The 57,671-nt window shown below is 31.7% G+C and carries 43 protein-coding genes (2 of these 43 cut by a window edge); 2 read left to right on the top strand and 41 right to left on the bottom strand.

Translation table 11 applies throughout. The annotated features are described in order from the left end of the window. From BN2409_RS00695 to BN2409_RS00800, 22 genes are all read right to left on the bottom strand, one after another. A protein-coding gene (locus BN2409_RS00695) for a deoxycytidylate deaminase (protein ID WP_053954743.1) crosses the window boundary here: on the bottom strand, positions 1–54 show its beginning. Its footprint begins 393 nt before the window's first position; only the first 54 of its 447 coding nucleotides appear in the window; it begins with the start codon at positions 52–54; the stop codon falls past the left edge of the window. A gap of 372 nt (positions 55–426) precedes the next feature. Beyond that, a complete protein-coding gene (upp, locus tag BN2409_RS00700) occupies positions 427–1,056 on the bottom strand; it encodes a uracil phosphoribosyltransferase (RefSeq protein WP_053954744.1) in 630 nt (209 codons plus the stop codon). Positions 1,057–1,076: 20 nt separating this feature from the next. After that, complete coding sequence (rpiB, locus tag BN2409_RS00705) at positions 1,077–1,523, bottom strand: ribose 5-phosphate isomerase B (RefSeq protein ID WP_053954745.1); 447 nt, start codon at positions 1,521–1,523, stop codon at positions 1,077–1,079. Between the two features lie 85 nt (positions 1,524–1,608). Beyond that, the gene (locus tag BN2409_RS00710; RefSeq protein WP_053954746.1) at positions 1,609–2,064 is read right to left on the bottom strand and encodes a low molecular weight protein arginine phosphatase; all 456 of its coding nucleotides are present in this window, start codon (positions 2,062–2,064) and stop codon (positions 1,609–1,611) included. 4 nt (positions 2,065–2,068) lie between these two features. Continuing rightward, complete coding sequence (locus BN2409_RS00715; RefSeq protein WP_330375347.1) at positions 2,069–3,154, bottom strand: L-threonylcarbamoyladenylate synthase; 1,086 nt, start codon at positions 3,152–3,154, stop codon at positions 2,069–2,071. A gap of 30 nt (positions 3,155–3,184) precedes the next feature. Continuing rightward, positions 3,185–3,901, bottom strand: coding sequence for a ZIP family metal transporter (locus tag BN2409_RS00720; RefSeq protein WP_053954747.1), 717 nt, complete (start codon positions 3,899–3,901; stop codon positions 3,185–3,187). 238 nt (positions 3,902–4,139) lie between these two features. Further along, positions 4,140–5,306 (bottom strand): cation:proton antiporter, encoded by a 1,167-nt coding sequence (locus BN2409_RS00725; RefSeq protein WP_242847888.1) that lies wholly within the window; start codon positions 5,304–5,306, stop codon positions 4,140–4,142. A 262-nt stretch (positions 5,307–5,568) separates the two neighbouring features. After that, complete coding sequence (gene prfA / locus BN2409_RS00730; protein WP_053954748.1) at positions 5,569–6,636, bottom strand: peptide chain release factor 1; 1,068 nt, start codon at positions 6,634–6,636, stop codon at positions 5,569–5,571. Positions 6,637–6,659: 23 nt separating this feature from the next. After that, a complete protein-coding gene (gene prmC, locus BN2409_RS00735) occupies positions 6,660–7,550 on the bottom strand; it encodes a peptide chain release factor N(5)-glutamine methyltransferase (protein WP_242847889.1) in 891 nt (296 codons plus the stop codon). Next, positions 7,541–8,497, bottom strand: coding sequence for a DUF1385 domain-containing protein (locus BN2409_RS00740; RefSeq protein ID WP_330375348.1), 957 nt, complete (start codon positions 8,495–8,497; stop codon positions 7,541–7,543). Before BN2409_RS00740 ends, prmC begins: the two co-directional genes overlap by 10 nt. Positions 8,498–8,584: 87 nt before the next feature. Beyond that, positions 8,585–8,785: a 50S ribosomal protein L31 gene (gene rpmE, locus BN2409_RS00745; protein WP_053954749.1), complete on the bottom strand. Its 201-nt coding sequence runs from the start codon at positions 8,783–8,785 to the stop codon at positions 8,585–8,587. 107 nt (positions 8,786–8,892) lie between these two features. Beyond that, positions 8,893–10,230: a transcription termination factor Rho gene (gene rho, locus BN2409_RS00750; protein WP_053954750.1), complete on the bottom strand. Its 1,338-nt coding sequence runs from the start codon at positions 10,228–10,230 to the stop codon at positions 8,893–8,895. Between the two features lie 150 nt (positions 10,231–10,380). After that, positions 10,381–11,349, bottom strand: a complete 969-nt coding sequence (gene glpX, locus BN2409_RS00755; protein WP_053954751.1) for a class II fructose-bisphosphatase — start codon at positions 11,347–11,349, stop codon at positions 10,381–10,383. Next, positions 11,342–12,358 (bottom strand): class II fructose-bisphosphatase, encoded by a 1,017-nt coding sequence (gene glpX, locus BN2409_RS00760; protein ID WP_053954752.1) that lies wholly within the window; start codon positions 12,356–12,358, stop codon positions 11,342–11,344. Before glpX (BN2409_RS00760) ends, glpX (BN2409_RS00755) begins: the two co-directional genes overlap by 8 nt. Before the next feature lie 10 nt (positions 12,359–12,368). Then, complete coding sequence (gene fsa / locus BN2409_RS00765) at positions 12,369–13,007, bottom strand: fructose-6-phosphate aldolase (RefSeq protein WP_053954753.1); 639 nt, start codon at positions 13,005–13,007, stop codon at positions 12,369–12,371. Between the two features lie 566 nt (positions 13,008–13,573). Further along, positions 13,574–14,422: a 3-keto-5-aminohexanoate cleavage enzyme gene (gene kce, locus BN2409_RS00770; RefSeq protein ID WP_053954754.1), complete on the bottom strand. Its 849-nt coding sequence runs from the start codon at positions 14,420–14,422 to the stop codon at positions 13,574–13,576. A gap of 24 nt (positions 14,423–14,446) precedes the next feature. Continuing rightward, positions 14,447–14,836 (bottom strand): 3-aminobutyryl-CoA ammonia lyase, encoded by a 390-nt coding sequence (gene kal / locus BN2409_RS00775; RefSeq protein ID WP_053954755.1) that lies wholly within the window; start codon positions 14,834–14,836, stop codon positions 14,447–14,449. A 124-nt stretch (positions 14,837–14,960) separates the two neighbouring features. Further along, positions 14,961–16,865: an S-layer homology domain-containing protein gene (locus BN2409_RS00780; RefSeq protein ID WP_053954756.1), complete on the bottom strand. Its 1,905-nt coding sequence runs from the start codon at positions 16,863–16,865 to the stop codon at positions 14,961–14,963. 156 nt (positions 16,866–17,021) lie between these two features. Then, a complete protein-coding gene (locus BN2409_RS00785; protein WP_053954757.1) occupies positions 17,022–17,801 on the bottom strand; it encodes a copper amine oxidase N-terminal domain-containing protein in 780 nt (259 codons plus the stop codon). A gap of 16 nt (positions 17,802–17,817) precedes the next feature. Further along, positions 17,818–19,389, bottom strand: a complete 1,572-nt coding sequence (locus BN2409_RS00790) for a stalk domain-containing protein (protein WP_053954758.1) — start codon at positions 19,387–19,389, stop codon at positions 17,818–17,820. Between the two features lie 153 nt (positions 19,390–19,542). Beyond that, the gene (locus BN2409_RS00795) at positions 19,543–22,014 is read right to left on the bottom strand and encodes a copper amine oxidase N-terminal domain-containing protein (RefSeq protein ID WP_053954759.1); all 2,472 of its coding nucleotides are present in this window, start codon (positions 22,012–22,014) and stop codon (positions 19,543–19,545) included. A gap of 382 nt (positions 22,015–22,396) precedes the next feature. After that, complete coding sequence (locus BN2409_RS00800) at positions 22,397–24,568, bottom strand: copper amine oxidase N-terminal domain-containing protein (RefSeq protein ID WP_053954760.1); 2,172 nt, start codon at positions 24,566–24,568, stop codon at positions 22,397–22,399. 248 nt (positions 24,569–24,816) lie between these two features. On the opposite strand from BN2409_RS00800, the gene BN2409_RS00805 reads away from it, so the two are divergent. Further along, on the top strand, positions 24,817–25,677 hold the full coding sequence (locus BN2409_RS00805; protein WP_053954761.1) for a decaprenyl-phosphate phosphoribosyltransferase: 861 nt from the start codon (positions 24,817–24,819) through the stop codon (positions 25,675–25,677). A gap of 35 nt (positions 25,678–25,712) precedes the next feature. Here BN2409_RS00805 and BN2409_RS00810 read toward each other — a convergent pair whose 3' ends face one another. The 7 genes from BN2409_RS00810 to BN2409_RS00840 all read right to left on the bottom strand — a co-directional run bounded on the left by BN2409_RS00810 (position 25,713) and on the right by BN2409_RS00840 (position 42,610). Beyond that, positions 25,713–27,059: a glycosyltransferase family 39 protein gene (locus BN2409_RS00810; RefSeq protein ID WP_053954762.1), complete on the bottom strand. Its 1,347-nt coding sequence runs from the start codon at positions 27,057–27,059 to the stop codon at positions 25,713–25,715. Positions 27,060–27,475: 416 nt separating this feature from the next. Beyond that, positions 27,476–29,080, bottom strand: a complete 1,605-nt coding sequence (locus BN2409_RS00815) for a CTP synthase (RefSeq protein ID WP_053954763.1) — start codon at positions 29,078–29,080, stop codon at positions 27,476–27,478. A 244-nt stretch (positions 29,081–29,324) separates the two neighbouring features. Further along, the gene (locus BN2409_RS00820) at positions 29,325–30,707 is read right to left on the bottom strand and encodes a S41 family peptidase (RefSeq protein WP_053954764.1); all 1,383 of its coding nucleotides are present in this window, start codon (positions 30,705–30,707) and stop codon (positions 29,325–29,327) included. A gap of 171 nt (positions 30,708–30,878) precedes the next feature. Continuing rightward, positions 30,879–32,372, bottom strand: coding sequence for an S-layer homology domain-containing protein (locus tag BN2409_RS00825; RefSeq protein WP_053954765.1), 1,494 nt, complete (start codon positions 32,370–32,372; stop codon positions 30,879–30,881). A gap of 12 nt (positions 32,373–32,384) precedes the next feature. Beyond that, on the bottom strand, positions 32,385–34,046 hold the full coding sequence (locus BN2409_RS00830; protein ID WP_053954766.1) for a hypothetical protein: 1,662 nt from the start codon (positions 34,044–34,046) through the stop codon (positions 32,385–32,387). A 2-nt stretch (positions 34,047–34,048) separates the two neighbouring features. Then, positions 34,049–40,333, bottom strand: coding sequence for an IPT/TIG domain-containing protein (locus tag BN2409_RS00835; RefSeq protein WP_053954767.1), 6,285 nt, complete (start codon positions 40,331–40,333; stop codon positions 34,049–34,051). A gap of 15 nt (positions 40,334–40,348) precedes the next feature. Continuing rightward, positions 40,349–42,610, bottom strand: a complete 2,262-nt coding sequence (locus BN2409_RS00840; RefSeq protein WP_207642551.1) for an IPT/TIG domain-containing protein — start codon at positions 42,608–42,610, stop codon at positions 40,349–40,351. Positions 42,611–42,902: 292 nt separating this feature from the next. Here BN2409_RS00840 and BN2409_RS00845 point away from each other — a divergent pair, with 292 nt between their 5' ends. Continuing rightward, a complete protein-coding gene (locus BN2409_RS00845) occupies positions 42,903–43,820 on the top strand; it encodes a hypothetical protein (protein ID WP_053954769.1) in 918 nt (305 codons plus the stop codon). 174 nt (positions 43,821–43,994) lie between these two features. Here BN2409_RS00845 and BN2409_RS00850 read toward each other — a convergent pair whose 3' ends face one another. From BN2409_RS00850 to ypeB, 12 genes are all read right to left on the bottom strand, one after another. Next, positions 43,995–45,125: an S-layer homology domain-containing protein gene (locus BN2409_RS00850; RefSeq protein WP_053954770.1), complete on the bottom strand. Its 1,131-nt coding sequence runs from the start codon at positions 45,123–45,125 to the stop codon at positions 43,995–43,997. Positions 45,126–45,650: 525 nt separating this feature from the next. Beyond that, entirely contained in the window at positions 45,651–46,421 is a 771-nt protein-coding gene (gene kamE / locus BN2409_RS00855) for a lysine 5,6-aminomutase subunit beta (protein ID WP_053954771.1), read from the bottom strand. Then, on the bottom strand, positions 46,421–47,977 hold the full coding sequence (gene kamD / locus BN2409_RS00860; RefSeq protein ID WP_053954772.1) for a lysine 5,6-aminomutase subunit alpha: 1,557 nt from the start codon (positions 47,975–47,977) through the stop codon (positions 46,421–46,423). The genes kamE and kamD overlap by 1 nt, the downstream gene beginning before the upstream one ends. 73 nt (positions 47,978–48,050) lie before the next feature. Continuing rightward, positions 48,051–49,682: a lysine 5,6-aminomutase reactivase ATPase KamC gene (gene kamC / locus BN2409_RS00865; protein WP_053954773.1), complete on the bottom strand. Its 1,632-nt coding sequence runs from the start codon at positions 49,680–49,682 to the stop codon at positions 48,051–48,053. A gap of 2 nt (positions 49,683–49,684) precedes the next feature. Beyond that, entirely contained in the window at positions 49,685–50,719 is a 1,035-nt protein-coding gene (gene kamB / locus BN2409_RS00870; RefSeq protein ID WP_053954774.1) for a lysine 5,6-aminomutase reactivase subunit KamB, read from the bottom strand. 75 nt (positions 50,720–50,794) lie between these two features. Continuing rightward, positions 50,795–52,048 carry a lysine 2,3-aminomutase gene (gene kamA / locus BN2409_RS00875; RefSeq protein WP_053954775.1) on the bottom strand — a complete coding sequence of 418 codons (1,254 nt, stop codon included), beginning with the start codon at positions 52,046–52,048 and terminating at the stop codon, positions 50,795–50,797. Positions 52,049–52,165: 117 nt separating this feature from the next. Beyond that, the gene (kdd, locus tag BN2409_RS00880) at positions 52,166–53,203 is read right to left on the bottom strand and encodes an L-erythro-3,5-diaminohexanoate dehydrogenase (RefSeq protein ID WP_053954776.1); all 1,038 of its coding nucleotides are present in this window, start codon (positions 53,201–53,203) and stop codon (positions 52,166–52,168) included. Between the two features lie 295 nt (positions 53,204–53,498). Next, positions 53,499–54,890, bottom strand: coding sequence for a sigma-54 interaction domain-containing protein (locus BN2409_RS00885; RefSeq protein ID WP_053954777.1), 1,392 nt, complete (start codon positions 54,888–54,890; stop codon positions 53,499–53,501). A 90-nt stretch (positions 54,891–54,980) separates the two neighbouring features. Then, positions 54,981–55,715 carry a DALR anticodon-binding domain-containing protein gene (locus BN2409_RS00890; protein ID WP_110942863.1) on the bottom strand — a complete coding sequence of 245 codons (735 nt, stop codon included), beginning with the start codon at positions 55,713–55,715 and terminating at the stop codon, positions 54,981–54,983. Between the two features lie 22 nt (positions 55,716–55,737). Further along, on the bottom strand, positions 55,738–56,154 hold the full coding sequence (locus tag BN2409_RS00895; RefSeq protein WP_053954779.1) for a YwiB family protein: 417 nt from the start codon (positions 56,152–56,154) through the stop codon (positions 55,738–55,740). A 13-nt stretch (positions 56,155–56,167) separates the two neighbouring features. Beyond that, the gene (locus BN2409_RS00900) at positions 56,168–57,232 is read right to left on the bottom strand and encodes a D-alanine--D-alanine ligase (RefSeq protein WP_053954780.1); all 1,065 of its coding nucleotides are present in this window, start codon (positions 57,230–57,232) and stop codon (positions 56,168–56,170) included. 392 nt (positions 57,233–57,624) lie between these two features. Beyond that, positions 57,625–57,671 carry the end of a germination protein YpeB gene (gene ypeB / locus BN2409_RS00905; RefSeq protein ID WP_053954781.1) on the bottom strand. The gene runs 1,318 nt beyond the window's last position, so the window shows 47 of its 1,365 coding nt (coding positions 1,319–1,365); the start codon falls outside the window, past its right edge; it ends in the stop codon at positions 57,625–57,627.

Below are 57,671 nucleotides of genomic sequence, written 5' to 3' on the forward strand. Positions count from 1 at the left end.
CGTTTTTGCAATTTCTGCTATATTCATAAAATATTCATCCCAGCTTGGACGCATTCTTTTCTCCTCCTCTTTAGTATGATAAGAGTTTCATTTATATATTCTTCATATACATTATTTTTCCTTTTATTTTGTCATAAAAAAGCTCATCACATTATTATATGCTCTTTTTTATTTTTTGTGAATCCCCCAAAAAAAAACTAAGCCTATAAATAGGCTTAGTCAGACTGTTGACAAACTATATTTAACAAAGTCATAAAAATAAGGAACAATTATTAAGAATTTGTGAAAATATAGAATAAGTGAGAAAATCATTAGCATTACACTGTTTGAGCACAGCGAGTTTGTAATGCTATTTTCGACCGTTTCTATATATTTTCCAAATTTGAAAATTTAGTGACGTTTTTTATGGCTTTGTCTATAAAAAAACTACTTTGTTCCAAATAAACGATCTCCTGCATCTCCAAGTCCTGGAATAATATATGCATGCTCATTTAATTTTTCATCTATAGATGCTACATAAATATCTACATCAGGATGAGCCTCACAAACAGCTTTTATTCCTTCTGGTGCTGCAATTAGACATACAAATTTTATATTTGTAGCACCTTTATCTTTAATAAATTGAATCGCCGCATTAGCAGATCCTCCAGTAGCAAGCATAGGATCTACTACAATTAGTTCCCTTTCATGAACGTCTGCTGGAAGTTTACAATAATATTCTACAGGCTCTAAAGTTTCTGGATCTCTATAAAGTCCAACATGTCCTACCTTTGCTGCTGGAATTAAACTTAACATTCCATCTACCATTCCAAGTCCTGCTCTTAAAATAGGAACAACTCCTAATTTTCTCCCAGCTAGCACCTTTGCTTTTGTTTTGCATACAGGAGTTTCTATTTCTACCTCTTCTAAAGGAAGAGATCTTGTCACTTCATATGCCATCAATATAGAGATTTCCTTTACTACTTCTCTAAATTCTTTTGATCCTGTATTTTTATCTCTTAATAAAGTTAGTTTGTGTTGAATCAAAGGATGATCCATTACAAAAACATTACTCATCCTATGCAGCTCCTCTCTTATTATCTATTATATTTTTTCTCAATATCAGTAATTTTGTCTATTCTTCTTTGATGTCTGTCACCTGCAAACTCTGTACTTAACCATACTTTTACAATTTCCAATGCCAATCCTTTTCCTATTACCCGTTCTCCCAATGCAAGGATATTTGCATTATTATGTTCTCTCGACATTTGTGCTGAAAAAGTATCAGATACTACTGCACATCTAATCCCTGGTACTTTGTTTGCAGATATAGAAATTCCTATTCCTGTTCCACAACATATAATACCTTTCTCACATTCTTTAGATACTACAGCTTCTGCTACCTTTGCACCAAACTCTGGATAATCTACAGATTCTGTAGAGTTTGTTCCAAAATCTTTGCAAGGAATATTGTTTTCCTCTAAGTATGCTTTAATGGTTTCTTTTAGATTGTATCCTCCATGGTCACTTCCTAAAGCAATCATAAACGCCCTCCATTCCTTATTAGCCGTTTTGATTTTATGCTACAATTTCTAGATTGTCAAGTCTTTTACTTGTTTAATTTCTTCCTTATTTTATTTTTTTTGCTAGCATTCTTAATGATTTTTCTATTTCCCTAGCACATGCTTTGTATACATCTATACTTTGTCCAAAAGGGTCAGATATATCTATTCTTTCCTTCCTATCTTCTGCATATTCTTTTAAGGTATATGTTTTATCAGAAGCTTTCGGCATCATATAAAGCACCTGCATCTTATGATTTTGTGTCATAGTAAGGATCAAATCTGAATCTTCTATAAGTTCTTTTGTCAGAAGCGTTGCTTGATGATTTTGTAGACAGATCCCTTTTTCCTTCATAGCCTCTATTGCCCCAAAAGATGCCCCTTGTCCACTAAAAGCTGATGTTCCAGCAGATATAACCTCTACATCCTTGACATTCTCTTCCTCTAATATTTTTGTAAATAAAGCTTGTGCCATACTACTTCTGCAAGTATTTCCTGTGCATACAAATAGGATTTTTCTCATTTTCTCACTCTCCAATCTGAATCACATGATATCCTGCAGCTTTGATCATTCTATTCATCACTGCATGTCCTAAAAATTTCTTTTCTACGCTTTCTGCAAATATAATATCTATATTTTCTTCATCAAATTTACGTAAAATATCAAATAAATGATTGGCAATGGTAGATAAATCTTTTCTACTTCCCATAGATAAGACTACACCTTCATAAAAATCTTTTGTTTCATCCGTACACATAATCCCCACAGAAAGACCTTCTTTTTCTTTTTCTAGCTTTATTTTTTTTATATAATCTACCATTTCATCTAAAGAACCTTCTATAATAATCACATCAGCTTTTGGCGAATAATGAGTATATTTCATTCCAGGAGCCTTAGGAACCATAGTTGTATCTCCTGTTTCAATAGCTTTATCTACTTTTATAAATCCTAGAACCTTTTCTAATTGTTCCTTTGTAATGCCACCAGGTCTTAGGATCATAGGTTCTTCTGTAACATCTACCACAGTAGATTCAAGTCCTACATCACAGCTTCCTCCACTAATGATCACATCTACTTTTCCATTTAAATCATGAATCACATGCTCTCCCTTTGTAGGACTAGGTTTGCCAGAAATATTTGCACTAGGAGCTGCCACTGGAACCTGAGCCATATAAATGAGTTCATTAGCAATAGGATGGGACGGCATTCTAATAGCTACCGTTTCTAGTCCTCCTGTAATGGCATAAGGAATTTTATCTGTTTTTTCAAAAATAATAGTCAAAGGTCCTGGCCAAAAGTTTTCCATCAATATTTTTGCCTTTGGTGGAATTTCTTTTACCAGTCCATTCAATTCTTCCACTCTAGAAATATGTACAATCAGTGGATTGTCAGAAGGCCTTCCTTTCGCTTTAAATATTTTTTTAACAGCTTCTTCATCTAAAGCATTTGCTCCTAAACCATAAACAGTCTCTGTTGGAAAAGCCACTGTTCCACCATTTCTTAAAACTTGTGCTGGAGACTTTAATTTCTCTTTTTCTATATTTTCTGGATTCATATTAATAATTTTTGTTTCTATCATTTTGTTCACCTTTTCTTCATAAATTTCTTTCATTATTATACACCAAATTAAGTTTTTGTAACACTATAGCTTTTTTGTAAGGATTACTCCTAAAACAAATCCTATTATAAATCCCACACTAGATCTGTTTTTTCCTTTTAAACTTTTAGACTTAGGAATTAATTCATCACAAGTAATATAAAGCATAGTTCCTCCTGCAAAAGAAAGACAAAATCCAATAAAACTTTGAGAAATTTCTCCTAAATATGCTCCCACAAAAGCCCCTATCCCCATAGGTATTCCTACAAACAAGGTATATAAAAATGCTTTTACTCTATGTATTCCTCCTACACGCATGGGAGCTGCCATAGAGATTCCCTCTGGCATATTATGTATTGCAATTACAATTGCGAGTCCTATGCCAAGCTTTTGAGTGGCCACGAAGGCAGAACCTATGGCTAACCCTTCTGGAAAATTATGAACGGCTACTCCAATTCCAACTAATATCCCTGTTTTAACAATATTTTCTTTTTCCCCTTTGATCAATCCTTCAAATAAAATAATGATTCCCACTCCTGCCAAAATTCCTATTATACTCATCCATATATTTCCCAAATCTATTGATTCTGGGATTAAATCAAAGCATACAATAGAAAGCATCAATCCACTCGATAAACCTAATACAAAACTTAAAAAAGTATGAGTAGGTTTTTTCATCAAAAAAGCAAAAAATCCGCCCATACCTGTACCTACTACCCCTACTAATGTCCCTATTAAAGTAATCATCCATATTTTATCCATAATATCCCTCCTATCCTTCCTAATATATCTATTCACTCTATTTTAAAAAATTCCCAGTAAACAGTAATAGATCGTTCACAAATTGATTGTTAAGTAAAGATCAGCAGAGACGGTTAAAAAATTATTGCAATAAAAAAACTATATAAAATCCATTAGGTCTCATACAATACGAATACCATGGATTTTATATAGTTTTTAGCAAACCTCTTAATTGAAGCATATAAACAATCAAATTTATTTAAACATCCCTTACTTCTGAAAACTCCTCTACCTCTTTTCCCTTAAAAGCCCATTTTAATAGAGAAGGAGTAATAAGGGTCGTAACAACCACCAACAAAATAGCTGATGCAAATTCTTTATGTCCAATAAAATTCATTTTAAATCCAAGATTTGCAATAATAATGGCAACTTCAGCTCTTGGAACCATTCCTATTCCAATCTGAAGCACCTGTCTTCCTTTAAAACCAGTCAATTTTGCTCCAAATCCGCATCCTACTATTTTTCCTAAAATAGCTAAAAATACAATCAACATTCCAAACCAAAATCCATCCCCAATAGCATCTATTTGCACTCCTAATCCTATTCCTACAAAGAAAATAGGAGTAAATACTGTCTCTGATATAATTTGTATATCATGAGTAATTTTATTGTGATAGTGGGTCATTGAAAAAATAACTCCCATAAAATATGCACCTGTTACAGCTGCAACTCCCATTTTTTCTGATAAATAAGCAAGAAATAAGCAACAAATTAAACTATAAGAAGCAACTCGTCCTTTTCTTTTAATTTTATGAATAACCTTTAATAAAACAAATCCTATCAATAATGTCATAACAAAAAAGAAAAATATTTTTCCAATAACGATCATGACACTACTTTCTTGAGAAGGTCTTAACATTCCTATCACTACTGTCAAGAGAATGATTCCTATTACATCATCAATAATAGCTCCTCCTAAGATGGCTACCCCTTGCTTTGTCTTTAACTGTCCTAATTCCTTTAATGTTTGAACTGTCAAACTTACACTAGTAGCAGTAACAATAAGACCTAACATCAAACTGCTGACCATATCTTTTGTAATCCAATAAGAAACAACACTAACCATAAGCATAGGAACACTTACTCCGGTTATAGCAATTGCTGTAGAAGATTTTCCCGAAGCTTTCAATTCATTGACATCTGTTTCAAGCCCTGCAGTAAACATCAAAAGAATAACGCCAATCTCTGACAAATCATGAATAAGCTGTGTTTTTTCTAAAAAACCAAATCCTAAGAATATTCCTACTAATATTTGTCCTAAAACTGCAGGCTGCTTTAATTTTTTACTAATAATCCCCCCAATATTAGCTGCTAATAACAAAATCCCAATGTGTAACAGAAAATCAAAGTTCGCATCCATATCCATCACACTTCTTCCATTTTATTTTTTGAATATACTATATTGATTGTATTTTTAAAAAATACTGATTATAGTTTATCACTCCATTCTTTTTCTTTCAAGTTGACCTTTCTAAAGAAAATTCAAAGGCCATAGATTTTATTAGATTTTGATACAAACCCCTAATGAAAAATATATAAACAATTAAAACTGTTTAACCGTCCCTCGATTTTACCTGGATTTTCAGAAATAAAAAAAGCTGAGAAACTTAAGTTCCTCAGCTTTTTTATTATACTACTTGTTGTAATTTTTCTGCTTGATCTGTTGTGATGAGTGCATCTAATATTTCATCAATGTCTCCATCTAAAAATTGGTCAAGCTTGTATAGTGTTAAAGTAATTCTATGGTCTGTAACTCTTCCTTGTGGGAAATTGTAGGTTCTGATTCTTTCACTTCTATCTCCTGTACCCACTTGGCTTTTTCTTTCTTCTGCTATTTCTGCATTTTGCTCTGCAAGCATTTTATCATATAATCTAGCTTTTAATACTTTAAATGCTTTTTCTTTGTTTTTAAGCTGTGATTTTTCATCTTGACATGAAATTACGATTCCTGTAGGTATGTGGGTAAGTCTTACAGCAGAGTCTGTAGTATTAACACTTTGTCCCCCATTTCCAGAAGAACGGAATACATCTACACGTACATCATTTGGATTTACTTCAATCTCTACATCATCTACTTCTGGAAGTACTGCTACTGTAGCTGTAGATGTATGAATTCTTCCTCCTGATTCTGTAGATGGAATTCTTTGCACTCTGTGTACGCCACTTTCATATTTAAGTTTTGAGTAAGCTCCTTTTCCTTTGATCATAAATATTACTTCTTTGACCCCACCTACTCCCGTTTCACTTAAGCTCATCATTTCTGCTTTCCATCTATTTCTTTCTGCATATCTTGTATACATTCTAAATAAATCTCCTGCAAAAAGTCCCGCTTCGTCTCCTCCAGCTCCTCCACGAATCTCTACAATAACATTTTTTTCATCGTTAGGATCCTTTGGAATGAGTAAAATCTTTAATTCTTCTTGAATAACTTCTATTTTGTCGCTAAGTTCATGAAGCTCCATCTTTGCCATTTCTCTAAATTCTTCGTCATGGCTTTCTTCTAAAATAGATTTTGCTTCTTCTATTCCCTCTTTTGTTTCTTTGTATTCTTTATACTTATTTACAATAGGCTCTATTTCTGCAAGCTCTTTAATGTATTTTTGCCACTGAGTTTGATCATTGATAATTTCAGGGTCCGCTACCTTTTGACTTAAATCATCATATTTATCTTGCAAAAAGTCTAGTTTATCAAACATAATTTCACCTCGCACATTTTCTGTTAACAATCTATTATATCATTTTTAGTACTTTCACACAATGTAGCTGTGATGACTCTCTCTATTCCTGATAAATCCTTAATCTTTTTTATATTTTCATAACAACCCTTCATTTTCATAAGAGAAATTACTTCATCTGCTTGATCATGTCCTACCTCTAATGCCAAAAGTCCTTTATCCCTTAAAAATAGTGGCGATTGATCTATAATTCTTCTATAATAATCCAGACCATCTTCTCCTCCATCTAAAGCAAGGATGGGTTCATATTTTTGTACTTCTACTTGTAAAGTTTTTATATCTTCTTTAGGAATATAAGGAGGGTTAGAAACTACTATATCTAATTTTTCCTTTAAGTTCTTCAAAGGCTCAAACAAATCTCCCTGTAAAAATATAATCTCTACTTCATTTTCTTTTGCATTTTTCTTTGCAATAGAAAGCGCTACAAGAGATAGATCTACTGCATACACAAAGGATTTTTTTATATATTTTGAAAGGCTTACACTAATCGCTCCACTTCCAGTTCCTAAATCAACAACCCTTATCTTTTCAGTATTTCTATTTTTTGCCCAATCTATTACTTCTTCTACTAAAATTTCTGTATCTGGTCTTGGAATAAGCACTCCTTCTTCTACATAAAAATCTAGTCCCATAAATTCTTGTTTTTTTATAATGTATTGAACAGGTACTCCTTTGATTCTTTGATCAATGCATTTCCAAAACATCTTTTCTTCTTCATCATTTAAAACATAATCTCTATGAGTAAAAATAAAAATTTTGTCTTTTTTTAATAAATCACACAAAATCACCTCTGCATCTAACAGAGGTGTTTGTATGTTGTTTCCTTCCAATTTTTTTACCGCACTCTTTAAAATCTCTATCATATTTACTGCCAAAGGTCTACCTCACTTTCATCTTTTAAAACATGCTTCATAGCAGCAATAGCCACTTCCAGTTGACTATCATCTGGTTCTTTTGTTGTAAGCTTTTGTAAAAGAAGTCCTGGATAGCTGATGATTCTGACTATTTTTGATTGACTCTTTCCTGCAAATCGGATAATTTCATAAGAAAGTCCTGCCACAACAGGCATTAAAATCAATCTAAACAATATTCTCATCCAAGGATTCGGCCATCCAATCAATGAAAATAAAAGAAGACTTACAATCATTACAATTACTAGAAAGCTTGTTCCACATCTAGGATGAAGTCTAGGAAAATTTTTTGCATTTTCTACTGTTAAATCTAGGCCGCTCTCATAACAATGTATGGTTTTATGCTCTGCTCCATGATACTCAAATACTCTTTTGATATCCTTCATTTGAGAAATGAGTGAAATATATCCTACAAAAAGCACAATCCTTAAAAATCCCTCTACTAAATTTAAAATCCAAGGCACATGTATTTTTGTCTTTAAGAAATTCGTAGCAAGAGTAGGCGAAATAATAAAAATACCAATTCCCACTAATAAAGCCATAAAAACAGACACATAAATTAAAATATCATTTACCTTGTCTCCAAATTTATTTTCGATCCAAGTTTCTATCTTTCCTTTTTCTTGATTTTGCTCTTCTTCTTCAAAAAATTCAGCAGAATAAGTTAAAGATTTTACTCCTAAAATCATTGCATCAATCAGTGCAAAGCCTCCCCTTAAAATAGGAAGTTTGGTCCACGAACTTGTTGTGATTCCTTTTACTTTTTCTGTTTTGATGACAATTTCTTGATCCGGCTTTCTTACAGCAATGGCAACATCATCTTTTCCCCTCATCATAACTCCTTCGATGACAGCCTGCCCACCTATATTTGTAGGCTTTATATGTTTTGCAAAAATCTTTTCAAATTCCAAAGCCATCTTCCTTTCAAACTCAACTTTGAGTATATACAACAAAGGTTAGGAATATACATCCCTAACCTCAGATTATACAAAATACTCTTATTTGATTCCATATTTTTGTTTGAATTTATCAACACGACCACCTTGGCTTACAAATTTTTGTTTGCCAGTGTAGAATGGATGACATTGTGAACAAATTTCAACTTTGATTTCATCTTTTACTGAACCTGTTTCAAATGTATGTCCACAAGCACATTTAACTACTGCTTTTTTATAATCTGGGTGGATTCCTGGTTTCATGCTATTCACCTCTTTCTCTTGCGTTACTCTATATCAATATTATGATAATCTAAATTTCAACTATTACATTATAGCATAATCATTTCTAGACTTCAAGAAATTTTTATTTATATTTGATTTCTCATTTTTTCTACGAATTCTAAATTGTCTTTTGTCCTTGTAAGCTTTGAAATAATAGCTTCTGTCACTTCCTGAGTAGGATTATTAGACATAGCTCTTCTAATATTCCAAATGGTTTCTATCTCTTTTTGAGTAAGAAGCAATTCTTCTTTTCTTGTTCCTGATTTATTTAAATTAATAGCTGGGAAAATTCTTTTTTCTGAGAGCTTTCGATCCAGATGAAGCTCCATATTTCCAGTTCCTTTAAATTCTTCAAAAATAACATCATCCATTCTGCTTCCCGTATCTACTAATGCAGTTGCTAATATGGTTAAACTTCCACCTTCTTCTATATTTCTAGCGGCTCCAAAAAATCTTTTTGGTTTATGTAACGCCCCAGGATCTAACCCTCCTGATAGGGTTCTTCCTGTAGTAGGAATGGTAAGATTATATGCTCTCGCTAGTCTTGTAATACTATCTAATAATATGACCACATCTTTTCCATGCTCTACAAGTCTTTGTGCTCGATTTAAAACCATCTCTGCCACTTTAATATGATGGCTTGGAAGTTCATCAAAAGTAGAATAAATTACTTCTCCTTCAATAGATCTTTGCATATCTGTTACTTCTTCAGGCCGTTCATCAATTAAAAGTACAATGATTTCTATATCTTTATGTTTTTTGGCAATACTATTTGCAATTTTCTTAAGAAGTATCGTCTTCCCTGCTTTTGGCGGAGCTACAATCAATCCTCTTTGTCCTTTTCCAATAGGAGCAATTAAATCGATGATTCTCGTAGAAAGATCTGTAGGATCATATTCAAGGGTAATTCTTTGATTGGGATAAATAGGTGTGAGATTATCAAAGTTTGGTCTTTTCGAAGCAACTTCAGGATTGTCATTGTTTACCTTTTGAACATAAAGAAGGGCTCTAAACTTTTCTCCACTTTTTGGAGGCCTTGTAATACCTGAAATTTTATCTCCTGTCTTTAAATTAAATCTTCTAATTTGAGATGGAGATACATACACATCCTCATCACTAGTTAAAAAATTATAAAATCTTAAAAATCCAAATCCACCTTCTGTAATCTCAAGTACTCCCTCTACTGTATCTACTGCAGCACTATTATTAATTTCATTGTTAATTTTTTGTGGAAAGCTTTCTCTACGCATAGGTACTATTTTTTCTTCTAAAGGTACTTCCTCAGCTTTTTGATTATTTTTATTCTGTAGAATTTGTTCTATCAACTCATTTTTTTTGTACTTATTTATATTTTTAAGACCTAGATTTTTTGCAATACTTCGCAATTCATCTAGCTTCTTTTTATCTAGATCTACAAATTCCAACACCGCACCTCCATCATATACAAAACATACCGTTTGAAATATTTTTATTTAATATAATTTATAGTGCTAGTAAAAACTAGCACTATAATTTGAATTGCCTTTATAACATCGTATCAATTGTATACGGTGAAATTTTTATTGTCAAGGCTTTTATTTTGCATATTCAGGTTTTTGATCTAGTTTGTGAATGGCTTCGATAAATCTTATGGTGCCTGTTTCAGCTCTCATAACAACAGAATGAGTTTTCGCCATATTATTTCCATAATAAGTCACACCATTTAATAAATCACCTTCAGATATTCCTGTAGCTGCAAAGAATACTTCATCTCCTTTTACTAAATCATCCATAAGAAGAACTTTGCTGCAATCCACTCCCATTTTCTCACATCTTTGTTTTTCTTCTTCTTCATAAGGCACAAGTCTTCCTTGGAATTCTCCTCCAAGACATTTGAGAGCTGCTGCTGCGATGACTCCCTCTGGAGCTCCACCTATTCCTAGCATAATATCTACTCCTCTATCTTCAAAACAAGTAGCAATAGCAGCCGCTACATCTCCTTCTTGGAATAATTTAATTCTTACTCCCAATTCCCTACATTCTTTTATAATCCCCTCATGTCTTTCACGATCTAACATAGTCACAGTTAAATCTGTAATATTTTTATTTAAAGCCTTAGCTACATTTTTTAAATTTTCTTTTACAGGAGCATCTAATTTTATCACTCCTTTTGCCTTTGGTCCTACTGCAATTTTATCCATATACATATCTGGTGCATTGAGTAGATGTCCTCTTGGAGCAATAGCTACTACAGCTACTGCATTAGGTAGTCCTTTGGCAACACAATTGGTTCCATCTACTGGATCTACTGCAATATCTACTTTGATGGCACTGCTTGTAGCTTTTCCAATTTGTTCTCCAATATAAAGCATTGGAGCTTCATCCATTTCCCCTTCTCCTATTACTACAACTCCATCAATATTTAAAGTATCTAGCATATTTCTCATGCCATCTACTGCAGCTTGATCTGCAATATTTTTATCTCCTCTTCCCATATATTTGGCTGCTCCTAATGCTGCTGCCTCTGTTACTCTCGCTAAGTTTAGTGCTAAATTTCTATCCATTAATAAATCCCCCTTGTTTATGTTTTTCCATAGTCTCTTTTAATATTTCATTTTTATTGAGTCTATGGGTAGCTTCTACAAAACGAATGGTTCCTGTTTTAGAACGCATGACTACAGACTGAGTTTTTGCTTTGTTTCCTTCAAGATATGTAACTCCTTTTAAAAGGTCTCCATCAGATACTCCTGTTGCTACAAAGAATACATCATCTGATTTTACTAGATCGTCCAAAGTAAGTACTTTATAGACACTTTCTTCATCTAGCCCTAATTTTATACATCTTTCCATTTCTTCATCTGACATGGGATTTAATTTTCCTTGCATTTCTCCTCCCATAGATTTAATAGCTGCGGCTGCGATGACTCCCTCTGGAGCTCCACCGATCCCCATAAACACATCTATTCCTGTATTCTCAAAGCAAGTAGCAATAGCAGCTGCCACATCTCCATCACTAAATAATTTGATACGACAACCTACTCTTCTTACTTCTCGAACCAAGTCATAATGTCTTGGTCGATCTTGGATGATCACTGTCATATCTTCAAGATCTTTATGAATGGCTTGAGACACTGCTCTTAGGTTTTTTTCAACCGGATCATCAATGTGGATTACACCCTTTGCCTTTGAACCTACTGCAATTTTTTTCATATAAGTATCTGGAGCATGTAAAAGTCCTCCTTTAGGTCCCATAGCAATAACTGCAATGGCATTAGGAAGTCCTTTAGCAATCAGGTTTGTACCTTCTAATGGATCTACTGCAATATCTACTTCTCGATCTGTTTCTTTACATGTTCCTACTTCTTCTCCAATATAAAGCATAGGAGCTTCATCTAATTCTCCTTCTCCAATGACTACAGTCCCTTTTATAGATACAGAAGAAAAAGCCTTTCTCATACCATCTACAGCAGCTTGATCTGCTGCATTTTTATCTCCTCTTCCCATATATCTTCCACAAGCTAATGCTGCTGTTTCTGTTACTCTTACTAATTCTAACGCTAGGTTTCTATCCATTATACTCCTCCTATTGATTGTTCCAGTCTTTTTTAAATTTTTCAATTCCTTGGTCTGTCATAGGATGCTTTAACATACTCATAAATACTTTATAAGGTATAGTTGCAATATCTGATCCTGCTAAAGCTGCATCCATTACATGTTGAGGATGTCTGATACTTGCTGCAATAATTTCTGTATCTATTCCATGAATATTAAATATATTAGATATATCGCTCACTAAATCTACGCCAGGATTTCCAATATCGTCCATTCTTCCTACAAATGGACTGACAAAGCTTGCCCCTGCCCTTGCAGCAAGTAGTGCTTGATTGGCAGAAAATATTAATGTTACATTTGTTTTGATATTTTTGCTAGACAACATTTTTACAGCTTTTAATCCTTCTGCTGTCATAGGAATTTTTATGACTATATTTTTATGTATTTTAGACAATATTTCTCCTTCTTCTACCATTTCTTCACAAGTATCTCCCATAACCTCTGCACTAATCGGTCCATCTACTAAAGTCACGATTTCTTTAATAACTGTTTGAAAGTCTCTTCCTTCTTTGGCAATTAAGCTTGGATTTGTAGTAACTCCTGATAATATTCCCCAAGTACTGATTTCTTTTATTTCTTCTATGTTGGCTGTGTCAATAAATAGTTTCAACTGTAGATCCTCCTTTTTAAACTTTTCTATCTCTATTATATACAAAACTGTGTCCAGTTAAAAGGTTTGCAGGGTTTATATTTGTAAAAAGAACGTTCATATGTTTAAATATTTAGAGAAAATCTAGTATATAGTCTCTTAAAAATCCTAACACCACTCATTTGACATCCTGTCAATAGTGGCTAATTTGGTGTCCTACCAAATTTACGGATTTTTATTCTTCTATATACTGATTTTTTTACTAAATCTTTAATATTATTCTCTAACCTTTTTACAAATATAAATCGTACAATTGGTAGTTATAAAAAGAACATTCACTTCTTTAAACATTTAGAATAAATCTAGTATATAACTTCTTTAAAATCATAACACCACTCATTTGACATCCTATCAATAGTGGCTAATTTGGCGTCCTGCCAAATTTACGGATTTTTATTCTTCTATATACTGATTTTTTTATTAAATCTTTAATATTATTCACTAACCTTTTTGTAAATATAAATCATACTATTGGTGGTTATAAAAAGGAATACAAAAAACCCCTAATAATAGGGGTTTTTTATGTATTATTTATTAAGTGGTTTTAATCCTAGGATTTCTCTTGCTTCTGCAGGTGTTGCAATTTCTCTTCCTAATTCTTTAGCAAGACGAACAGCTTTTTCTACCATTTGTCCATTGCTTTCTGCCATAACACCTTTTTCAATGTATACATTGTCTTCAAATCCTACTCTTACGTGTCCACCCATAACGATTGCTAATGCTGCCATTGGGTATTGGTTTTTACCAACACCAGCTACTGTCCATGTAGATCCTGCTGGAATGCTGTCTGCGATGAATGCTAAATCTCTAGCTGTAGCTGTCATTTGTACTCCTAGTACAAAGTCAAAATGCATTGGAGCCTTTATAAATCCTTTTTTGTGCATTTTGATTGCAATATCTACCATACCTTTGTCAAATACTTCGATTTCAGGTTTTACTCCTCTTTCGATCATTGTTTTTCCAAAAGTTTTGATAGTGTTGTCAGTGTTTACGAATACTTCGTCTCCACCAAAGTTACAAGTTCCACAGTCAAGAGTTGCCATTTCAGGATGTTTAAGTCCTAATTGTGGTTCTTCAACTTCTGTAGATTGAAGTCTTTCCATATCTGTCATTCCTACTGCTCCACCTGTAGATGGTTGAATGATTGCATCTGGACAAAGCTTTCTAATTGCATCAATACATGCTTTAAATCTAGCTTTATCTTGCGTAGGAGTTCCATCATCATTACGTACATGTAAGTGAATGATACTTGCTCCTGCTTTATAAGCAGATTCTGCTTCTCTTGCAATTTCTTCTACAGTGTATGGAACGTTTGGATTATGTTCTTTTGTTACTTCTGCACCACATATTGCAGCGGTAATGATTAATTTTTCCATTCTTGTGATCCTCCTTGGTATTTATTATTTTCTTTGGCAAGCTTTTGGTGTCACACAAGTACCGATAGCTGTAGCAACAACGATTGGTTCTTCTAATACATCAGCAGCTGAAGCACTGATATCTTTTCTTGAAACAACTACTTTTCTTGCTTCAAATTTCATTTTTCTTGAAGAATTTCCTTCTTGGATAATTTCTCCAACTACTTCAATATAATCTCCTGCATATACTGGCGCTAAGAATTTGATTTCTTCGTATCCAGCAAAAAGACCTTCGTCTCCATCTCTAATAATTAATAATTCTGTAGCAAGATCTCCAAATAGATGTACCATATGTGCTCCGTCTACTAATTCTCCACCATAATGTGCATCCTTTGCACTCATTCTTAATCTTAACATTGATTTAACATTTGCCATTTTCAATTCCTCCAATTTCTTTAGTAATAAAGATATGGAAAACCAATATCTAGTATTTTACCTATGCCTATATCATTATATCCCAAAAGCAAAATATTTACAATGGGTGAATGATGGATTTATTTTAGTTTAATTCTATAATTCTATTAGCTACAAACATACCATCATCATCATATCCATCAATAAATATAGTCGTATCTTCTCTTAAATGTCCAATCTTAATTGGATCTCCTTTGAAAGACCATATCTTTGTATCATCTGTTACAGTAACAGAAGTAGTTACATATTCTTTTTTTACTGGATCAAAATTTTTTACAGTAATTCGATTGTATTTAGAGTAAACTTTAATAACCTCTCCTGTAATGTTATCTTTATTGGCAGCTTTTTTTGCTTCAATCTTAATTATTTTATTATTTTCAAGTCTTAATGTTACATCATAGTGAATATCTAAATCATTCAGTTTTTTATTTTCATCATCAATTTTTACATCTACTCCATTAGATACTTCATAGGTCCTTGTTTCTTTATCATCTGTTAAAATAGTAATCTTTGTAGGGTCTCCTATAATAATTTGTTTGATTACCCCTTCATCTCTTGTTCTTTCTTCTCTACTTGCAGCTATAACTTCTACTACTTTGTCATAATGCACTGTAATAGTTGCTATATCTCCTTTTGACAATTCATCTAACTCTACTTTTCTTCTATCTTTTCTAATAGTAGGTCTATCCTCTATCTCTAGTTCTAGTACTTTATTGCTATTGGTTCTAAATTTTAATATTGGTTTTTCTTTAAATAATACAGAGGACTCTAAAATTCCTTCATATATTTTTTCTTTAGATTGAAGTTCAATAGTTATAGCTTTATCTCCTATAAATTTTACTTTTATTTCTTCTCCTTCTATCAATCTATCCGTAGATATTTTTTTTCCATCATATTTCATTTCTGTATTATTATCTATTTGTATTTCTTTTTTGAGCACCAAGTTATCTGTATTACGAACAGTTAAAAGATCATAATCGTATTTTTTTTCTAATTTTTCTACTTTTCCATACCAAGTAGTCACTGCATTGTCTACTTCGACCGTATCTAATTCTCCATTTTTGTTATAAATAAGCTTAATGCCATCCCCTTTATTTAAATCCTTCATCGCTTTTGTTTTTCCATTAATAAGGATGGTTACACCTTTAAGATTGTATACTTCTTCTTTTTCTTCCCCACCTTTTACCATAATCATATTGGCATCTAACGATATATAGCTAATGATTCTTTGTAATACTTTTGATCCATTATTAATATTATTAGTATTTGTATTATCAGTATTTGTATTATTTTCTACAGGTGGTGTAACTACACTCGTCTGAGTACCTAATAAATCATAAGTCTTAGAACACATAGTAGCCATTACTGCTCTATTTACAATACTATTTGGGTTAAATCTTTTCTTTTCATCTCCACCAATAATTTTTTTCTTTTCTAATAAATCTACATAAGGTTTAGCTACGGTAGAAATACTTTCTGCATCTGTAAAGGTAAGTACTGGTAATGGGTCAATTTGATCCTTCATGTCTATGGCTTTTCCAATAAATACTGCAATATCTACTTTCTTGGCAGATACTTGTTTTCCGTTTTTGATAATAATCTTTAGATCATCTGAGCGAATAATCCCATACTCTAATCCATAGGCTACAGCATCTTTTGCCCAATCTGGGACTTTATTTTGATTCATAACAGTACTATATTTTGCTGTTAATCCACTATTACTTTTTAATTTGTTAGAAATTTTCAAAGTATTGTAAATCATTTGCATAGCTTCTATGTAAGTTACAGATTGATCCGGTTTAAAAGTAGTTTTTAAGCTATAATCATCAAAATATCCACTAATAATTTTTTTGTCTGCCATTTTGTTGATATATTCTTTTGCCCAATGATTGTTTGGCACATCTGAAAAGTTGATGGCTGCAAAACTTGCCATGGTATTTGCTACAATGAATGCGCCCGTTATTATACCACATAATATTTTTTTCTTCATATGTACATAGCCTCCTTTATATCCTATACTTTTACTTCTATTATACATAATTTTTTATCTACTTCTATACTATTGTACCATAATCCTTTTAAAAATGAAAAATGTAACAAAGTAGTAATATAGAAACACCTAAAGAAATCTTTAGGTGTTTCTGAATTAAAGAGCAATATCAAATTTTAATTCTGTTTCCTTTTGAGTCCCATCATTTTGGCGAAGCTTAAAAGTCAAGGTAATATTTTTCCATGGTTCATCTTTTTTAGTAGGAATAGGCATCTTGATGACACCATTGATTTCATCATCTTTTTTAATATCATTAAACCAAGTTGGATCGATATCGTAAATAGCTCTTACATCTTCTTGTTTATATGTTTTATCTCCTGCTATAATTTTAGCACTTCTTTGGTCAATTTGCACTGGAGTACTTGCTTTATTCTCTACTTTTATATATACAGAAGCTACTTTATCATCTTCATCTATAGATATTCCTGTAACAGAGATCCACACATCTCCTATAGTCTGACTGATTGGAAGTTTTTTATAATCTATAGATGATTTTTTTTCTTCTTTTTGTTCCTCTTTTTTATCTTCTGATTTTTTATCTTCTTCTTTCTTAGGTTCCTCTTTTGGTTCTTCCTTATCTGTTTTCTTTACCTCTTCTTTTGGCTCTTCCTTTACAATAGAAATGATTTTCATTCCATCATCCCATTTCACTTGAGCTCCTAGATTTTCTGCAATAAATCTTGCAGGTACATAAGTACGATCCTTATACATCAGAACTGTATATTCACTGTCTAATGCTTTATGCTTTCCATTAAAAGTAAAAGAAATATAATCTGCAATTTGAGCAGGTACCAAAGAACCTTGAGCAAAGACAGATGCTCCTGCTCCTAACATAGATCCTATCACCAATCCTGTAATGAGTTGTTTATACTTCATTTTTAACTCCTCCCTTTTATTCTCTCACCCATAATTTATCATATTCCATAGCCAATATGTTATATTCCATCACTTTATTCCTTAATTCTTTTTTAGTTTTTTCTATTTGTAAAGTTGCTTGCTGCACCTTTAGAGGTATAGTCATACCAATTTCCATATTAACCTTTGCTTTTTTTAAATCATCTTGTGCCTGCTCTAGTGCAATTTTTTGTTGTTCATATTGATCTTTTCGTTGATTTAAAGACGTATAAATCTTTCTTAATCCATATTCATAAGCTTGCTTTTTTTCTCCTAATTCAATAGTAGCCTTTTGAGCATCAATTTCTTTTACTTTATAAGACTCTCCCCCTACATTATATACATAAAGCTTTACCCCTAAATCCTTTAGTTCTATAGACTTTTGCAAAGCCCATAAACTAGGACTTTCTTCAATAGATTTTATGATATGACCTTCTATATCTTCATCCTTGATCTTTTCAAAAGCAATATCTCCTTTTAAAGTATATCTTTCATCTGCTTTTGCTCCTATTAAATCATTTAATTGTTCATAAGCTTTTTTCAATCCCTTATCTGCCAACTCCAATTCTTTTTTTGCATTTTGATAATTTCTTTCTGATTGTTTTTTTTCTAATTCGCTACTCATTCCTTGATCATATTTTGCTTTAATTTGCTGTAAATCTTTATTATAAAAGTCTATAGCTAAAGTCGCAACTTTTTTTGCATCTTCCCATTTTAATACTTCATAATATGCACTCTTTACTTCATATGCAATTTTGTCCTTCACTTTATTGATCTGTCTATCTGCTAATTGTCTATTCACCTCTGCGCTTTTAAAATACAGATAAGCATCATGTACAGGTTTTTCTGCCTTTCCTACTCCATAAGATAGAGGAATTTCATCTATAGCATCACTAGCATCATCTTTCATTTCTTTTGCTCGATCTACATCCATCTCAGCTTGTTTTAATGTCCTGCTAAATTTTAAAGCTTTGGCTAATAAATCATCATATGTATAATCCCATTTTTTTTCTTGATTTTGTTGTTCATTACTTTCTTGTTTACTAGATTCTTTTTTCTCTACTTGATTGTTTTTCTCTATAGTGATGGTAACCACTTTAGTAATACTATTATATTTCGTATTTATTCCAAAAATATCCGCTAAATATTTTATTGGAAGCATGACTCTATCCTCTTTCATTTCTACTATAGTATCCATGATAATTTTTCTTCCATCTACATTGACTATATTGCTATTCACTTTCATTTGAATAATTTGGTCATCCTTATAAATATTTACGGTTTGATTTTGCTCATCCCATTGTATAAGCTTTGAATCGATTCCTATCACTTCTGCTATATTTCTAATTGGCATCATCGTTCTTCCGTTTTTTATATATGGTGCTGTATCTCCTTTTTTTACCTCATCTCCTACTTTGTAATTACGGTCATCCATTCTAAACTCAATAATCTGCTTTTGTACTCCATCAAAATCTGTAGGTAAAGCTATCTCTGCTGCAAAGATAGGTTGAGCTGAGATCATTCCTATCATTGCAAAAGCTGAAACTGTATTTTTGATTTTATGTTTCATATGTTTTCTCTCCTCTTTCTATACATTCTATATTATTTTCCATTATATATGAATGATATAGAATCTTCAATAATAAGTATTTTTCTTAAAGAAATTGTAATATATACAAAAAGAGCCTTTCATTTGAAAGACTCTTTTGTGTTTTAAAATGTACTATTTAATAGTAACTGTTTGAGTAGCTGCATCCCAGTTAGCTTCTGCTCCTAAAGCTTTAGCAATAAAGCTGATCGGAAGCATTGTTCTTCCATCTTTGATTTCAGCTACAGTATCCATCATTACTGGAGTACCGTTAACCATTAATTGAGGGCTTCCGATAGTTACTTGAGCAACTCTTTCTCCTTTGAATACAGTAACTGTTCTAGCAGCGTCGTTCCATACGATACTTGCTTCTGGTACACCCATAGCTTCTGCTACGTATCTTACTGATAACATTGTTCTACCATCTTTGATATATGGAGCAACATCAGCATTTTTTACTACTTCTCCAACTTGGTATTCAGCGTTTCCGATTACGAATTTAACTTCTTGACCAGCCATAGTATTTTTGTCAGCTGGAGTAATAACTCTTGCTACTACTACTTTGTCTGCTTCATCTTCGTTGAATAATCCAAGTTCATCTTTTCCACCATCTACATAGTTTCTTACTACTGCATCTCCCATAAGACTTAATTCGATATTTCCTTCTGGAACTGAACGATCTAAATCTACTTTTGCATCTGTAATTTCAATTGTAGATGCTTTAGAACTTTCTGATTTTACTGGAATTGTTAAGCTTTCATCTTTAACTTTAGCTCCAGTAAGGTCTAAATCAAGATTTCCATCTGTTACTTTGATAGTTGGAACTTCTGCCCATTTAACACCATCTTCTAATTTTAAAATTAAGTTAGTTGTTTTTCCATTCTCTTTTTTAATTGCTTCAGCTTTACCTTCTTTAATTACAATTTTATCAATTGCTTGATTTTTAACTCCAGTTCTTACGTCAGCAGCTTTCACTTCTGTTTTAACAGGTTTTACAGCTTTTCCTAAAACAATTTCTCTTGCTTTATCCATTGCATTTCCACCAACTGTAGCAACGATATCTCCTTCATGTCCTGCTTCTACAGATACATAGAATTGTAATTCAACCATTGCTTCTGGATTATCCCCATCTTTTTGAAGTTTAAATTCAGCATAGTTATCTCCAATGTCAAATTGACTCATTATCTCTTTTTCTATAGCACTATCTCCAGTACTTCCTTGATAACCTTTTAAATCATCGCTATCTTTTACTTTTACTTTAAGAATTTTTACCCAAGTTGGGAATTCTATTCTTGTTTTTCTATCAGTAATCCAAGAATTTTCTACTTCTTCTTCGATTTTTAATTTTGCTAATTTGTGAGCATCATCATCTGTTGTTGCATAATTACTTTTATTTTTACCAACATTTGTTAAATCAGCACTACCATGATCTCCAGATAATGTTCCATCATCTTCCTTCTTCTCATGCCATTCTACACTTTCATATTGACCAGCAACTAATTCTTTTGGATCTTCAGTTGCTTTTACAACAATATCATAATCTACATATTTTGCAATAGTAATATCTTCTGTTGTAACATCATCTCCACTAATAGTTGCAATCACATCGCCATTTTTAGCATTTTTATCTGCTTTAATGTTTAATTTTTTGATGTAAATTGTTCCTCTTGTTTGTGAAGCATCCTTAGCAACTTTAATTTTAAATTCTAATGTACGATCATCTGTGAAATACTCACTTCCACTTAATGAAGTTGTACCAGCAGTTTCATCCATTTTATGGATTGTAGTTTTTCCAACAAAAGCTCCACCAAGTTCTATTTCTGCAGATTTTTTATCCCATTTAAAGTTTGTAGGTAATTTTACTTTCACTTTTTTATACTCATTTCTACCGATTGCATTAATAGCTGCTTCATCAATTTGAATTGTTTTGATTTCAACAGCATCAGCAAAGCTTTCTGCACTATCAATTGTAGTTACAGTATCTCCACCTGCTCCAATAGCAAATGCATAACTATTGCTTGTAATATTACCATCAATAGATTCAATATTTACTTTTGCTTCTCCTTTATCTGTTAATTCTACAAATAAAGGGATTCTAATTTCTGCATCTTCGTCAAAGGCACCCTTAAAAGTAATTTCTACAGTTGAATCTGAAATTCTTTTTACATTAATGTCTTTCACATCACTAAATACTAGATTGCCGTCTTTTCCTTTTTGACTTTTTTGTACGATTTGATTTGCCATTGCTTTTTCAAAATTTTTGAAATGTGTTTCATCATTTACAACTTTTATTACATCACTTTCAGAATATAAAGTAGTTCCTGATACAGCATCACTATGGTCTTTATAAACTACATTGGATACTTCATCTCCATCATCTAACCATTCTGCATTTGTTAACTTTAACTTAATTCTTTCTTCTGAACTAAAATCATTTGAATCATTTTTAATTTTTACATATGGTACCTCATCTGCATTGTTTAATTCTGCATCATCTTTTGTTTTTAATACTTTTGTAACACCATTATCTGATGATGCAAATGCACTCATTGGCACTAATGATACGATTAATGCTAGTACCAATAATAAAGAAAGTTTTTTCTTCATCTTAATAAATCCTCCCTTAAATTTTTATTTTTTTGTCTTTTGAGGTTGCCCCCTAAAATTGTAGGATAATGATCATTATCCTTTGAAAGTACACTCTTTTGAATATACTTTCAAAGAATAACACCTCTAGTGTACATGATAGATTATACCAAGTATTTCTTATGTAGTCAACATTTTCTAGTGCATGTAATACAAGTGTAATATAAGTTATTTTTTCTTGTATCATCATTTCTTTCTTATATAGGAATATATTTCTAACCTATTTGTTCTTATTATATAAAAAATTAGTTAAAAATACCATTACAAACATATTACAAATCATTACATCCTTTTTACAATACACAAAAAGAGCCCTTTCGGACTCTTTTTATATTCTCTATTACTATTTGATTGTTACTGTTTGAGTAGCTCCATCCCACTCAGCATCTAATCCTAATGCTTTTGCGATAAAGCTTACTGGTAACATTGTTCTTCCATCTTTGATAGTTGCTACAGTATCCATATAGATTGGAGTACCATTTACCATTAATTTGTTGCTTCCGATTTCTACTTGAGCAATTCTATCTCCTTTGAAGATTGTTACTGTTCTTGCTTGCTCATTCCAGATGATGTTTGCATCTTTTACCCCGATAGCTTCTGCAACATATCTTAAAGATAACATTGTTCTTCCATCTTGGATGTATGGTGCTACGTCAGCAGTTTTTGTTACATCTCCAACTTTGTATTCAGCTTGACCGATTACAAAGTTTACTGCTTCACCTGGTTTTGTGTTTTGATCTGCTGGAGTAATTACTCTTGCTCCTACTGTTTCTACTGCATATTCTTCACTGAAGTATCCATCGTCTGTTTTATCTTTGTCGTAGTTTTCTACGATTGCAGATCCACCAACTTTAACATCAATGTCTCCTTCTGCTACTGTACGGTCTAAGTCTAATTTGATTCCTGAAAGTACAATTGTACTTGCTTTACTACTGTCTGAATCTACTGGAATTGTTAATATGTTTTTATCTACTTTTGCTCCGTCAACATCTAAATCTACATTTCCTGTTGTTACTTTGATAGTAGGAATTGCTGTCCATTTTACTGATTCATCTAATGCTACTACTAATGTTTTCTTTCCTTGGATTGCTTCTGATTTTCCTTCTGTGATTGTGATATCTCCGATTTCTTGTCCTTTGATACCTGTTCTTACATCTTTTACATCAACTTTTACATTTATTGGTGCTACTGCTTTTCCTAATACTACTTCAGCTTCTTTGTCTAAGCTTCTTCCTGTTACGTTTGCAATGATATCTCCAGATTTACCTGCTTCTACAGATACAAAGAATTTTAAATAAAGCTCTGCTTGTCCTGTAGTAGTTGCTGTAAATTCTACGTAATTGTCACCTTTGTCTGTAAGTTCTACTTTAGATCCTGCATTTAATGTTCCTTCAATTCCTTGGATATCTTTTACTTTATCAGTATCTTTTGTTACTTCTACACCTAATACTTTTACCCAAGATGGGAATTCTACTCTAGTTTTTCTGTTTGCCAACCATGCATTTTCTACATTTTCTTCAATGATTAATGTTTGTAATTCATGTTCTTCATCACTATAGCTGTCTGCCATTCTTCCAGAGATGATCTCTTTTGCATCTCCATCTGCTTTTACACTTACACTATAATCACAGTATTTTGCAACTACTAAATCTTCACTTGTAATGTCATCTCCACTGATAGATACAGATACATCTCCATAATCTGCATCTTTTTCAGCAGTAACTTGTAATCCTTTGATATAGATTGTTCCTCTTGTAGAAGATGTTGCAGTAGTCATATAAAACTCTAAGTTTCTTCCATCGATTACTGTTTTAGAAGCATCTATAGAAGCTCCTGTTAATCCTCCTGTAAATTCTACATTTACAGATGATCCTACCCATTTGAATCCTGTAGGTAATTTTAATTTTACTTTGCTGTTTGTTACGGCTCCGATTGCTCCGATTTTTGTTTCATCAATTTGGATGTCTTTGATTGTTGCTGTATCAGTAAAATCTTCTACTTTGTCAATTGTAGCAACTGTATCTCCAGCTGCTGCTACTGCAAATGTATAAGTACCTCCACTGATTACACTGTCTCTTCCGTCAACTGTTACTTTTAATTCTCCTTTACCTTGTGCTTCTGCAAGCATTGGGAAACGATAAGCAATTTTGTTTTCTGGAGTGTTGTCTCCATATACTGTCACTTCTACAGTAGTATCATTTAATCTTGTTACCAATGCATTAGATCCATTTGCCATATCTGCTGCAAAATCTCCAGAAGTTAAATCAGAATCATCTAACCACTCTGCATTGTCTAACTTCATTCTGAAAACTTGTTTGGTTGTTGCACTACCAAACTCATCATCACTTTTTTCCTCAATTTTTAACTGAGGTGCTGTAGTTTTGTCTGTAAACTTATAATCATCCTTGATTTGCGGTACTTTGCTCATACTGTTGTCAGTAGCAGCAAATGCGCTCATTGGTACTAATGATACCATTAATGCTAGTACCAATAATAGAGAAAGTTTTCTCTTCATGTAAAATACCTCCTTAAATTTTGTTGTAATTTGTCGAAATTTGTAACCTCTTGGCTACATAAAGATTATATAAATTCATCAATTATAAATCAATGGATTTAACCATTCTGTAATATTGGTAAATGTTTCATGCGAGTATTTTCAATGGGTAGATAGGTTCTAGGTAGGGGGTATTACAGAGAGATTACATACTTTTTTGATAGAATATGTGTTAAAATGGAAATATTAGATGAGAGAGGAGTTTGTATATGAATATAGTAGGACTAATAAAAACAATGCGACCAAAGCAATGGACAAAGAATTTAATATTGTTTGCAGCTATTCTTTTTTCAAATCATCTTTTTGATCTTTACTTTTTAAAGCTTAGTATCATAGGTTTTTTTCTTTTTTGTATTTTTTCTGGAAATGTTTATATTGTCAATGACTTGGTAGATCGTGAAAAGGATAGGATGCATCCGAAAAAATGTATGAGACCTATTGCATCTGGAGCAGTGGGCAGTAAAGAAGCGATTCTTTTTTTAATCATTACTTTATTTGGAGCTTTTTATATTGCTTATAAAATAAATTTTATGTTTTTTGTCATTGGACTTTTGTATTTTTTATTGGTTACCTTTTATTCCTTTGGTTTAAAGCATATTGTCATATTAGATGTGATGACTATTTCCTTAGGGTTTGTTCTAAGAGCTTTAGGAGGTGTAGTCCTTATAGATGTAAGAATTTCTCCGTGGCTTTTATTATGTACTTTTTTATTATCCTTATTTTTAGCACTACATAAAAGAAAAAGTGAAATGGATTGGATAGAAAAAGGGCATAAAACCTCTCGTAAGATTCTTCATGAATATACTCCTGAGCTTTTAAATGATATGCTTCATATTGTTACTTCCTCTACTGTAATGGCATATTCTCTATACACCTTTAGTGCAAGTGGATCTATGTATATGATGGGAACTATTCCTTTTGTCATCTATGGAATTTTTAGATATCAATATATTGTGCATAAAAAAGGGATGGGTGAAAATCCAGAGCTTGTTTTATTAAGTGATATTCCACTCATTATCAATATTCTTTTGTGGGCCATAAGCTGTATTTTCATTTTGTATTTTATATAAATAACACCTGCTGATTTCTATCAGCAGGTGTTATTTTATTCTAATGACTTCATCATTCGATCCATCATAGTAGCCATAGCTATAGCAAATAAAAATAGAAGTGGAAAATTGTATCTTGCTTGTCCTTCATATACAAAATATACGGCTGTTAAAAAAACTGTATTAAAAAATGGAATGAGTAAATCATATGGAAGTTTATATTCTCTTTTAAATAAAGCTATAATCATAGGCTTTATTCCTATAATCATATAAATCATTCCAAAACTTGTTAAAATATAGACTATGATATTTTGATAAGCCATCTTAAAGTTCATGTCTCTTGTATAATTTACTTGTCTTTGTTTTTTCCATGTATCATATTCTTTTTTGATTTTCTCATTATCATTTGCTGTCCATGCTTCTATATCCCAAGTTCCTCCAAAAAAAGTTTCTTCTAATCTTAATGTTCCTAGTTTAAAGAAAGTGATAGGATGAGATAATATCCACTTCTTTCCTTGTGGTTTAATAATAGGCTCTATTTCATGAGCTACTTTCACATTTTTTGTTTTCAATATATTTCTTACTTGTTCTTTTACTTCTTTTGGAGCTTTTACATCCTCTAAATCCATCCATGCTCCTGTAGTATTGTAATCATTGTTGTTGATGTATAATACATATCCAGAGTTATAGGATATTGGGATAAGCCTTCCAAATTTTTTATAATTTCTATAAGTCCATGGAGCAATGACCAGTGTCATAATAATAAATGTTGATCCAAACATTAAAACTGTTTGCTTTAAATTTTTATTTTTAAAATATTCTACACAAGCTACAATCACAGGATATGCCATAAAAAAAGGTTTGGTAAGAGCAGTAACCCCTATAAGCACTCCTAGCATTGGATATTTTATATAAGGATGAAAATCATATACTTGAAAAAATATAATCATACTAAATAAAAATGTAAAAAACACTTCTGTTCCTACTACATTATTATAAGCAATATAATTTGGCAGAAGGACTGTAATCGTATAAGCAGTATAGATGACAAACTTTCTTTTGGTCATCTTTATTAAAATCAAATACACCAAAACAATTGTCAAACTTGATAAAAGTACATTAAATTTTTTCGCAATCATTATATCTGCACTACCAAATATTCTATAGATATATCCTAAAATCATAGGATATCCCATTCCTTGAAAAGCTACAGGAATACGATCCATCGTATGTCCTAAATGCATAAAAATATTTGTTGCAATAGTTTGATAAGCATCAAAATCAAATACAGGCTTACTAGGAACATTATTTATATACCATATCCTAGCATACACCCCTAGTATAAAAATCATCACCACATATATAAAACCTATCATATTTTTCCAGTTTTCATTTTTTCTCATAGTAACCTCCATTTGCTACGTTTTTAGTTCATTATAACATCATAAAAAACATAATTTATTAAAATTGTTTTTAATAAATTTACAAAACATATTGGAACGACACAGGGGTTGTTCCCTACAATTACATCATTTTCTTTTTTGTATCTCACAAACTATCATACACCTATATAAAAGTTTGAATCCATAATATCTTACATATACAAAGATTAGTACCTGACTTTTAAAGTTACATTCCTTTATGTCTATGTTTATCTATTTTATATATACAAAGGTTAGTGAACGACTTAAAAACAATTTTACCAGAAAACTTGATACGTAGAATAAAAAATCCGTAAAGAACCTTCAACTGTTTGAGCGACAGCGAGTTTTGAGTATTTAAAAATGCCAAGGATTTCCTTGGCATTTTTAGTATATCTTTATTTTTCTTTATTTTCAAGAGAAGCCTTTATAAAATCTCTAAACAATGGATGTGGACGAGTTGGCCTTGATTTAAACTCTGGATGGAATTGTCCTGCCACAAACCACGGGTGATCTTTAACCTCTACGATCTCTACTAATCTTTCGTCTGGAGAAATACCACTAATCACAAGACCTGCTGCCATAAGCTGTTCTTTATATTGATTGTTAAATTCATATCTATGTCTATGTCTTTCATAGATTAAATCTTCATTGTAAGCCATCTCAGCCTTTGTATCATCATATACTTTACATGGATAAAGACCTAGTCTCATGGTTCCTCCCATATCCTCTATATCCTTTTGATCAGGCATTAAATCAATAACAGGATATGTGGTATCTGGATTTAACTCTGAACTGTGAGCTCCTTCTAATCTTGCTACATTTCTTGCAAATTCTACTACTGCAAGCTGCATTCCTAAACATATTCCAAAGAAAGGAATCTTGTTTTCTCTTGCATATCGAGTAGCTTCTATCTTTCCTTCTACTCCTCTATCTCCAAATCCACCTGGAACTAAAATACCATCTGCATCCTTTAAATACTCTTTGGCATTTTCTCTTGTAACTTCTTCAGAATGTACCCAATCAATTTCGACTTTTACATCATTAGCAATTCCTGCATGTTTTAAAGCTTCCGCTACAGAAAGGTATGCATCATGAAGCTCTACATATTTTCCAACTAGTGTAATTTTTACTTTTTCTTTAAGATTTCTCTCTTTGTTAACCATTGCTTTCCATTCTGTTAAATCTGGAGTTTGACAATTTAGATTTAATCTATTACATACAATTTGTGCAAGTCCTTCTTTCTCTAACATTAAAGGTACTTCATAAATAGATTCTGCATCCATATTTTGAATGACAGTTCCTGGATCTACATTACAGAAAAGACTAATTTTTTCTTTAATTTCTTCTGTAATAGGTTTTTCTGCTCGACAGACAATAGCATCAGGTTGAATCCCTATTTCTCTTAGCTCTCTTACACTATGTTGTGTAGGCTTTGTTTTTACTTCTCCTGCTTTCCCTAAAAAAGGAAGTAACGTTAAATGAATATACATAACATTTTCTTTTCCTACATCATATTTGATTTGTCTTATGGCTTCTAAGAAAGGTTGACTTTCTATATCTCCCACAGTTCCTCCAATTTCTGTAATCACTACATCAGCACCTGTTTGCTTTCCAGCTCTTAGTACTCTTTCTTTAATTTCATTTGTGATATGAGGAATAACTTGAACTGTTCCTCCTAAGTACTCCCCTTTTCTTTCCTTTGTGATTACAGACCAATAAATTTTTCCTGTAGTCACATTACTATATTTTCCCAAATTTATATCTATAAATCTTTCATAATGTCCTAGATCTAGGTCTGTCTCTGCTCCATCATCTGTTACAAATACTTCTCCATGTTGATAAGGGCTCATAGTACCTGGATCAATATTAATATATGGATCAAATTTTTGGATCGTTACCTTTAACCCTCTTGCTTTTAAAAGTTGTCCTAAAGATGCAGCAGTAATTCCCTTTCCTAAAGATGAGACTACTCCACCAGTGACGAAGATATACTTTGTCATGTGTAAATACTCCTTTCACCATTTCTTAATTATAGTTTTACTGATTCTTTATTTTTCATTCCATATAATTAGAATTAACTTTTTTCAAAAAAAGAGAGAGGCCACCCCTACGGGTGACCTACCTGTATCCGTTTCATCTATATGGCAGGGCACCCATTGTAGGGTGCTCGTTTCACTTATCTTCTTATTATAACTTGATTATTATATCTTATTCCATTATTTGAGTCAATAAACTTTTTCGCTTTTATTTTAATATTTCTATGGCCTTTTCTAGTTGTAAATCTTTTTTCCACATTTCTTCTGTTTTTTGCTGAATTTTATCTCTTGTTTCTAAGGTTAATACTCCATTTTCAGTGATTCCGTTTTCTCTTTGAAATTTTTTGATGGACTCTTGAGTATTTACATCTAATATAGCAGTCAGTTTAATTTCTTTTTTTCCTAAGAAATTTAATCTTTGTTGGGCACCATATACATTTAAACCTTTTTCATTTAAAGTATACTCATGATCTTCAAGCATAGGTGCAAGATAATTGAGTAGATCTGGATCTAATCTCATATCTTCTACTAAAATATCTGGGTTGATTCCTACTTTGTCTATAGATCTTTTATGAGCCGTTAAATATTCTGCCATAGTCAATTTAATAGCCCCTCCATAATCCAGAGGAACAGTTTGTTGTACAGTTCCTTTTCCATAAGTAGTATTTCCTACAATCGTCCCTACTTTATCATCTTGTATAGCTCCTGTAACAATTTCTGCTGCACTAGCTGTATTTTCATTTACTAATACAACTAATTTCACATTTTGTGGATCTTTTATTCCTGTTATTGTTTCTTCTTCCCCTTTGAATTTTATATATACAATAGGATTGTTCTTTGGAGTAAAAAAGTCTGCTACAGCTACTCCTTCCTGCAAAAGTCCTCCTGGATTGTCTCTTAAATCTAGTATTATCTTTTTAATACTTTTTGTATTAAATTCTTCTAAATCTTTTTTTACATTTTGACTTGCATTTTGATTAAATTCATTTATTTTTATGTATCCTATTTGATGATCTAATATTTTACTTGTTGTAGGATTTACTTGAACAATGTCTCTTGTTAAAGTAACTTCTTGTTTTTTTCCTTCTCGTTCAATGATTAAATAAATAGTTGTATTTGCATCTCCTAATAAATAATTTGTTGCTTCTTTTAATGTCATACCTTCCATATTGTGTCCATTAATAGAAAGAATACTATCTCCAAACTTTAGTCCTGCTCCTTGAGCTGGAGAATTCTCCATCGGCTCCACAATAACCAATCGACCTTCTTTGACAGAAACAACTGCACCAATTCCTGCATACACTCCTAAACTTTCTTTATTAAACTCTTCATATTCTCTTTGATTCATATATCCACTATGATCATCTAAATATAGAAAAAGTCCTTTGTAGGCTCCTTCCATAAGTTGTTCTTCTGTTACATCTCCATGATAAAATTCTTCTATACAAGAAATCATGACTTTTAAATATTCTATTCTTTCATCTAAATTATGAAACTTTTTAACTGGCTCTTGACCATAAGTCACACTTGTACATACTAAAGAAAAAATTAACGTCAATATTAATAAAGTTCTTTTCCTTCGTTGTAACATTTTAGCACCTTCTTTATTTATTATAGATGTTTTTATTATATCACGAATCTATACAATAAAAAGTATAATTCTTATACTGTTGATAAGTAAGTTTTTAGAAAAAGTATAAAATAGTGACGGATTTTATGACTTTTCTACAAACTCAAAGAGCAGAATTTCTTCTGCCCTTTATTAATGGAAATTTATAATATTTTCTCTATAATCCTTTTGTAAATCCTTTTGTAAAAATTCTAAAAATCTAACAAGCATGACAGATGCTTCAGCTCTTGTAATAGGTTTATTGGGATTAATACGATTTAAACTATCTCCACCTACTAAATTGATTTCTCTTGCCATGTATATACTATCCTTTGCCCACATAGGAATTTCTCTATCATCTGTAAAGGAAGTGTAAAATCCTGGTGCAGGAGCTTTAGAATCAAATCCTAATGCCTTAATTAAAACAGTAATAGCCTCTGCCTTTGTCAAAGGTTCTTTCGATCCAAAGAGATCTTTTGATATTCCTTGAATCAACCCTTTGTCTACTGCATCCTTTACATAAGGATATATAGGATCTTTGATATCTATATCTTGAAATACTGATTTTTCTTTTGGCGCATTTCTTTTTTTAGTTTTCTTCTCTTCTTGTATGGTAGGCCTGATGTTGCAAGCCTTCATGACAGCTTTTACAAATTCTCCCCTTGTAAACGATACATCAGGTTTAAAAAATGAAGAATTTTCATCAAACACATCTAATGAATACAATTTGTTGATAGAACCTTGTGCCCAATGCCCTCCAATATCTCTAAACTTTGGGATTACCAATCTTTCAAGCTTTGGAACCATTTCTTTTTTAAGTTCTACAGTTCCTATGTTTCTTCTTTTATTATCTATTTTGTCATCTTTGACTCTTGGAAGATCATATTCATATCTTGTGACCATTTCTTCATTTGTCACTCTTATATGCCCTCCATTAAAGCTTGAAAAACTGGCTTCATTGGCTGAATACTTTAAAGTTTTAGATAAACTATCAGAAACTTGAGCTTTGACTGTAGCTGACCATGTACTGTCTTCCTCTTCTTTATCTTTTTCGTTTGCTTTTTTCGTACTTGTAATTGTATAATCTAATATTTGTGTTTCTGTACCCCCCCAGAAATTTTTATACCCTACATTTCCTCCAGTCATTTCTACAATAACTTCTCCTTCATCTTTATTGAAGGTATAATATTTTCTTGCCTTTAAATTTCCAGAATAAAAATCTGATGCAGGACGATTGTCTATAATATCTGATTTGGATAATTCATATCCACCATCCTTTAAAAGTTCATATTTATTCTTACCAATTTTAATCGATTCCTTAAATGATTTTAAAGTAGTTTGTCCTATAGTTTGCCCTTTGTCATTTCTTTTATCATAAATGGTTTCTAAATCTACTTTTCGATCAAGCTTGTCTCCATTTGGTGTTTTTAATTTAAAGGTATAGGTAGTAGTTTTTTCTGTATCCTTTTCATTTTCTTTGACCTCTACCGTTCCTGTAAATTTCATAGGCTCTCCTGTAATGAATACCATCTCTTCATACTCGTACTCATTGTTCACTCCTCCAGAAAACCCAGGGAGCTGTGCCCATACACTTATAGGAACAATGATCATACAAACGGCTATAAAACTTGCTATGATTTTTTTCATATTCTCTCCCCCTTATTTTACAATCACTACTTTTGCGGTAAAATCATCTCTGACTACATATAATCGATCACTAGGTTTTAACAACTCAGGCGAAATAACCTTTCCATCCTTAATAATCATAGCTTTTCTTAAATTTACTCTAATGGTTGAATTTTTTATCATCCATTTATCGTGACGATAGCTGTAATCTTTTCCATCTCTTAAAGAAACTGTCCATCCTACTTGTGGGTCATCTTCAATTTTTTCTATACTTCCAGTAGTTACTCTATGTTTGCTTAAAGAATCTAGGCTTTTTTGTACCATAATTCCACATATCCTATCTCCATCTGTATAAGCATAAGAATACCAATCTTTTAAATTTTTATCTCTTGAAGATTTTGTATCTTCATCTACTGCATAATCTTTGGCAAAAAATTCTTTTGCAGAAACATATTTTTGATTTTCTAAATCATAAATCATAGTATCTTGATCATAGTATAATTCTTTTTCATCACTTTCTTTTCTTGTTCGATAGGATTCCCATTCATGATCATTTAAAAGATAAAAATCCTTTAGATAAACTGAATCTTCAAATATTCTACTCATTCTACCTGCATAAATATAATTTTGTCCTATATTAGAATTGTTCAGATCTTCATTGTATATACTGATCACATCTGCAACTTGATTCGTTCCTCTTCCATCTGCTACAATAAACGCATCTGCATTTGGAGTAATAGCATCTTTGTCTACCAATCTTCCATTTTTAATAATCATAGTACCTTCTGTAAAACTAATATTTTTCTTGTTTTTCAATTCAAATTGATCTGCATACCAATTGATTTTTTCAATTTTATCTGAGTAACTTCTTTCATATTGATTTTTAAGTACCATTTTTTCAATTTTGTCTGTTCCAAAGAAATCCTTCATAGCTAGATACGCCATTTTTCCTCTATAGTATTTTAAATTTTCATAAGGAACTTTTTGTCCTCCTATATAAAGAGGAAGATCTGAACTATAAGGAATTGAAATACTACTATTTACTTCTTCCCATTTTCCATTTTTAAATACTTCTACTTTATCAAACACAATCTTATCTTCTAAATCATCTGCTCTTTTTATGACTCCTTTATAGAGATCTTTGATTAAAATGCTATTTCCTTCTATATTAAGTCTACTAATCACATCTGAATTAATTTCATCAAAATATAGTTTTACTTTATCTCCTTCATATAAAGAAGATAGAAGTGTATCTGTCCCTTTTTTAAGTGTAATGGTGGCAGGAGAAGTAAAGTAAGTTTCATCTCCCATAGGAGTTTTTACTACTAGCTGATCTCTATCAATTTTTTTGACTATTCCAGACCTTACCTTTCCCCCTGGAGGAATGTATCCTGGATTTTGTGTAGAATAACTTTCAAGAAGTGTTAAGCTTCTTCCTTTGATTTGTCCATACACTTCCATACCTGCTTTAAAATCTTTTAGAGTAACAGGAATTTGGTCAATCGTACATATCCCTTTGTTAGAAAGAGGAAGAAGATGGACTGTTCCATCATATTCCTCTATTTTGATTTGATTGTCTATAATTTCCTTTACATATCCTTCTATCTCTCCACTTCTATAGGGCGTTATATAGTCTGCAAAGCTCATCATCGAAGTGAGTAATATTAGTACTATACTTATACAAATTTTCTTCATGATTACCTCCTACTTCCTATTACGGAGAATCTTCCTAAGTTTTGACTCAGTCCTGTAATGGCATAGCTTCCTTCATTTCCATTTGCAATAGGTAGCCACTGCCTAGTTTCTTCATTGTAACGAGCTAAATACATATTTTTTGTTCTTCTTACATCTGCTTTTGTGCGATCTACATCCATTGTAATTTGTACATATGAAGGGAGATAATTCATTGGAGTATTTTCTCTTTCTACATATACCGAAGCTTTAAGTTCATATTCTTTTGATAATGAAGTCATACTACTTACATTAGACATATTTTTAACTTGAGAAATCATAAATTTTATCCCTGAATCCTTTTTATTTTTATTTTCCCTTACTTTTTCTGAATAAAAAGATTTTGGATTCATTTTAATATTAAAATCTGATCCTATAATATTAATATCTTTTGCATCAGCTCTCGCAGCTACATAAGATGGAATAGAAATCACTACATCTTTTGCTCCTGCCAAATTTCCTCTTGTTAAATCAATATCTAAATTTTGATCATAATCGTCCTCTCCAATAATGATGTTTACAAGATTTCCTTGTCTTTCGATCTTTGTTTTTTCTCCTAATTCTCCATCTGTATCCTTAGGACCTACAGTAGATCCTGTTTTTACTTCATTACTTTCCATGGAATATTTAGATCCTCCAAATTTTCCAATAGCTGTTACTACAAATTTGTATCTAGTTTTTGGCTCTAGGTCCTCATATACAAAAGAGGTAAGCTCAGTACTTCCTACAAATTCTTTTTTATGACCATCTACTACTACATAAATTTCATATTCCTTAGCATCCTTTACTTCATTCCAATTGACTTTTATATATTGATCATATACAATCTCTGCTCTTACCCCTGTAGGAGTAGGTAACTCCGGAAGACCATATTTGATATTTTCATAAATGTCACTTGCCCCCATATCTGGATTGATGACTATGATTCCTTTTGTATCAATTTTTCCAGCAGGAGTTTTAACTATAAGTGTTCCTTCATCTATGAATTTTACTTCAGCTGCATCTGTTCCTTCTAGTAATTTATAAGGTTCACCTTTGATATAGATGATTTCTCCTTTGTCTTCTTTACTTCCTTGTTCAGTAGATGGAACAAATACTACTCTTGCTCCTTCTATAAAACCTGAACCTTTTATCTTGATTTCTTCTCCGCCTTCTACAGAAATAGTATCTATTACACTTGTTTCCGTAGAATCTTTTGGATCTACTACTGAAACAATTTGTGGAGCACTCAAATAAGTATATTGACCAGTAGGGTCGGATCTTTCCCCATCAGGATTTTCTACTACAACTTGAAAATCTCCTGGTTCATGTGGTGGAGTAATAATCTTTATAGTTTTATAATCTATTAGCTTAACATTTTCTTTTGGAACCATCATCTCTCCAATATATACAGATAGTCCTTCTCTAAAATCCTTTCCTTTTATAACAACTGTTGTGCCTCCACTACTAGGTCCCTGATCTGGAGTTACAGATTCAATAGATGGTCCTGTTTCTCCCTTTGTAACTTGAATATATATAGGAGGAGTCAATTCATCTGATGCAGCATTTCCATAATCTTCATTACTTACAATTACTCTAAATAGCTTTCCTACATTTTTTTCATCTACTAAAGGCATAGTAAAAGTCAATTTATTAGGAAGCTGATACGTAATATCCTTGGCTCCTATAACTATATCCCCTATTTGAATGGTAGCATTTTCTCTAAAATCAGATCCTAAAATTGATATGATATTTCCACCTTTGTAAGATACCTTTTGAAGTTTTACTTGTTTTTCATCTATCTTTTCTAAAACTGGATTTTTTCCGTCTTTCGTAATATTTATAATCTTAGGTTTACTATCAGGATTTTTATATTCAAAATTTGTTGCAACTTCTCCTCCATCTGGATTAATTATTGTAACAGGTACTACCCCTACCGTATAGTACGAAGGAGTGTGAACAACTATTTGTCCTGAATTGATATACTCTACCTTCGGTGCATACCCTCTTTCTATAAATAGTCTCCTATCGGAAAGTTCAAATTTAATCCATTCATCTCCTTTATTTGGATTTACATATGAATGTACCTCTCCTGCAGTATCTGTATAAGTTAATAGACCAACAGGTACATAAACAGTTTCATCCTTATAAGGTAATGTCACAGAATAACTTTGTTGATTCTCCATAATACTAATCTTTAGAGTATCATCTACCCCATTGTACTGTACAGAAAGTCCTCCATCAAGTTGTACACTTGTTCTACCATTATCAATTCTTCCTGAGTTTTCTACTTCTCTTGGAATATTTTTATTGGTAATTTTACCAAATCTTACAATTACTTGAGAAACATCTTTAATGATATAATCATTTCCGCTTTTATCATATACTTTGATATTACTTTCATAAAAATCTTTTCCTTTGATCTCTACTCGATCTCTACCTTGCTTTTTCCCTCCATTTGGAGAAATACTCGTAATAGTAGGATTAGAAGATTCATAAGTATAGCTAACTTTATTAGATATTCCTGAATCATTATTGACTACATATACTTGTGTAGGTCCTGCTTTTCCCTCTGGTGCAATAACTTTTAAATAACCATTGTCAAACTCTACAACTTCTGCTTCTGTACTCCCAAAGTAAACTTTAGGAAGTACTGGTACAACAATCTCTTTATATTTTTCTTTATATTTTTCCTTAAGATCATCTACTCTTTTTCCTGTAAAATCATCTGGTCCTTCTACTCCTGTATCTGGTTTGTCCGTTTTTATGCTATAGTGGTTTAAATCCCTATAGAGTTCCTCTTGATCCCATTTTTCATTTCTATTATTATCATTATAAGGTTCATAGAATCTAAAATCATCCCCTGTAATTTCTACATAATTCCCTCCAGATGCTTTTCCTTGTACCGGAATAATTTTGTGAATAACAGGATGAGAAATCGGCACAATATAAGTAAATCCATCTTGTTTGCTTGCACTTCCTCCATCTGGATTGACAATTACTACTGCAACTGCCAATCGATCTGTTCCATATTCTTTTTGTATATCTACATTCAGTTTTGGAACTACCACTTCTAGGGAAGTACCATCCACGCCTACAATCACATCTTTATCTAGAACTTGTACTCCGTTTATATACACTTTTGTCTTTTCTGTTCCATTATCTATAAAACATTCTCTACCTTCTACTCTTTTTCCAGTAATCTTAATTCTATATCCTCCATCTACAGACCCTTCTTTTGGATCAATTTTTTCAATGTTAGGCCTGCTGGTAGGTTGTGTATAATAGTAAAATCCTTCTTGATCTACTTTACTATCTTTTTTAGTATCTGGATTCTCCACTGTAACATCATAATACCCATCTCCCGGAAGAACTGGAACTGTAAAATACAACTTGTTAATATTAATCACTTGTACTCTATTTCCCACAATCATTTTATTTTCATTTACTTTAAAAGGTGTCATGAGCTTTAATTCTAATGTATCTGATCCAGTTTTACTAGTAAGTTTTAGTACATCATTTGATCCATCCTCTTCTATGGTAACTACATATGATGCTCCTCCATCTTTGTCAGCTATGATTTCATTTCCTGATAAATAAATGCTATATCTTTGATCTGATCCATTAGATAATATAGTTTTATTTTGTAAATTTTTATCTATAGTATAGTATTTTCCTAGACTTGATTTGTTCTCTAAAATAATACTTTGATAATAATCTTCTAACTTTAATTGATTATTTACGATTCTTAAGATTTTCCCTACTTTATTTTCATCTATTTCATTAGGAGCCTTATAAGGTAATAATGTTATTTTTTTTGTATTTTCATCTATATTGTACTCATTAATATCTTTACCCTCTAATAAAATCCTAGTTCCAATAAGCTTATATGCGTCTTCTTTAGTAGCTGTAGGATCAGGCTTTAGAAAGTTTTCTCCTTCTACTACTACAAGTGTCCCTGTCTTACCTGATTTAGGATTGAATTGAATCAATTTTGGATTTGTATATGTTTTTACATAAACAAAAGGATGAATAGCAATCCCACCTTCTGGGTTAAGCACTTGTAACTGAGTTTCTCCCTCTCTTCCTGGTGGTGCTTTAAAAGTAATTTTCTTTCCATCTCCTTGTAAAGTAATACCTTCTACTTCCTTACCATCAATAATTACTTTTACCCCTTCCTGAAAGTTAGATCCTGTAATAGTCACCGTCTCTCCTCCGCCTATTGTTACTACATTGGGAACTACACTTTCTATAACAGGTTTTTTATTTTGAGAAGGTAAGACAAACTCTACTGCATCTGGTTTATTTACATAAAGACCCTCTTCAATAGAATTTCTTACAGGATTGATAACTTTCACAGCAACTTTCCCAACAGTTTCCATATTTGTATCTTTTGGGATATTTACTAATATCTTGCTTCCTATTTCATTTCCTTCACTTCCATCTAATTCTTTTCCTTGCTTGTCAAATACTTTTAAATACAATTCTGGATTTGATTTATCTCCTGTATCATTTTTGTTAAGTCTGATTCCATTTCCAAATTCAATAATAGGATATCTTATTATTTCTTTTCCACTGGAATCTTTATATTTGTGAATTAGAAAATTTTCTCCATAAATAGCAATCATTCTATCATATTCTTCAGAAATTTTGTATTCTAAAGGTACCTCGGATACTTGAAGAACTTGTATTTTTTCTGGAGTAATACTTGTAATTTGAGGTTTAGTCTTACTTAAAATATAAGTATATCCATTTTTCAATTCTGCTCGATCTTTAATAACAACAGCATTTTTACTCGTATCTTCAAATTCAAAAGTAGTCACTGTCTCTACAATAACATCCTTGATAGGATTTGTTTCTGCATCTGTAATACTAGGAGTAATCACACTCATCCTATCGATATTATCTGTAAAATTGTAATCATAATCTGATCCATCAGGTTTTTTTGTAAATTTACAAATTCCTCCTATAATAACCCTCACTGTTCTTTTTGCTGATTTTACTTTTTGTCCATTGTAGCTCCCTGTAGAATACTTAATCTCCATATTTGTTTCATCTGTTGTACCATCTGGATTTTTACTCATATTTACTTCTTTATAGGCTTTATCATCTGGTTGAAATTGAGGCGTATTTAAAGTTCCGAAAAATACTCCAGACAATTCTACCTTTGATCCTGAATCTGGACCTTTATTAGGTTCTACTGAAAGAATTTTAATCTTTTGTTCTGCATCAATAACTGTAAATTTTTCAAAGTTAGGAGATTGTCCTATAATAAGCATTTTATAAATAGATTGATTTGGGTCTGCCCCTGGTGGAATCTTATTGGTGAGTACTACATAATACTCTCCTTGCTTCAAATTAGCAGGTACATGAGTTGTCAGTACTTGTTTTCCATCAATACTAGGATCAAATCTAGTATCTGTGCCTTTGTTTTCATTGGTATATAAATCATTTAATTTTTCCAAAAAAAACACATCAAAATTATCTAGTCCCGTGGTCGCTGTAAATAGCACTTCATCTCCAGGTCTTCCTCTATTTGGATTCATAATCAATCCATCTATTGAAATAGTATCTACTAAAGTAAATTGATTCAGATAAGTATTTTGAATGGTAATTTGAACATCCTTTTTTCTACTGCCATCAGAGGAAAAATCTATATCCTTTATAGTACTTTCCTTTTTTAAAATTACATTTTGAGTTCCAGCAACCCCTCTTAATTGTTCTTTAGGAATTGTTACTGCTGAAGTATTCGTAAAAAGAGTATTAGGAATGGTATAAACTCCTCCTGCTCCTGCTGTATTTTGAAAATATGCTGAATGACCTATTTCATTGTTTATTTTATCCAAATTAGAACCTGTAAAAGTAATAGGATCTTCTCCTATCTTTACGCTTCTTTTGTCTACACTTAAAAGAGTAGGTAATGCTTTTTGTTCAATAGGAATGCTAGTATTTCCTACAATAATACTATCTCCTACAATATCTCCCTTTACGATAAATTCCTGTACTGTTTCAAAGTTTACAACAGGATTGGTGAGCACGATAGTTCCTGTAGGAGTAAATGTACTTACCTCAATGCCTTTTAAGTAATTTCCTTGAATGGTAAGCTTGGTCTCACTTACATCATAACCTCCATTATTATAAATTTTAGTAATGGCTACATGACTTACATAGTATTTATCTGGATCATAAGCAAAGCTTTGTATATCTTGCCAAGGCATCATTCCCATAACCATGGAGAATATAATTAAAAAAGATACAATTCTTTTTCTCAAAATAATACCACCTTTCTAGTTTGCTACAACTACAAATATTCCAACTCTAGGACTTGCCAATTCTACTTTTCCATCTATTAAGTTAATTGTGGCATACTCTTCATAAAAATTTCTTGTAACTTCGTCATATCTTAGAACCTTTACATTTTGGGCTACGCCAGATTGAAAAGGAATACCAAGTCTTATATTATCTATCTTAAAGTTTTTACCTGATACTTGTATAAAATCTGATAAAACTCCTTTTCCTCTTAACTTTCCTTTTAAAGTTTTTGCTACCAATGGCTCTACTCTTCCTAAAGACATTTCAATTTTGTCATCATTTCCATAAGGATCTAATGTAAGTCCATAAAGAGTAATATCTGCCCATTTTGATTTTGTCTTAAGCATCCCGATCTTATATCTTTTTTCTCCTTCATACCAGATTTTTCTGATATATGTATCTGTACCCATAGCTTCATCTAAATCTACATTAAGCTCTCTTACATTAATATCACTTGGAGAAATTAATAAAGTATCTTTGCTTATTTTTAAATCTCCTCTTACCTCTCCATATTTTCCATTTTCTTTTATTTTATATTCTTCATTTGGAATATCATCTTTGTCTCCTGATTTTATTACACTCAAAGTTCCATAAAGAATTCTTTGATGGTTTTTATCATTTTCTACTAAAATATCATATATTCCATCTTCTAAATGATCTCTTCCACTTGGTAAATATACCTTAATCAAAGAAGAACTAATTACTATCACATCTGCTGCTTCTATATCATTAAAATAAACTCTTACTTTTCCTTCTGTATCAAAAAAATCTCCTTTTAAATATAAAGGTTCATTCTCATCATAATCCTCTGGAATGGTTCCCGTAGAAATTTCTTGGACTTGAGGCATAGATGTAGTTCTAAAGGTCCACTCTAACGAATCATTTCCTGCTATTGTATCGCTATAACACACTATATCTGGTGGCAAGATCACTTGATAAGTAGTTTGAGCCCTTAAATTTTTTACTGGAATATATAAAATAGCTTCTTGATTTTTCTTTACAAATACATATTTATCTTTATATTCCTTTATTTGTTTTTCTTCTAAATTTAGAATATCATCTATCCATTGGAAATCTACTAGATTTCCTGTTCCTCCTGCTGATCTTACAATACAGCTTTTAAGATCTTCTATATTACTAAGCTCTAGTGTATTATCTTCATCTTTAAATACTACCTTTATAAATTGATGCCCTCTCGTAACATCATCTACTGTATCATGGTTAATATTCTTTTCATCATACCAAGGTCTTTCATTTTCTGAAGACGGATATTTACTTTTCACTACAGGCTTGCCTTTTCCTTCAATATGTAATAAATGATTACTAGTATCCTGTCCATATACAAAACTACTTACTGTCTCTTTATATACTTCATGCCCTACAGAATAATTTTTATTATCTAAATAAGACCCATTTTCAAAAGTAAGTTTTAATAAATAATCTCCTGAATTGTCCTCTAAGGATAAATCATTTCTTAAATCACCTTTAATCCCTATATCTATTTGGGTAGGATTATTTATTTTTACATTTTTTAAATCAATTTGAAACTCTTTAAAGGCCTTTCCTCCATGAGGTTCTAACCATGCTTTTATAATGTGTTGGTGAAAATTTGTTCCTATAACTGAAAATACTTGATCTGAATCATGAATGTCTTTAATCTTCAAATTATTATTTTTCAACTCATTAATCGTCTTTTTTGATGTTAAATGATCTGGTTCTGTATAAATATCTAATATAATCGCCTCTACCCCTCGTTTTTCTTTCGTTTGAAAAATTCCTTTAGGGATAAATATTTTATAATGTTTGCCCTTTTCTAAGTTTTTTTTGAAAACTCCATTTTGATCTGCCTGCACTGGATATAAATAAACTTCTGTTTTGTTGACTTCATTCTCTTCTGTATATTTTATCTTATAATCCCTCATTTTTAATTTTTTTGATGGCTCATCCAAGTCTTCTATAGTAATAGCCTCTAAAACTTTTTCTTTTGCTTCTTTAGGATATACAGCTTCAGCTACTGTAAGAACAATAGGATCATTCTCTCCAAATGAAGGAGTATGAATAAATGTACATTCTCCCTGTTCTACACTCCCTTTCGTATCTCTACTTAATATATCAGATACATCCCAATAAAGAGGCACTTCCTCTCCATAAACAACTTGAAATGGAATGGCCATAAAAATTAGTACCATACTTAAAAATAAATAAAATCCTCTACATTTTCTCATCTTCTTTTGCATCACTTAGATGCACTCCCCCTCTCTTAGATATCTTTCTAGTTATTGTATCGGACAAATTCCGACTTTTCTTTATTTTTTCATCCACTCTTATTCTACCAAATATTTCTTATATTGTTTGTTTCTTTTTTATTACAACCCCCATATAGTTCTTTTAGACTATTCCTAATCTAAAGGTTAATTTAAATATAAATTCATAAAAATTAGGAACAATATAGTCCTTTTTTCACAGTTGAGGTTTCTTTATTGATTATGATACAATAAAATAAGTATATAATACTTTGGAGGTATCAATATGAAAAAAAAAGCTTTAGTATTTTCATTAACTTTAAGTTTAATGTTTTCTGGAACAATCATAGGAAATGCAGCACCCTATAGTTCCCCTAGCATAAGTGCTCTTCAATATGAACTAGATCAAAAAAATATTGAAATTACAAATCTTAAATTTCAATTAAGTCAAAAAAATGTAGAACTAGATATCTTAAGAAATAATCATACTTCCTCTAACAATGATACATATTCTAGTAGTAGTATTAAGGATGTACAAGATATTTTAAATGATCGATATGATGATCACAAAAATAATGGTAGAACCATGTATTTTGATGATTTCACTGTAAATCAGCTTTCTAATGGTAAAATACAAGTCAAAGTATATGCAGATTTTGATCGAGATGATCGTATATGGAAAAGTAGAAGTGATTCTAACTTTGAGGACTTTATAAAAGATATTTGTAAAGAAATCAATAAGAAATACGAAAAAGATATCGAAATTACTGTATATGACAAAGATCGAGATAGAATTGCAGAATATAATTATGATGAATATCGAAATAAATTAAAAAGCGATTATACTTATGGAGGATCTTCTAGTTCTTCTAACGATTTAGATGATGTGGAAAAAATACTAAATGATGATTATAATCGTCATAAAAATGATGGACGAACTTTGAAATTTGATTATACTCTTGTAAAATATAGTAATGAAATAGACGTAAAAATGTATGGAGACTTTTATAAGAACGACAGAGAATGGAAAAGCAGAGACAAAAAAGAATTTGAAAAGTTTGTAAAAGATGTATGTAAAGAAGTTAATGATGAATTTGACACAGATGTTATGGTTTATGTGTACGATAAAAATAAAGGAAATAGTATTGGAAGATACAAATTTGCAGACAAAGATGATTATTTTGAAGTAAAATATGAGGAATAAAAAATTCGCATATTCCTATCGGAATTGCTCATATCGCCAACGAAATTCTTTCATTTCATTCAGAATTTCCGTTGCTTAAAATTTGATGACAATTTAACTTTCTAAAATTATATACAATTTATTCATTGATATAATTTCCTAATGAATAAAAAAAATCGCATAATGCGATTTTTTTTATTCTATCTCTCCATAAAATATTTTTCCTTCTGGGTTTTTATAAATTTTGATCATATCTCCTATTCCTATAACAGAAGGAGGATTCACTTTTCCGTTTTTATAAACTGGAAAGCCCTTGTGAAAAGTAGATGTAGTAGATCCTTGTATCAAAATATCTCCATATATCCCATCATCATTTAAAATAGTAATGATTGCATTTTCTACTCCTATCAAGTTTAAAAATCTAGGGTTTTGCTCTGAGGATACATAGTTTTGTATCTTTTGTATTTCTCCATGCTCAGTAGTATATCCTTTCACTTCAAGGATTGTCTCTGATGCAGCATCTAGTATGGCTGCTAATTGGCCTCTTGTAATAGAATTTTTCGGATTTAACCTTCCCTTATCTCCACTAATAATTCCTGCTTGTAGGGCAGCTTCTATCATAGGGGCATTTTCCGTTTGTATGTTTTTAAAATCTCTCATTGTATAAATTTTTTGTTGATTGTCATAAATAGGATTAAGTCCTACCATTTTTGCTACCCAAATACTAGCCTGTTCCTTATTTAACAGCACTTTCCAAGTATAAGCTCTTTTCATTTGATTCTTTAGGATCTTTTCTATATTCCTTAATTGTTGAGATTTTAAGTTCTCATCTTGCTCATAAGTTTCTCTCTTTTTTTCAATAGCTAAATCTATTTTTTCCTTTTGAGAATCAGATAATTTCTCTATTTTTTTAACTTCATCTCCAGTAAGAATTCCTAAATTTTGTGCTACTTGAATATAAGCATCCATATATGTATCATTTTTTGTATTAAACTTATATTTCCCTGTATCTATCTCTTTTATATTACTTTGTGCTAGTGTTTGAGCTTCTTCTTCTCCTCCCATGAGTCTTACCATCCACATCAAAGCTTCTTCTCTTGAAATTTTACCATTTGGATAAAATTTACTCGTTCCCTTTACTACTCCTAAAATGCCCATCTTGTAAATAGACTTTTTTGCCCAATGATTTCCTACATCTGTAAAATTACTATTTTGATACGTACTTGTATAGTTTTCTACTCCTTCATAGTTTAGCTCAAAAGCATATGTAGAAAATGTTAGACTCAAAAAAGTAATGATCACTACCAATAGTCTTATTTTTTTCATCTCTTCACCTCTTTTATTTGTCTATTTATTATTTCGTCATATTCACACTTTTCTTTTAGTATTCTATTAGATTTTTATAGTCACATCGTGATAAAACATAAAACTTGTTAACCATCCCTAAAAGAATACTTACTTGTTTCCCTTTATTCCTGAAAATATTTTTTCTTTTTATTTTCTTAATTTTAGCAGTCTATAGTAACATATAAAAATCCATAGAAATAGATCAATCCTAATTAAGTAAGTTTTGTAAGGTTTCTAATCGACATGAATAATAAAATCGTAAAAACTTTGAACTGTTTGAGCGTAGTGAGTTTTCAAAGTTTTAGATTTTAGAAATTCATAAGATTATAGAAATCTCAAAACGTAACTTTTAGGCTATCTATTCTATTGGATTTTTATAATCCTACCTAGGACAAAACACAAAATTTGTTAACCCTCCCTTTGTTTTCCGTTTCACAAGAAACATAATAAATGAGCATAAAAAATACTTAAGGCATTTGCCTTAAGTATTTTTTATATTTATTCTTATAATTTTTCTCTATCTACTAATCCTCTTTTAACAATCTCAGTTACAGCAAAAGTTCCAACATCATCTGCATAAGATCCAGAACCAAAACCTGCATCAAATCCTAATTCTGTTGCAAGCTCATGGCTAATTCTAGGTCCTCCACAGATTAGAATTACTTTGTCACGAATTCCTTCTGCTTCAATAAGCTCTACTAGATTTGTAAGGTTTTTGATGTGAACATCTTTTTGTGTAACAACTTGAGATACTAATAATACGTCTGCATTTAATTCAATTGCTTTTGCAATGAATTCTTCGTTTGGCACTTGGCTTCCTAAGTTGTATGCATCCACACCTTCATATCTTTCAAGTCCAAAGTGATGGTTGTAACCTTTCATATTTAAGATCGCATCAATACCTACTGTATGAGCATCTGTACCTGTACAAGCTCCTACGATAACAACTTTTCTTTTGATATTTTCTGCAATATATTCTTCTACACCTTCTTGACCAAAAGATGTTACTTCTACTTTTGGTACTTCAATAGTTGTAAAGTCAATTGTATGAGAGCATTTTCCGTACATTACAAACATTGTATATCCTACACCAAGGTCCTCTGCATGAGAAACAGCTGGTTCTTCAAGTCCCATTTTAGCAGCAAGACGTTTAGCAGCTTCTTTTGCTTCATCTCCACAAGGAACTGGAAGGGTAAAGCATAATTGTACTACCCCGTCATTCATTGTATCTCCATATGGCTTGATTTTAGTTAAGTCTAATTGGTTTGTTGACATTATCTTGCACCTCCTAGCATTAATTCAACAAATGGGTTGAAGTGTTTTGGATCTTTTGTAGTAACTCCTTCAAGACCTTTTCCTCCGTCTATTGCTCTTCTGATTCCTGCAAATTTACCTTGTGAAATTGTTTCAAACATTCCGTCTTCTTCAATGTTCTCTAATAAATCAGCAGCTTTTTGTAATACTTCTTGTGCTCTTTGTTGAATGATTCCATCTTTTTTGAATTCTATTTCACCAGAAATATCTCTAGCATTGTTAAATACATATTTAGCATTTTCAATAGATAATGCTCTATCTTGTAGTAATGGAGTATGGATTGCTTCTGTAAGCATTCCTAATAATTGAAGACTTTGGTTTGTCATGATTGCAACCATGTTAAATAGTGCATCTTGAATATGACCTTTGTAAATGTCTCCTGTCATGAATTTTGTTGGTGGCATGTATTTAAGTGGCGCGTTAGGGAATATTTCTCTTGCCATTTGTGCTTGTGCTAATTCATATAAGAAACCATTTTTAGTTTGTGGATCCATTTCAAATGCATGTCCAAGTCCCATTTGTTCTTCTGGAAGTCCAGCAACTAATGCAAATTGTTCGTTGATAAATTGAGATGCAAGTACTGTATGTGCTTCTTCGATTGCATCTGCAGTTGTTAGGTAGTTATCTTCTCCAGTGTTGATGATAACTCCTGCAAAACCATTGATAATTCTTGAGAAGTATTGGTCAACTAATGTTCTTTGGATATTGATATCTCTGAAAAGAATTCCATATAATGCGTCATTTAACATTACGTCTAGTCTTTCCATTGCACCCATAGCTGCAATTTCTGGCATACAAAGTCCTGAACAGTAGTTACATAATCTAATATATTTTCCAACTTGTTGTCCAACTTCATCTAATGCTTTTCTCATGATTCTGAAGTTTTCTTGTGTTGCATAAGTTCCCCCGAAACCTTCAGTAGTTGGTCCATAAGGTACATAGTCAAGTAAACTTTGTCCTGTTGTTCTGATTACAGCGATAATATCTGCTCCTTGTTTTGCAGCAGCTTGTGCTTGTAATACGTCTTCGTAGATATTACCAGTTGCAACGATTACATATAGGTATGGTCTTGGACCTTCTCCTAATGTAGCTAAAAAATGATCTCTTTGTGCTCTGTTTTGTCTAACTCTTTCAACCATTTTTTCAGCAATTCCTTGAACGGCTTCTTTGATTTTTGCATCATCAGCTACAGGAACTTTTGTTAAATCAAGTTCTCCTCTTGCAACCATTTCAGCAATTTCTTGAGGTTCTTTTCCAGTGTGAATCATTGCATTACCAATCCAGTAAGCAGCTCCTGCTCCTAATCCGCCACCTTCTTTAATGTTATCTACTACAACATTTGGTAGTGGTACTTCAATTTCATCCACACCATCTATTCCTAAAAGTCTAGTAACAGCTCTTTCTACTGTTACTGTTGTATGTTTGTCAATAAAAACTTGAGTATCTGCTGCGATTTTTTCAGCAGATTTTCTTGCTCTTTCAATAACGCTTTGGTCTAGATTTAACTTGCTTTGCATTCTTTTTCCTCCTTTTTTTAGTTAGCATTTAGCCGTTAGCAGTTAGCTAAAGCAAAATACTAACGGCTAACCGTTAACAGTTTTGTAATTGTTTTTCCGCATCTTGTAATAAATGCTCTTGAAGTCCCATAAGTCTTGCAATATTAATAGCATCTCTTGGTACTTCATGGTTGTTTTTCACTTCTATCAATCTGTAGTCCATATATTTATGAACTACTTCTATTCCACCTTCTAAGGTATTTCCAATTTCTTCTTTTAATGCTCTATAATCTACTCCTTCAAGGCCTTTTACTTGTAGATGATAAACTTCATCATCTGCTGTAAGTCCATCAAAATGAGAAGTAATTACTGTGATCGTTTCTTTATTTTTCAAGAAATTGATTAATGCTTTAGAAATTGCATATCCTTCAGATGGATTGGTTCCCCTAGCTAACTCATCAATCAAAATAAGTCCACTCTCATGAGCTCTTTCAATAATATTTTTAATTTGTAATATTTCTGCCCCAAAGGTACTTAGTCCCATATCTACTGACTGTAAATCTCCTAAAGAGAAAAAGATATAATCCTTTATTGAAAAAGTCATCTCTTTTGCAGGAACAAATAATCCAAATTGTGCCATAGCACTTAAAACTCCAATTAATTTTAAGGATATGGTCTTTCCTCCCATGTTGGCACCTGTAATGCAAGTCACACCACTTTGTAAATTTACTGAAATAGGGGTAAATTCCTTTTCCTGTTTTCGAAGAGTATCAGCTACTTTTATATGTTTTCCATCTATAATTGTAAGAATTTCTTTATCTGAAATTTTAGGCTTTACACCTTCCATTCCTATTGCCAAGTATCCCTTAGCAATTAAAAGATCCATGGCTCCAATGGCTTTTATATTGTTATAAAGATTTTTAATTTCCTTTTTTAAAGATTGAGTCAAACTTCTTCTTACAACAAATTCTTCTTCTTCTTCTTTTAATTTTAATTCTTCTAATGATTTAAGTATTTCATCTGTATTTCCTTCAAGTTTGACTTTAAAAGTAATATTCATATAAGTTTCTGAACTATACACAAGACGTGAACAGTTTTCTAAAGCCTTTACTGCTTCACGATCACTCTTATTTACAGATATTTCTCCATTTGGTCTTATCTTCATATTCAATTCTTCTTGTACAGCTTCTCTAGCTTGTTTTTTAGAACGTTGTATTTGACTTTCCATATCTTTAATTTTTTTTCTTAAAGATGATAAATTTTCTGAATAGGTATCATATATATAAAAAGTATTGACACCATTTTTTTCTGGATCTAGTAGATCCATTAGGCTGGGCATAGGCATAATTTTCAAATCTAGTGGTACGTTCCAATTTAACTTTTGAATGATTGCATCCATTTGTTCAAGCAAAAATAAGAAGCTTTTGATTTCAAATAATTCTACAGTACTTAAGACCTCATCTTGTTCAATTCTTTTAAAAGAACCTCTTAAATCCTTAATGTGTTTGAATATATTTCGCATATCTACCAAAGTATATCTATGCTTTTTAATCAATCCCATTACTTTTTCAATTCGTTCATATTCTTCTAAAAGTCTTGATTTTTCTTCTTTTAAATAAGGAGTCATCTCTTTTTTAGCAGTATCTCCATAAGGAGTATATACCGTAATTCTATTCCAAATATAGTCAAGCTCTAGATTTTTAAATACTTTTTCGGAAATAAACATCTTTACTCACCACCTAACACAACATCAAAAACAGGAATTGGATTTAAAAACTTTTGCATATTTGCCAGGAATTCTTCTGGCTCATAATAATAGCCTTGAGGAGCATATGGATTAATTGTCACAGCCAACGGATCAATTTTATCGATCACTTGTACTTGAATGCCAACTTTCTTGAAAAACATCCAATCTTTTGAAGAGATAAATATTTTTGTTGCATCCCTTACTATAAAAATTACATTTTTATATTTTCTAGTAGTTTCAACAATCTTTTTTAGGGTATTTGTTACTAAAGAACCTCCTATGACTACATATCTTGTTTCATCTGTAATAGCTCTTCCAATGATCTCTCCGCTATTGAGAGCAGTTTGTATGTCAATAGGTGTCATCTCTTTCTCTTCATCAATAATGGCATAACCTTTTTTATCTATTATTTCTTCTGCCATGATTCTAATATGACGATCTTGTACTGGTGGCAATGCAAATAACTGTACCTGATGCATTGTCTTTTCTATAACTTTGTTCATATCACGGCTAAGTACTGCACCCGTTGCCAATATGGTAGCCTCTGTGATAGATGGGGAAGCAGATGAAATTCGATCTAGTGCTCCATCTACTACAACTAGATCTGCCCCTTGTGTTAAAAGTTTATCACATACCATTTTGATTTCTCGATTGGTATTTGGCCCTGCAATCTGAACATATCCTGAAGTTTTAGCTTGAACAATTACAATTTTCCCCATAGCTGTTGAAAAATTTGTAACTTCTAATATTTCAAGCTTTGCTTCTGTGTATTTAAAGGTTCCTTCTGTAGTTGCAAGTAAAGTTCCTTCTTCTACATAAATCATAGGTTTTTCTGTTTGAGTAACAAGATCTTGATTTTCGCCGTCTCTTCCTGTAGAAGTCAATCCTATTCGAATATTCTTTTCCATGGCTTCATCAATAATTTGATTTAAGGTTACTGTTTTTCCTGCATTTTTTGACATTCCTACAACTGAAACAATCTTATATTTGTTGAGTATTAAATCCAATAGCTGCATAAATTTTCCTCCTCAAAGTTATGAACAGCAGTTAGTTAGCAGCAAAGCTGCTAACTATAATCTGCTGAATCATTTTTACTCATGATGAGTTCTTTTTCTTCTGTCTAAATCAGTTGGCTCAAGAGCAACTTGATTTCCTTGTAGTAATCCAGCAACACCAGTAATTCTGTGTTTTCTTTCACCAGTACATACTGGGCAATGACATTTATCTTCATATGGAGTAGGTTCTGAATAAGTTGTGATAACTCCTTCGAAGTTTCTTAAAACTACTTTGCTTGGTGATTGACTCACTACATATTGTGGCATAACTGGAGTTTTTCCACCACCACCAGGAGCGTCAACAACAAATGTTGGTACTGCATATCCAGAAGTATGTCCTCTTAAACCTTCAATGATTTCAATACCTTTAGAAACAGGAGTTCTGAAGTGTTCGATACCCATTGAAAGGTCACATTGATAAATGTAGTAAGGTCTTACTCTGTTTTTAACAAGGTTGTGCATTAATTCTCTCATTACGTGTACACAATCGTTTACTCCTCTTAAAAGTACTGATTGGTTTCCTAGAGGAACACCAGCATCTGCAAGTAATTGTAATCCTTTTGCAGCAGTAGGAGTAATTTCTTTTGAATGGTTAAAGTGAGTATTTAACCAAATTGGATGATATTTTTTAAGCATATTCACAAGTTCTGGTGTAATTCTTTGAGGCATTACAACAGGAGTTCTTGATCCAATTCTTACGATTTCAACGTGTGGGATCGCTCTAAGTTTTTTGATGATATATTCTAATGTTTCATCATCTACTAATAATGCGTCTCCTCCTGATAATAATACGTCTCTTACTTGTGGAGTATTTTTAATATATTCAATAGCTTTGTCAATTCTTTCTAGTGGCATTGCATCATCATTTTGTCCAGCAAATCTTCTTCTTGTACAGTGACGGCAGTACATTGAGCACATATCAGTGATTAGAAGAAGTACTCTATCTGGATATCTGTGAGTAAGTCCTGGTGCTGGAGAGTCTCCATCTTCATGAAGTGGGTCTTCCATGTCAGCAGCAGCTTTATGAGTTTCAAGCATTGTAGGCACTGCTTGCATTCTTACTGGACAATGTGGATCGTTTTCATCCATTAAAGATGCGTAATATGGAGTAATACCCATTCTTAAAGTTTTTAGAGATTCTCTAATTCCATCTTCTTCTTCTGGTGTAAGGTTAATTACTTTTTTAAGGTCTTCTAATGTTGTAATTCTGTTTTTTACTTGCCATTTCCAGTCGTTCCATTGCTCATCTGTAACGTCTTTCCATAGTTCGATTTCTTTGTAATTTCTCATTTTATAAAAACCCCCTAAATTATATTATAAAGAAAATCGTTTTCTCTGCCTTGCACACAGAAACCTACTTATCTATTGGTTAAGCACCGCAGCAAATGCTGCGATGCGTTATCCCTATTATGCATATAATTCTTCGTATATTTCTCTAATTTCTTTGCTTTCTCTTAAAATTTGAAGAGTTTGTTCTGCATGACCTTTAGTATATCCATTACCCATGATCATTGTTACGTCAGAACCAACACCTTCTGCTCCTAGAGCTGCTTTTGTAAAGCTTGTAGCCATACTGAAGAAGTAAATTACTCCATCATTTTTAGTAGCTAAAATACTTGACATTTCAGTGTTTGGAACGTTTACGTTATTGATTGTAACGTCAGTCATTTTTCCATCTGTAAGTTCTTTAATTTTTTCCATCATTTCAACTGGTTTTGTAGCATCTGCTGCAACATATACATCAGCAACTTTTGCACGTTTAGCAGTTTCTAAGCTTTTTTCGCTATGTCCTAAACAAATTACTTTACCAGTAACTCCTGCTCTTCTTTTTGCTTCATAGCAGCAAAGCATTCCTGATTTTCCAGCTCCACCAATTACTAATACAGTGTCTCCTGGTTTTACTAATTTAGCAGTTTGAGCTGGAGCTCCTGCTACGTCAAGTGCAGATAAAGCAAGATTTTCTGGAATATCATTTGGAAGTACTGCATAAATTCCTGATTCAAATAAGATTGCTTTTCCTTTAATATCTACTTGATCGATATCTTTTCTTACTGTTACAATTTCATCTATTCTTAATGGAGTTAAAGATAAAGATACTAATGTAGCAAGCTTATCTCCAACTTTAAGATCTGTTTTACCTTCTAAAGCAGGTCCTATTTTTTCAACTGTTCCGATTAACATACCACCAGAACCAGTTACTGGGTTTTGATGCTTTCCTCTTTCAGCAACAATTCCTAACATGATTTCTTTAATTTTTTCTACGTCTCCACCTGCTTGTTCTTTAATTTGTGTAAAGCTAGCAGAGTCAACATTTAATGTTTGAACATTTAATAAAATCTCGTTGTCATAAATTTCCATATCATTGTCGATTTTTGTAGCCGGTTGTGGAAGAGCTCCTTTTGGCTCTATAACCCTGTGTGTTCCATAAGGACATCCTTTTTTCATCTTAAGTTCCTCCCTTATTTAATTTGTATTTTTATATCATATTTTGTCATGTTGACCTTTAATTCATACCACGAGAATATATAAGCAAACTTCATGCCAATTTGTTTTTTATTAAATATTTTTCTCAAAATAAACCTTCAAACCCCTGTATTTATCTTATTTTTCCCTTTTTACTTTTTTTCATTCTTGAAAAGGTTTTCTTTTTTTTTGCATACAATAACATCTATTTTATTTGTTTCTGCTGAATTTTAAGCAGTAAAAATTTGAAGAAAAACAAGGAATTTTGTTGATACTATTAAATTTTATACTTTTTTATTTTATATTGTAGGGTTTGTCTTGGTATTTTCAATTCATCTGCTGCATGGCTAATATTTTGATCCCACTTATTTAAAGCATCTTTGATCATGTGTTTTTCTAAGTTTTCTAAAGCTTCTTTTAAAGAAATATCCTCTATTTCTATTTTTTTTCTATTTTTTTTATAATATTTTTCAAAATGCATGGGTAAACATTCTAATGTAATCGTATCCCCATCCATAAGATTCATAGCGCCTTCTATCACATGTTCTAATTCTCTTACATTTCCAGGCCAATCATAATTTTCAAAGGCTTTTAATACTTCATTAGAAATCTTTTCTACTTTTTTGTTTAATTGATAATTAAATTTACCAATGAAAAATTGGGTCAAAAGTGGTATATCGCCTTCCCTTTCCTTAAGCTGCGGAAGTACTAAAGGGACTACGTTTAGACGATAATAAAGGTCTCTCCTTAAACGTTTTTGTTCTACTGCTATTAGTGGATCTTCATTACTTGCAGTTACAATTCTTACATCTACTTTTCTCGTTTTTATATCGCCTACTCTTCTTATGGTTCCATCCTGAAGTACCCTTAAAAGCTTCACTTGAAGCTCTATAGGCATGGAGTTGATTTCATCTAAAAATAAAGTTCCTCCATCTGCAAGTTCAAATAATCCTGCTCTATTGTCCGCTCCTGTAAAGCTTCCCTTTACCGTTCCAAACAATATACTTTCTAATAAGCTTGCAGGCAAAGCCCCACAGTTTTGAGCAATAAAAGGTTTACTTCTCCTTGGGCTACTTGCATGAATGGCATGTACAAACAGTTCTTTTCCTGTTCCTGTTTCTCCATAAATCATAACTGGAGAAGAAGTTTGAGATGCTTTTAAAGCCAATTCTTTAACCTTTAGAATCTCTTTGCTTTTCCCTACAATATCCAAAAAAGTGAACGTTGTACTATCTTGACTTTTGTGATCTTTTTTTTCTTTATAGAGAAGTTGTTCTTGTAACACCATCACTCTTTCAGAAAGCTCTTTTACATCCGTAATATTTCTAGAAATTTCAATAGCTCCTATTATTTTTCCTCTTGCTTTAATAGGAAAAGAAGAATTCACCGTAGTAATCTTATTTCCCTTATAACTTAAAAAACTTTGTTGAATATCAAAGGTAGGTACTCCTGTTTCAATGGCTTTTAAAAGAGTACTCGTCTCTGGATCTAAAGAAGGATATACATCTAAGATATGTTTTCCTATGGCCTCTTCTCTCTTTAGGTCTTCATATTGAGCAGCTGAACAATTGAAATAAACTATGCGTCCTCTTGCATCAATGATTTGTATTCCTTCTTCTACATAATCTAAAATCTTTTCTACATTGCTTTTAGAAAAAATCATTTCCATCACATCACCTCACAGCGCCCAATTTTCATCACGCAATGCCAGTTTTTTGTCATCTATGCCAAAATAAATGCAGCTCTCGCTGCTTTATTTTTACATTTTTTCTGGTGCATCTAATAAAAAGGCTTGCAATATTTTCTGAATGATTATTCTTATACACTCTATTATATTTAGCATAACATATTGTGCATTCTTTTCAAGTTTTCTAAACAAAGTTTTTTCTTCTATTTTATAGAAAAGTTCACTTAAATCTATCCCATATAAAAAAATCGTTTCTAGATCTTTGTGAATCACTTCTTCATAAATACAAATTTTTTTTAGAATTTGTTTTTCTAAAGATGAAAATTTATATTCTACTAGATGGATTTTTTCATCCATATTGATTCCCTCTTGTTTGAATATTTTTATGATAGAATAAATTCTACTATGCACATATTGCATAGAAGCTATTTTTTCTTTAGAAGAAGTCTTTACATAACTTTGAATATATTCTTCATCTATAAACTTTAAAGGTATTTTCATCAAATTTTTTTGATTCAATTTTTCATATAAAGCATTGGCATTGATAAAAAAATTTATAAATCCTGGAGAGATCACAACTATATCTTCAAAAATATAATTATCTTTTAATTCTTTTGTAATTTCATTTGCAATTTCTATAGGTTCTTTATGAAGCTCTTTAGAAAGTTTAAATGCAATATTACTTGTATAGTCTCCATGAGAATATTTTTTAGGAATAGTTACTTCAATAGAAAAAGGTAATGCTTCATACTGATATTTTTTGCATACTATTTTTTTAATTTGATCTTTTATTATGTTCATCTTCATCTACTTTCTATTGATTATTCTATTACATAATAGTAATATTGAGTTTGTTTTGACTTTCTGTGATTCCTTCTAGATTGATAAAATACTCTATCTGCACCCCACCTTTTTTTGCATCTGTAATAGAATAATTCATATCTTTTGTTAATACTTCCATATCAAAGACTCCATAAGGAGTATGATAAAGAGTTGTATATCTTTTTCCTTTTTCAAATACAATTTCTGATTTTAAGTTTCCAAATCTTTTCATATAAATTTTATCTTGAGAAAGTTTTACAGTGGTTGTACATCCTTTCATTCCTGATACTTCCGTTTCTTCATACACTAAATAAACTGCATTTTCTTTTTCATAGAGTTTTCCTTCTGTCACTAATTCTATTTTGTTTTCTTCTCCATCCATATCTATTTGCATGCCTTCTATTCTTAGCATAATATTTTTCATTGGTTCACCTCATCTATCTATCTTTATATCTTTTTATTGCAAGGTTTATCAATTCATCAATTAAATTTTCATAAGAAAGTCCTGTTGCCTCCCATAAAAGAGGATACATACTATATTTTGTAAATCCTGGCATAGTATTCACTTCATTAATGTATACTTTCAAAGAATCTTTTTCTACAAAAAAATCTACTCTTGAAAGTCCTGATCCATCTATAGCTTTATAGGCACATATAGCCATTTTTCTTATTTCATCAGACTTTTCTTTTGGAAGATCTGCTGGAATAACAAGTCTAGATTTTTGATCGTCTGAATATTTTGCTTGATAATCATAAAATTCATGAGAAGGTAATATTTCTCCTAAAACAGATGCTTTTGGATGATCATTTCCCAAAACAGCACATTCTATCTCTCTTCCTTGAATATAAGCTTCAATAATAATTTTTCTATCATGTAAAGATGCTGTATTGAGTCCCTTTATTAATTCTTCCCTGTTATGGGCTTTACTAATCCCTACACTAGAACCTAAATTAGCAGGTTTAATAAAAACAGGATAAGAAAATTCTTCTTCAATTTCTTTTATGCATCGATCTATATCTTCTTTTAGTTGATATTTCATTACAAATGTATATTTTCCAACCGGAAGCCCTTCTTTTTCAAATATTTTTTTACTAAGAATTTTATCCATTCCTAAAGAAGAAGCCAAAACTCCTGCTCCTACATATGGAAGGTCTGCCATCTCAAGTAGTCCTTGAATGGTACCATCTTCTCCAAATGGCCCATGAAGGACTGGGAATACTACATCTGCTATTTCTTTTAATTTTGATTTTTTTCCATTCATAGGAATAATAGAAAAAATTTCTTCTCCTTGATTTTTTGATATTTCTTCCCATTCTCCTGTCTCAATTTTTTCAATAGGTCCATTATATATCATCCAATTGCCTTCTTTTGTAATTCCTATAGGAAAACAATTGTATTTTTCTTTGTTCATAGCTTTAATTACAGAAGTTGCAGACATTAAAGACACTTCATGTTCTCCTGATTTTCCTCCAAATATTACTGCTACATTTATTTTATTCATACTTTAGCCTCCATATTAATTCTTTAATTCATTACTATTCTATACTTATCATTTTTATTAATCAATTTATTTTATATAAAAAACAGCTAAAAATTTTAGATGTTTCAACTTACTATAAATTATTTTTACCAAAGTTATAAAAATAAGGAACATTTATTGAGAATTTGTGAAAATACAGAATAAGGAAGAAAATTATTAGCATTACACTGTTTGAGCATAGCGAGTTTGTAATGCTATTTTCGACCGTTTCTTTATATTTTCCAAATTTGAAAATGAGTGACGTTTTTTAAGCAACGGAAATCTTGAATGAAATGAAGAGATTTCGTTGGCGCCATGAGCTTGCAAATTTTATAACTTTGTCATAAATAAAACAGCTAAAAATTTTAGCTGTTTTATATCATAAGTGTTCCTTTTTCACTTTTAATGCCCTTTAAAATCT

The sequence above is a fragment of the Inediibacterium massiliense genome, assembly GCF_001282725.1.
Classification (GTDB): Bacteria; Bacillota; Clostridia; order Peptostreptococcales; family Thermotaleaceae; genus Anaerophilus; species Anaerophilus massiliensis.

Bases quoted from the DNA above. Each gene is read 5' to 3' on its own strand.
- upp (WP_053954744.1), bottom strand. From the start codon at position 1,056: ATGAGTAATGTTTTTGTAATGGATCATCCTTTGATTCAACACAAACTA.
- rpiB (WP_053954745.1), bottom strand. From the start codon at position 1,523: ATGATTGCTTTAGGAAGTGACCATGGAGGATACAATCTAAAAGAAACC.
- BN2409_RS00710 (WP_053954746.1), bottom strand. From the start codon at position 2,064: ATGAGAAAAATCCTATTTGTATGCACAGGAAATACTTGCAGAAGTAGT.
- BN2409_RS00715 (WP_330375347.1), bottom strand. From the start codon at position 3,154: ATGAAAGAAATTTATGAAGAAAAGGTGAACAAAATGATAGAAACAAAA.
- BN2409_RS00720 (WP_053954747.1), bottom strand. From the start codon at position 3,901: ATGGATAAAATATGGATGATTACTTTAATAGGGACATTAGTAGGGGTA.
- BN2409_RS00725 (WP_242847888.1), bottom strand. From the start codon at position 5,306: ATGGATATGGATGCGAACTTTGATTTTCTGTTACACATTGGGATTTTG.
- prfA (WP_053954748.1), bottom strand. From the start codon at position 6,636: ATGTTTGATAAACTAGACTTTTTGCAAGATAAATATGATGATTTAAGT.
- rpmE (WP_053954749.1), bottom strand. From the start codon at position 8,785: ATGAAACCAGGAATCCACCCAGATTATAAAAAAGCAGTAGTTAAATGT.
- glpX (WP_053954751.1), bottom strand. From the start codon at position 11,349: ATGGATAGAAATTTAGCACTAAACTTAGCGAGAGTAACAGAGGCAGCA.
- glpX (WP_053954752.1), bottom strand. From the start codon at position 12,358: ATGGATAGAAACCTAGCGTTAGAATTAGTAAGAGTAACAGAAACAGCA.
- kce (WP_053954754.1), bottom strand. From the start codon at position 14,422: ATGGAAAAATTAATCATTACCGCTGCAATATGTGGTGCAGAAGTAACA.
- kal (WP_053954755.1), bottom strand. From the start codon at position 14,836: ATGGCAAATGTTAAATCAATGTTAAGATTAAGAATGAGTGCAAAGGAT.
- BN2409_RS00780 (WP_053954756.1), bottom strand. From the start codon at position 16,865: ATGAAGAAAAAAATATTATGTGGTATAATAACGGGCGCATTCATTGTA.
- BN2409_RS00785 (WP_053954757.1), bottom strand. From the start codon at position 17,801: ATGAAGTATAAACAACTCATTACAGGATTGGTGATAGGATCTATGTTA.
- BN2409_RS00790 (WP_053954758.1), bottom strand. From the start codon at position 19,389: ATGAAACATAAAATCAAAAATACAGTTTCAGCTTTTGCAATGATAGGA.
- BN2409_RS00795 (WP_053954759.1), bottom strand. From the start codon at position 22,014: ATGAAGAAAAAACTTTCTTTATTATTGGTACTAGCATTAATCGTATCA.
- BN2409_RS00800 (WP_053954760.1), bottom strand. From the start codon at position 24,568: ATGAAGAGAAAACTTTCTCTATTATTGGTACTAGCATTAATGGTATCA.
- BN2409_RS00805 (WP_053954761.1), top strand. From the start codon at position 24,817: ATGAATATAGTAGGACTAATAAAAACAATGCGACCAAAGCAATGGACA.
- BN2409_RS00810 (WP_053954762.1), bottom strand. From the start codon at position 27,059: ATGAGAAAAAATGAAAACTGGAAAAATATGATAGGTTTTATATATGTG.
- BN2409_RS00815 (WP_053954763.1), bottom strand. From the start codon at position 29,080: ATGACAAAGTATATCTTCGTCACTGGTGGAGTAGTCTCATCTTTAGGA.
- BN2409_RS00820 (WP_053954764.1), bottom strand. From the start codon at position 30,707: ATGTTACAACGAAGGAAAAGAACTTTATTAATATTGACGTTAATTTTT.
- BN2409_RS00825 (WP_053954765.1), bottom strand. From the start codon at position 32,372: ATGAAAAAAATCATAGCAAGTTTTATAGCCGTTTGTATGATCATTGTT.
- BN2409_RS00830 (WP_053954766.1), bottom strand. From the start codon at position 34,046: ATGAAGAAAATTTGTATAAGTATAGTACTAATATTACTCACTTCGATG.
- BN2409_RS00840 (WP_207642551.1), bottom strand. From the start codon at position 42,610: ATGCAAAAGAAGATGAGAAAATGTAGAGGATTTTATTTATTTTTAAGT.
- BN2409_RS00845 (WP_053954769.1), top strand. From the start codon at position 42,903: ATGAAAAAAAAAGCTTTAGTATTTTCATTAACTTTAAGTTTAATGTTT.
- BN2409_RS00850 (WP_053954770.1), bottom strand. From the start codon at position 45,125: ATGAAAAAAATAAGACTATTGGTAGTGATCATTACTTTTTTGAGTCTA.
- kamE (WP_053954771.1), bottom strand. From the start codon at position 46,421: ATGTCAACAAACCAATTAGACTTAACTAAAATCAAGCCATATGGAGAT.
- kamD (WP_053954772.1), bottom strand. From the start codon at position 47,977: ATGCAAAGCAAGTTAAATCTAGACCAAAGCGTTATTGAAAGAGCAAGA.
- kamC (WP_053954773.1), bottom strand. From the start codon at position 49,682: ATGTTTATTTCCGAAAAAGTATTTAAAAATCTAGAGCTTGACTATATT.
- kamB (WP_053954774.1), bottom strand. From the start codon at position 50,719: ATGCAGCTATTGGATTTAATACTCAACAAATATAAGATTGTTTCAGTT.
- kamA (WP_053954775.1), bottom strand. From the start codon at position 52,048: ATGAGAAATTACAAAGAAATCGAACTATGGAAAGACGTTACAGATGAG.
- kdd (WP_053954776.1), bottom strand. From the start codon at position 53,203: ATGAAAAAAGGATGTCCTTATGGAACACACAGGGTTATAGAGCCAAAA.
- BN2409_RS00885 (WP_053954777.1), bottom strand. From the start codon at position 54,890: ATGGAAATGATTTTTTCTAAAAGCAATGTAGAAAAGATTTTAGATTAT.
- BN2409_RS00890 (WP_110942863.1), bottom strand. From the start codon at position 55,715: ATGAAGATGAACATAATAAAAGATCAAATTAAAAAAATAGTATGCAAA.
- BN2409_RS00895 (WP_053954779.1), bottom strand. From the start codon at position 56,154: ATGAAAAATATTATGCTAAGAATAGAAGGCATGCAAATAGATATGGAT.
- BN2409_RS00900 (WP_053954780.1), bottom strand. From the start codon at position 57,232: ATGAATAAAATAAATGTAGCAGTAATATTTGGAGGAAAATCAGGAGAA.